Annotated in this window: 49 protein-coding genes and 2 tRNA genes (1 of these 51 cut by a window edge); 28 read left to right on the top strand and 23 right to left on the bottom strand. The window is 71.2% G+C overall.

The genetic code is table 11. The features are described 5' to 3' along the window. On the top strand, positions 1-233 hold the final stretch of the coding sequence (locus ACMA1D_RS16395) for a TetR/AcrR family transcriptional regulator (RefSeq protein WP_414724709.1). Its footprint begins 427 nt before the window's first position; only the last 233 of its 660 coding nucleotides appear in the window; the start codon falls outside the window, past its left edge; it ends in the stop codon at positions 231-233. A gap of 241 nt (positions 234-474) precedes the next feature. Further along, on the top strand, positions 475-1,527 hold the full coding sequence (locus ACMA1D_RS16390; RefSeq protein ID WP_414724744.1) for an aldo/keto reductase: 1,053 nt from the start codon (positions 475-477) through the stop codon (positions 1,525-1,527). 112 nt (positions 1,528-1,639) lie between these two features. On the opposite strand, the gene ACMA1D_RS16385 is transcribed toward ACMA1D_RS16390, so the two are convergent. After that, complete coding sequence (locus ACMA1D_RS16385) at positions 1,640-2,056, bottom strand: hypothetical protein (RefSeq protein WP_414724708.1); 417 nt, start codon at positions 2,054-2,056, stop codon at positions 1,640-1,642. Between the two features lie 237 nt (positions 2,057-2,293). Then, positions 2,294-3,352, bottom strand: coding sequence for a hypothetical protein (locus tag ACMA1D_RS16380; RefSeq protein WP_414724707.1), 1,059 nt, complete (start codon positions 3,350-3,352; stop codon positions 2,294-2,296). A gap of 840 nt (positions 3,353-4,192) precedes the next feature. Here ACMA1D_RS16380 and ACMA1D_RS16375 point away from each other — a divergent pair. Next, a tRNA-Trp gene (locus tag ACMA1D_RS16375) sits at positions 4,193-4,265 on the top strand. A 473-nt stretch (positions 4,266-4,738) separates the two neighbouring features. Here ACMA1D_RS16375 and ACMA1D_RS16370 read toward each other — a convergent pair. The 4 genes from ACMA1D_RS16370 to dnaK are packed head-to-tail and all read right to left on the bottom strand — an operon-like array spanning position 4,739 to position 9,007. Further along, positions 4,739-5,209 carry a heat shock protein transcriptional repressor HspR gene (locus tag ACMA1D_RS16370; RefSeq protein WP_414724706.1) on the bottom strand — a complete coding sequence of 157 codons (471 nt, stop codon included), beginning with the start codon at positions 5,207-5,209 and terminating at the stop codon, positions 4,739-4,741. 1 nt (position 5,210) lies between these two features. After that, positions 5,211-6,398, bottom strand: coding sequence for a molecular chaperone DnaJ (gene dnaJ / locus ACMA1D_RS16365; RefSeq protein WP_414724705.1), 1,188 nt, complete (start codon positions 6,396-6,398; stop codon positions 5,211-5,213). A gap of 48 nt (positions 6,399-6,446) precedes the next feature. Further along, the gene (gene grpE, locus ACMA1D_RS16360; protein WP_414724704.1) at positions 6,447-7,148 is read right to left on the bottom strand and encodes a nucleotide exchange factor GrpE; all 702 of its coding nucleotides are present in this window, start codon (positions 7,146-7,148) and stop codon (positions 6,447-6,449) included. Beyond that, positions 7,145-9,007 carry a molecular chaperone DnaK gene (gene dnaK / locus ACMA1D_RS16355; RefSeq protein ID WP_349993218.1) on the bottom strand — a complete coding sequence of 621 codons (1,863 nt, stop codon included), beginning with the start codon at positions 9,005-9,007 and terminating at the stop codon, positions 7,145-7,147. The genes grpE and dnaK overlap by 4 nt, the downstream gene beginning before the upstream one ends. Before the next feature lie 542 nt (positions 9,008-9,549). Here dnaK and ACMA1D_RS16350 point away from each other — a divergent pair. Continuing rightward, a complete protein-coding gene (locus ACMA1D_RS16350) occupies positions 9,550-11,826 on the top strand; it encodes a (Fe-S)-binding protein (RefSeq protein WP_414724703.1) in 2,277 nt (758 codons plus the stop codon). A 305-nt stretch (positions 11,827-12,131) separates the two neighbouring features. Here ACMA1D_RS16350 and ACMA1D_RS16345 read toward each other — a convergent pair whose 3' ends face one another. After that, the gene (locus ACMA1D_RS16345; RefSeq protein ID WP_414724702.1) at positions 12,132-13,049 is read right to left on the bottom strand and encodes a LysR family transcriptional regulator; all 918 of its coding nucleotides are present in this window, start codon (positions 13,047-13,049) and stop codon (positions 12,132-12,134) included. 509 nt (positions 13,050-13,558) lie between these two features. Between ACMA1D_RS16345 and ACMA1D_RS16340 the strand changes: the two genes are divergently transcribed. Beyond that, on the top strand, positions 13,559-14,782 hold the full coding sequence (locus ACMA1D_RS16340; protein ID WP_414724701.1) for a GNAT family N-acetyltransferase: 1,224 nt from the start codon (positions 13,559-13,561) through the stop codon (positions 14,780-14,782). 335 nt (positions 14,783-15,117) lie between these two features. After that, positions 15,118-16,290 carry a Yip1 family protein gene (locus ACMA1D_RS16335; RefSeq protein ID WP_414724743.1) on the top strand — a complete coding sequence of 391 codons (1,173 nt, stop codon included), beginning with the start codon at positions 15,118-15,120 and terminating at the stop codon, positions 16,288-16,290. Positions 16,291-16,416: 126 nt separating this feature from the next. Here ACMA1D_RS16335 and ACMA1D_RS16330 read toward each other — a convergent pair whose 3' ends face one another. Beyond that, positions 16,417-16,923 (bottom strand): phosphoribosyltransferase, encoded by a 507-nt coding sequence (locus tag ACMA1D_RS16330; protein ID WP_414724700.1) that lies wholly within the window; start codon positions 16,921-16,923, stop codon positions 16,417-16,419. A gap of 90 nt (positions 16,924-17,013) precedes the next feature. After that, positions 17,014-17,589, bottom strand: coding sequence for a dCTP deaminase (dcd, locus tag ACMA1D_RS16325; RefSeq protein WP_414724699.1), 576 nt, complete (start codon positions 17,587-17,589; stop codon positions 17,014-17,016). A gap of 497 nt (positions 17,590-18,086) precedes the next feature. Here dcd and ACMA1D_RS16320 point away from each other — a divergent pair. From ACMA1D_RS16320 to ACMA1D_RS16310, 3 genes are all read left to right on the top strand, one after another. After that, a tRNA-Gly gene (locus tag ACMA1D_RS16320) sits at positions 18,087-18,160 on the top strand. A 691-nt stretch (positions 18,161-18,851) separates the two neighbouring features. Beyond that, positions 18,852-20,267, top strand: a complete 1,416-nt coding sequence (locus tag ACMA1D_RS16315; RefSeq protein ID WP_414724698.1) for a hypothetical protein — start codon at positions 18,852-18,854, stop codon at positions 20,265-20,267. A gap of 145 nt (positions 20,268-20,412) precedes the next feature. After that, positions 20,413-21,249: an NUDIX hydrolase gene (locus ACMA1D_RS16310; protein ID WP_414724697.1), complete on the top strand. Its 837-nt coding sequence runs from the start codon at positions 20,413-20,415 to the stop codon at positions 21,247-21,249. Between the two features lie 555 nt (positions 21,250-21,804). On the opposite strand, the gene ACMA1D_RS16305 is transcribed toward ACMA1D_RS16310, so the two are convergent. Beyond that, positions 21,805-21,960: a hypothetical protein gene (locus ACMA1D_RS16305; protein ID WP_414724696.1), complete on the bottom strand. Its 156-nt coding sequence runs from the start codon at positions 21,958-21,960 to the stop codon at positions 21,805-21,807. A 345-nt stretch (positions 21,961-22,305) separates the two neighbouring features. Between ACMA1D_RS16305 and ACMA1D_RS16300 the strand changes: the two genes are divergently transcribed. Both ACMA1D_RS16300 and ACMA1D_RS16295 read left to right on the top strand, forming a co-directional pair. Further along, complete coding sequence (locus tag ACMA1D_RS16300) at positions 22,306-23,367, top strand: family 2 encapsulin nanocompartment cargo protein terpene cyclase (protein WP_414724742.1); 1,062 nt, start codon at positions 22,306-22,308, stop codon at positions 23,365-23,367. Positions 23,368-23,386: 19 nt separating this feature from the next. Further along, on the top strand, positions 23,387-24,256 hold the full coding sequence (locus tag ACMA1D_RS16295) for a geranyl diphosphate 2-C-methyltransferase (RefSeq protein ID WP_414724695.1): 870 nt from the start codon (positions 23,387-23,389) through the stop codon (positions 24,254-24,256). Positions 24,257-24,381: 125 nt separating this feature from the next. Here the strand turns inward: ACMA1D_RS16295 and ACMA1D_RS16290 are convergent, their stop codons facing one another. Both ACMA1D_RS16290 and ACMA1D_RS16285 read right to left on the bottom strand, forming a co-directional pair. After that, positions 24,382-25,854, bottom strand: coding sequence for a TerD family protein (locus ACMA1D_RS16290; RefSeq protein WP_414724694.1), 1,473 nt, complete (start codon positions 25,852-25,854; stop codon positions 24,382-24,384). 226 nt (positions 25,855-26,080) lie between these two features. Then, the gene (locus tag ACMA1D_RS16285; protein WP_414724693.1) at positions 26,081-27,031 is read right to left on the bottom strand and encodes an N-acetyltransferase; all 951 of its coding nucleotides are present in this window, start codon (positions 27,029-27,031) and stop codon (positions 26,081-26,083) included. Between the two features lie 512 nt (positions 27,032-27,543). Here ACMA1D_RS16285 and ACMA1D_RS16280 point away from each other — a divergent pair. From ACMA1D_RS16280 to ACMA1D_RS16270, 3 genes are all read left to right on the top strand, one after another. Then, the gene (locus ACMA1D_RS16280; RefSeq protein ID WP_414724692.1) at positions 27,544-29,112 is read left to right on the top strand and encodes an alpha/beta hydrolase; all 1,569 of its coding nucleotides are present in this window, start codon (positions 27,544-27,546) and stop codon (positions 29,110-29,112) included. Between the two features lie 342 nt (positions 29,113-29,454). Beyond that, positions 29,455-32,037 (top strand): AAA family ATPase, encoded by a 2,583-nt coding sequence (locus ACMA1D_RS16275; RefSeq protein WP_414724691.1) that lies wholly within the window; start codon positions 29,455-29,457, stop codon positions 32,035-32,037. Positions 32,038-32,041: 4 nt separating this feature from the next. Then, the gene (locus ACMA1D_RS16270) at positions 32,042-33,334 is read left to right on the top strand and encodes an McrC family protein (RefSeq protein WP_414724690.1); all 1,293 of its coding nucleotides are present in this window, start codon (positions 32,042-32,044) and stop codon (positions 33,332-33,334) included. A gap of 41 nt (positions 33,335-33,375) precedes the next feature. Here ACMA1D_RS16270 and ACMA1D_RS16265 read toward each other — a convergent pair whose 3' ends face one another. The 7 genes from ACMA1D_RS16265 to ACMA1D_RS16235 form a co-directional block, all read right to left on the bottom strand. Then, on the bottom strand, positions 33,376-33,942 hold the full coding sequence (locus ACMA1D_RS16265; protein WP_414724689.1) for a GNAT family N-acetyltransferase: 567 nt from the start codon (positions 33,940-33,942) through the stop codon (positions 33,376-33,378). Next, positions 33,939-34,433 (bottom strand): lasso peptide biosynthesis B2 protein, encoded by a 495-nt coding sequence (locus ACMA1D_RS16260; RefSeq protein ID WP_414724688.1) that lies wholly within the window; start codon positions 34,431-34,433, stop codon positions 33,939-33,941. The genes ACMA1D_RS16265 and ACMA1D_RS16260 overlap by 4 nt, the downstream gene beginning before the upstream one ends. A gap of 128 nt (positions 34,434-34,561) precedes the next feature. Further along, positions 34,562-36,262, bottom strand: a complete 1,701-nt coding sequence (locus ACMA1D_RS16255) for an albusnodin/ikarugamycin family macrolactam cyclase (RefSeq protein ID WP_414724687.1) — start codon at positions 36,260-36,262, stop codon at positions 34,562-34,564. 76 nt (positions 36,263-36,338) lie between these two features. After that, positions 36,339-36,473: an albusnodin family lasso peptide gene (locus ACMA1D_RS16250; RefSeq protein WP_414724686.1), complete on the bottom strand. Its 135-nt coding sequence runs from the start codon at positions 36,471-36,473 to the stop codon at positions 36,339-36,341. A gap of 360 nt (positions 36,474-36,833) precedes the next feature. Then, the gene (locus ACMA1D_RS16245; protein WP_414724685.1) at positions 36,834-37,349 is read right to left on the bottom strand and encodes a hypothetical protein; all 516 of its coding nucleotides are present in this window, start codon (positions 37,347-37,349) and stop codon (positions 36,834-36,836) included. Then, positions 37,346-37,630, bottom strand: coding sequence for a hypothetical protein (locus tag ACMA1D_RS16240; protein WP_414724684.1), 285 nt, complete (start codon positions 37,628-37,630; stop codon positions 37,346-37,348). The genes ACMA1D_RS16245 and ACMA1D_RS16240 overlap by 4 nt, the downstream gene beginning before the upstream one ends. 26 nt (positions 37,631-37,656) lie before the next feature. Continuing rightward, positions 37,657-37,860, bottom strand: a complete 204-nt coding sequence (locus ACMA1D_RS16235) for a hypothetical protein (RefSeq protein ID WP_414724683.1) — start codon at positions 37,858-37,860, stop codon at positions 37,657-37,659. A 136-nt stretch (positions 37,861-37,996) separates the two neighbouring features. Between ACMA1D_RS16235 and ACMA1D_RS16230 the strand changes: the two genes are divergently transcribed. The 4 genes from ACMA1D_RS16230 (at position 37,997) to ACMA1D_RS16215 (ending at position 39,640) form a co-directional block, all read left to right on the top strand. Further along, positions 37,997-38,947, top strand: a complete 951-nt coding sequence (locus tag ACMA1D_RS16230; protein WP_414724741.1) for a helix-turn-helix domain-containing protein — start codon at positions 37,997-37,999, stop codon at positions 38,945-38,947. Next, entirely contained in the window at positions 38,859-39,041 is a 183-nt protein-coding gene (locus ACMA1D_RS16225) for a DUF397 domain-containing protein (RefSeq protein ID WP_349990587.1), read from the top strand. Before ACMA1D_RS16230 ends, ACMA1D_RS16225 begins: the two co-directional genes overlap by 89 nt. A gap of 121 nt (positions 39,042-39,162) precedes the next feature. Next, the gene (locus tag ACMA1D_RS16220; RefSeq protein ID WP_414724682.1) at positions 39,163-39,363 is read left to right on the top strand and encodes a DUF397 domain-containing protein; all 201 of its coding nucleotides are present in this window, start codon (positions 39,163-39,165) and stop codon (positions 39,361-39,363) included. A gap of 76 nt (positions 39,364-39,439) precedes the next feature. Then, positions 39,440-39,640, top strand: a complete 201-nt coding sequence (locus ACMA1D_RS16215; protein WP_414724681.1) for a DUF397 domain-containing protein — start codon at positions 39,440-39,442, stop codon at positions 39,638-39,640. 64 nt (positions 39,641-39,704) lie between these two features. On the opposite strand, the gene ACMA1D_RS16210 is transcribed toward ACMA1D_RS16215, so the two are convergent. Together ACMA1D_RS16210 and ACMA1D_RS16205 are read right to left on the bottom strand one after the other, a co-directional pair. Next, on the bottom strand, positions 39,705-40,172 hold the full coding sequence (locus ACMA1D_RS16210; protein WP_414724680.1) for an NUDIX hydrolase: 468 nt from the start codon (positions 40,170-40,172) through the stop codon (positions 39,705-39,707). Continuing rightward, positions 40,169-40,621: a hypothetical protein gene (locus ACMA1D_RS16205; protein ID WP_414724679.1), complete on the bottom strand. Its 453-nt coding sequence runs from the start codon at positions 40,619-40,621 to the stop codon at positions 40,169-40,171. The genes ACMA1D_RS16210 and ACMA1D_RS16205 overlap by 4 nt, the downstream gene beginning before the upstream one ends. Positions 40,622-40,936: 315 nt before the next feature. On the opposite strand from ACMA1D_RS16205, the gene ACMA1D_RS16200 reads away from it, so the two are divergent. Then, positions 40,937-41,449, top strand: coding sequence for a DUF3995 domain-containing protein (locus ACMA1D_RS16200; RefSeq protein ID WP_414724678.1), 513 nt, complete (start codon positions 40,937-40,939; stop codon positions 41,447-41,449). Positions 41,450-41,640: 191 nt separating this feature from the next. On the opposite strand, the gene ACMA1D_RS16195 is transcribed toward ACMA1D_RS16200, so the two are convergent. Continuing rightward, positions 41,641-42,045 (bottom strand): pyridoxamine 5'-phosphate oxidase family protein, encoded by a 405-nt coding sequence (locus tag ACMA1D_RS16195; protein WP_414724677.1) that lies wholly within the window; start codon positions 42,043-42,045, stop codon positions 41,641-41,643. Between the two features lie 899 nt (positions 42,046-42,944). Here ACMA1D_RS16195 and clpB point away from each other — a divergent pair. The 4 genes from clpB (at position 42,945) to ACMA1D_RS16175 (ending at position 48,382) form a co-directional block, all read left to right on the top strand. After that, complete coding sequence (gene clpB, locus ACMA1D_RS16190) at positions 42,945-45,605, top strand: ATP-dependent chaperone ClpB (protein WP_414724676.1); 2,661 nt, start codon at positions 42,945-42,947, stop codon at positions 45,603-45,605. Between the two features lie 85 nt (positions 45,606-45,690). Continuing rightward, positions 45,691-46,224 (top strand): YbjN domain-containing protein, encoded by a 534-nt coding sequence (locus ACMA1D_RS16185; protein WP_349990543.1) that lies wholly within the window; start codon positions 45,691-45,693, stop codon positions 46,222-46,224. Positions 46,225-46,586: 362 nt separating this feature from the next. After that, complete coding sequence (locus ACMA1D_RS16180; RefSeq protein ID WP_414724675.1) at positions 46,587-47,045, top strand: hypothetical protein; 459 nt, start codon at positions 46,587-46,589, stop codon at positions 47,043-47,045. A 782-nt stretch (positions 47,046-47,827) separates the two neighbouring features. Further along, complete coding sequence (locus ACMA1D_RS16175; RefSeq protein WP_349993188.1) at positions 47,828-48,382, top strand: Uma2 family endonuclease; 555 nt, start codon at positions 47,828-47,830, stop codon at positions 48,380-48,382. Positions 48,383-48,526: 144 nt separating this feature from the next. Here ACMA1D_RS16175 and ACMA1D_RS16170 read toward each other — a convergent pair whose 3' ends face one another. Further along, positions 48,527-49,717, bottom strand: coding sequence for a pyridoxal phosphate-dependent aminotransferase (locus tag ACMA1D_RS16170; RefSeq protein ID WP_414724674.1), 1,191 nt, complete (start codon positions 49,715-49,717; stop codon positions 48,527-48,529). Between the two features lie 769 nt (positions 49,718-50,486). On the opposite strand from ACMA1D_RS16170, the gene ACMA1D_RS16165 reads away from it, so the two are divergent. From ACMA1D_RS16165 to ACMA1D_RS16145, 5 genes are all read left to right on the top strand, one after another. Then, entirely contained in the window at positions 50,487-50,777 is a 291-nt protein-coding gene (locus tag ACMA1D_RS16165; RefSeq protein WP_414724673.1) for a hypothetical protein, read from the top strand. 309 nt (positions 50,778-51,086) lie between these two features. Then, positions 51,087-51,605: a DUF2617 family protein gene (locus ACMA1D_RS16160; protein WP_414724672.1), complete on the top strand. Its 519-nt coding sequence runs from the start codon at positions 51,087-51,089 to the stop codon at positions 51,603-51,605. A 125-nt stretch (positions 51,606-51,730) separates the two neighbouring features. Then, entirely contained in the window at positions 51,731-53,503 is a 1,773-nt protein-coding gene (locus ACMA1D_RS16155; RefSeq protein WP_414724671.1) for a spermidine synthase, read from the top strand. 382 nt (positions 53,504-53,885) lie between these two features. Further along, positions 53,886-54,989, top strand: a complete 1,104-nt coding sequence (locus tag ACMA1D_RS16150; protein ID WP_414724670.1) for an SRPBCC domain-containing protein — start codon at positions 53,886-53,888, stop codon at positions 54,987-54,989. A 400-nt stretch (positions 54,990-55,389) separates the two neighbouring features. Beyond that, positions 55,390-56,244: an aldose 1-epimerase gene (locus tag ACMA1D_RS16145; RefSeq protein ID WP_414724669.1), complete on the top strand. Its 855-nt coding sequence runs from the start codon at positions 55,390-55,392 to the stop codon at positions 56,242-56,244. Positions 56,245-56,475: the final 231 nt, after the last annotated feature.

The raw sequence follows: 56,475 nt of genomic DNA, 5'->3' as shown, positions 1-56,475 counted from the left end.
AGGACGCCCTCGCCGGCGCGCTCGCCGAGGCCACCGGCGCGGCGGCCACGGACGTCGAGCCGCGCACCGCGGCGGCCGTACTCGGCGCGGTGCACCGCGTCCTCTTCGCCCGCATTCAGCAACTGACCCTCGCGGGCCGCACGGATGAAGAGATCGCCGCGGAGGTCAGGGCCGAGGCGGAAGCGGCGTTCACCCTCCTGGAACCGTCCCTGGCCACGTACGCCACGACGTGAGCCGGCGGAGCACGTACGCGACGGCGTGAGCCGGCGGAGCACGTACGCGACGGCGTGAGCGGGTGAGCGCGTACGCGACGGCGTCAGCCGGGGAGGGGAGAACCGGGGGGAGGGAGGCGAGCCGGAGAGGAAGACGAGCCGGAGAGGAGGGGCCCGCAGCCACCGCCCCCACCAGCAGCAGCCCCGACGTGAGGTCTTGACTTGGAGTCAACTCCAGCACCTAACGTGCCACCCCATGAGCATGCGCTACCGCCCCCTGGGGCGTACGGGGATCGAAGTCAGCACGTACTGCCTGGGCACCATGATGTTCGGTTCCGTGGGCAACAAGGACCACGACGCGTCGGTGCGGGCCATCCACACCGCGCTCGACGCGGGCATCAACTTCGTCGACACCGCGGACATGTACTCCGCGGGCGAGTCGGAGACGATCGTCGGCAAGGCGTTGCAGGGCCGGCGCGATGACGTCGTGCTCGCGACGAAGGTGTACTTCCCGATGGGCGAGGACCCCAACCGGCGCGGCAACGGCCGCCGTTGGATCACCCGGGCGGTGGAGGAGAGCCTGAAGCGGCTCGACACGGACTGGATCGACCTCTACCAGGTGCACAGGTTCGACCCGCGGACCGACATCGAGGAGACCCTGGGCGTACTGGGCGACCTGGTCGCGCAGGGCAAGATCCGCGCCTTCGGCAGCTCCACGTTCCCGGCCGAGCGGATCGCCGAATCCCACCACGTGGCGGAGCGCCGCGGACTGTCCAGGTTCCGCACCGAACAGCCGCCGTACTCGCTGCTCGGCCGCGGCGTGGAGACCGCGGTGCTGCCGACCTGCCAGCGGTACGAGATGGGCGTACTGACCTGGAGTCCGCTGGCCAGCGGCCTGCTCACCGGCAAGTACCGCGCGGGCCAGCCCATCGACCTGACCGTGGGACGCGCCGCGCTCAGCCCGCACCGCTTCGACCAGTCGATACCGGAGAACGTCGCCAAGCTGGATACGGTCGAGCAGTTCGCCCTACTAGCCGAAGAGTTGGGCTGCACCCTCCCGGAACTGGCCATAGCCTTCCCGCTGGCCCACCCCGCAGTCACCTCGGTCATCATCGGCCCCCGCACCCAGGAACAGGTGGAGAGCCTCCTGAAGGGCGCCACCCTCACCCTGGACGACGCGACCCTGGACCGCATCGACGAAATAGTCCCCCCAGGCGTCGACCGCTACCAGGTGGACGGCGTCTGGCGCCCCGACTCCCTCACCAACCCTGCGACGCGCCGCCGCGCGGTGGGGGACAGGGCGGCGGGCGAGTAGCACACGAATTGCCCGCGAGCACGGCCCGGGCCTGGGGCGGCCTGGGCCGTTGCGTTCGTAGGGTGGTTCGGGGTTACGGGGGCGGCCCCGGGTTACGCGGTCGGCCCGGCCCCTACCTGTCGAGTCCGCCCCCGCCTGGGCTCTCGTGCTCGGTGGGGGCGGAGGTGGGGGTGGAGGTGGGAGTGGAGGTGGGAGTGGGCTTGGGCGGAAGGGTCAGGTCCGGCCCATGGAGCAGTGAGTCCCGAGACTTGGGTGTGGAGTGTTGTTTCTCTTCGGGGGGCGGATCACTGGTGTCATTGGTCATTTTGAGCGAGTAGATGCCAAGGAGCACCATGGCTATCAACGCGATCCATAACCCGATCCGCTGACGGGCGAGTTCACGGTCGGACGGCATCAGAGCGTCGGCAGCCGCCGTGGGGTCGCGGTACTTGTTCATTTCCTCTCGGGCCAGGTTTTCCGGCCCCACGCTGATCAAGATGCCGAAGAACACGGCCAGGGCAAAGAACGCGATGGGGTAGAAGAAGATCACAGTCGTCCCTGCTTCCCAATGCCAGCGGGTGCGTTCCGGTCTACGGCCCCGAAGCTAAGTGCCGCCCACCGTGCGGGGTCCCGGGGCGGGCCCGGGCCGGTGCCCCGGAGATATCTGGGGAGGACCGGGGGGCTGGAGAAAACGGGCGGAGCTCATTGGTTGCTCGATACCGTGACCCCAGTGGTGTTTCGGGGAGGCCCCGACCAGCTCGGACTCTGGTTGCTTCGGGCGCGTGTATCAGGGCGACGGGGTGTTCGGATCGGGCTCAGCGGCAGGTTCGGACGGGGCGGCGTCGGCCGGGCTGGCGGACTGCCCTCTGCGGGCCCGCTCCAGGTCAGCCTGACTGTGCTTGAGCTGGGCCACGGCCCTGATGATCGAGGCGATGCTGAACCCGATAGCCGATGCCAAAGCGCCGACGGAGGTGAGGAGCTGGGCTGTCTCGGACGGGTTGAAGGAAGCACTCGCCACCTCGTCGAAGGCGGGCACCCCCAGGACGACCGTCAGCAGGTAGCAGACACTCGCGGCAGCCGCTAGGTGGCTCGCTCGGTGTTGCGCCGTGGCTGTGTCTCGGGTGATCCACAGCCACGCCCACACGACGCATACGATGATCAGGCACGTTGCGCTGCGCAGTGCCGAGGCGTCCGCGGCCACCTCAGGTAGGGGGCCCCACGTACCTTTCCAGAAGGCGCCCGCGAGGAAACCGCCCAGCAGGCCCACGCTGGCGATAGGGCCCCAGTCATGCACCCTGCCCCACGCGAACCCGGATGCCGTCCCGCGATCTTTGAGGACCTTGCGTCGAATGGAGCCGCCAGCGATATAACCGTTCACCACCACTGTGTTGCCGTCGCCGGCCAGTAGGAAGAGCAGGGTGAAATGGCCTCGGCGCTTGAGGGGAAATGTGGGCAGGGTGAACTTACTGCTCCACACCGTGAAAGCTCGGTTGCGCGTCCATGGCGTGCATAGGCCAGCCCCGACGTGCACGGCCTGTACCGCAACGATCAGGCGATCGGGGAATTCGACGGAGAGCGGCTCCTGGAGGTCGTGCCGCGTGATGTTTTTGTTGCCATCGTTCTTGATGCGCAGGCGTACCAGGGACGTGCCCTGGACGTGACCCTGGCCACCACCCAGTTCCCAATCCGCGACGGCGTCAGTCGCCTGAAGGCCCACGCAGATCGGGGTGTCTACTTGCACGTGGTAGGTGATGCGTTTGCGGCTGAGGACGAAATGACTTGCTAATAAGGCCACGTGGAGGAGTAGAAACAGGCCACCGACGATGTAGAAGTCGCTTCGGCTCATCACCATATGCCCCCACGCAGACCACCAACTTGCCGTGAACCGGTCGTGCATCTCGACAACCGGCACGGTATACGCCCACGGCGTACGCCACAGCATCCTCGGCTGAATCGGGAGCCGGCAGGGTCGGGCGAGTTGCGTTCGACGGCAGGAAGGTCGTCGCCCCTTCGGCTTGGAGCAAGTTGAAGACCAAGTAGCTTGTTCCAACGGCCGCTTGTCCCTGGGTGCCCGGTCTCATCCTTCAGGCTGTTCATTCGATCAGCACCTCGCCGTCCGCGGTCAGCAAGGCGATCGGAGGGAAGCTGCCCAGGGGACGGCACTCATCTGCTGGGAAGCTGACTTGGCGGCCACATCAGCCTGGCTAGCCGTCCACATGTATGGGCGCCATAGTCCGCTCCTCAATGGGGAGCGAGTCATCCGCGCCGGGGATCATGGACAGCGCGAAGAAGCCGCCGGCCGCCGCGATGGCCAACGCCAGTCACATTCCCATGAGCCTGCCCGGGGCTCGGAACACACCCCGCATCACCTCGAAGCCGTCGCCGCGGTCCCTCCGGGCCGGATCAACCGTCCCGTACGGCTCTGCGCCCCCCGAGCACGCGCCCCGCGCACCCGGCACCCCCGTGCTCCACCGCCCCACTCGGCCGCAGCCCGGCCCCTGCCACGCCCGCCTCATCAGGGATACCGCCAGACGGGCGATGCGCATACCTCGCCTTCTCGCCTATCTCCCCATATTCTCCACTGCCTTGAAAACCCTGGGACGTCCCGTACCCGGCCCCGCAGCCCGTGCCCCGCAACAATCCGTTGGTTAGCCGCCGATGAGCCGTGGCAAGCTACAGCTACCGAAGGGGCGTAGCTCAATTGGCAGAGCACCGGTCTCCAAAACCGAAGGCTGTAGGTTCGATTCCTGCCGCCCCTGCTAGATCGACCGAGGTCAGCGCGGCCATCGCATCGCGCGCCGGCCCGACAGGTGTTCCAGACCTGCCGGCCCCCGCGGACCCGCGTCCGCCGTACGACTCCTGAGCGTTCGGGACCTTCTCCCAGTGGGCCTCCGCCCCAGCACACGCCACCCCCATGGGGGCCAATATGCCCCGGCCGAGCGGCGTCAGAGCGCACGGCGTCAGTGCGTATGACGTCAGGGCGTACGCGACGCTGTGGCGCGGGGCCCGCGCATCGGCGCGGCTGGCCAGCCCGTCGCGTTCAGGCCGCCGCGCAGCACCATCGCACCCGCCCCGCAACGCCCGACAACGCAGTAGGTCCGCCACCCCCGAAGGGCGACGGACCTACCGTTCGCTATGTCTCAATGGCTCGACACCGACTGACCCCGGCGACCCGCACCCGCGACGAACACGCGCCTCCCGCGCGTCCCGTCGTCGGCCGGCCGTCCGCCCGTCAGTCCTGACCCGGCCTGCGCGGGCGCCACACGACCAGGGCGCTGGTCTGCTGGACCTGGTCGTAGGGGACCAGGTCGCGGCGGTACGAGGCGTGGACGGCGGCCTCGCGCTGCTGCATGGCCGCCGCGGCGCCCTCCACGGCCTGTTGGAGTTCGGCGACCCGCTGCTGGAGCGCGGCCACCTGGTTCTCCAGTTCGATGATGCGCTTGATGCCGGCGAGGTTGATGCCCTCGTCCTGGCTGAGCGCCTGGACCTGGCGGAGCAGGCTGATGTCGCGGGCCGAATAGCGGCGCCCGCGGCCCGCCGTGCGGTCCGGTGAGACCAGGCCGAGGCGGTCGTACTGGCGCAGGGTCTGCGGGTGCAGACCGGAGAGTTGGGCGGCGACCGAGATGACGTACACCGGTGAGTCGTCGGTCAGCTCGTACGGATTGCGGCTGTTGCCGCCGGGGCGTGCGCCTCGGCCGTCCATCTCATTCTCCCTTCGCGGCCTGGAACAGCTCGGCCCGCGGGTCTTCACCCGCCGTGGCGTCGCGGTAGTTCTCCAGCGCGTCGCGCGCCTTGTCGTTCAGCTCGGTCGGCACCGTCACCTCTATGGTGACCAGCAGATCGCCCCGCGTGCCGTCCTTACGGGTGGCACCCTTGCCACGGGCCCGCATCGTACGCCCGCTGGGGGTGCCGGCGGGCAGCTTCAGGGTGACCGGTGGGCCGCCCAACGTGGGGACCTTGACCTCGCCGCCGAGGGCCGCCTCGTCGAAGGTGACCGGGACCGTGACGGTCAGGTTGTCGCCCTTGCGGCCGAAGACCGGGTGGGCGTCCACGTGCACCACGACGTACAGATCGCCGGCCGGACCACCGGTCTCACCCGGGGCACCCTTGCCACGCAACCGGATGCGCTGGCCGTCGCTGACCCCGGCCGGGATGCGGACCTGCATGGTGCGCGAGGAACGGGCCCGGCCGCTGCCCTTGCACTCCTCGCACGGGTCCTGGGCGATCAGGCCCCGGCCCCGGCACTCCACGCACGGGTCGGTGAGCGAGAACCCACCGCCGCCGCCCCGGCTGACCTGCCCGGTGCCCACGCAGGTCGGGCAGACCCGCGGGGTGCCGTTCTTGTCACCGGTGCCCTGGCACGCCTTGCACGGCGCCTGGCTGGACATCCGCAGCGGCACCGTCGCGCCGTCCACCGCCTCGGTGAAGCTGAGCGTCACCTCGGACTCGATGTCCTGACCGCGCCGCGGCTGCGCCCGCGTCCCCGCACCGCTGCGGTTGAACAGGCCGCCGAACACGTCCCCGAGCCCGCCGCCGAATCCGCCGGCTCCGGGCTGGCCGCCCTGCGGACCGCCGCCCCCGAAGAGGTCGCCGAGGTCGAAGTTGAAGCTCCCGGTGCCCCCGGGGCCGCCGGGACCGGGGCGGAAGCCACCGTTCCCGAACAGCGCCCGGGCCTCGTCGTACTCCTTGCGGCGCTTGGGGTCGGCGAGGACGTCGTTGGCCTCGGAGATCTCCTTGAAGCGCTCCTCGGCCTTGGCGTCACCGGTGTTGGCGTCCGGGTGGAACTCGCGGGCGAGCTTCCGGTACGCCTTCTTGATCTCGGCCTCGGTGGCGTCCTTGGGGACGCCGAGGACCTTGTAGTAGTCCTTCTCGACGAAGTCCTTGGTGCTCATCCTCGACGTCCCTCCTCTCCGTACGTCACGTCAGCTCCGTACGTCACGTCAGCCCTCGTCCGGGCCACCGTTCTCCTCGTCAGACGCGTCTTCACCCGTCTCTGCCTGAGCGCCACCGGACGTGGCGCCCGGCTGCGGCTCGGCGACGGCCACCCGCGCGGGGCGGATGGTCCGTTCGCCGATGCGATACCCCGGCTGGAGGATCGACACGCACGTGGTTTCGGTGACGTCCGGCGCGTAACTGTGCATCAGCGCCTCGTGCACCAGCGGGTCGAAGGGCTCGCCCTCCTTGCCGAACTGCTGGAGGCCCATCTTGGCGACCACCGTCTCCAGCGACTCGGCCACCGACTTGAAGCCGCCGACCAGTTCGCCGTGGTCCCGGGCGCGACCGATGTCGTCGAGCACCGGAAGCAGCTCGGAGAGCAGGTTCGCCGCGGCGATCTCCTTGACCGCGACCCGGTCCCGCTCCACCCGACGGCGGTAGTTCTGGTACTCCGCCTGGAGGCGCTGGAGGTCAGCGGTGCGCTCGTTGAGGGCCGTACGGACCTGGTCGAGCTGAGCCGTCAGCGCCACGTCGTGCTGTGCTTTCTCGTCGAGGCCGGCATCTGGTGCGTCCCCGGCCGAGGCCGCCGGGCCCGCCGCGTCGGCGGACCCGGCCCCCTTCGCCGCGTCGGACTTCGACGCGGCGTCGGAGGTGGCGTCGGAAGGGACGTCGGGCTGCTCGTCGAAGCCCGGAGTCTCTTCCGTCACGCGGCACCGCCCTGGCGGTTGTCCTTCTCGTCGTCGACGATCTCGGCGTCCACGACGTCGTCGTCCTTGGCCTGACCGGCACCGGCGGCACCGGCGGCGTCGGCACCCGGGGCGCCGGCAGCGGCCTGACCGTCGGCGTACAGCGCCTGGCCGAGCTTCTGGCTGACCGTCGCGACCTTCTCGGTGGCCTCGCGGATCGCGGCGTTGTCCTCGCCCTTGAGCTTCTCCTTCAGCTCAGTGACGGCGGCCTCCACCTCGCCCTTGACGTCGCCCGGGACCTTCTCCTCGTTGTCCTTGAGGAACTTCTCGGTCTGGTAGACGAGCTGCTCGGCCTGGTTGCGGGTCTCCGCGGCCTCGCGGCGCTTGTGGTCCTCGTCCGCGTACTGCTCGGCCTCGCGCATCATGCGCTCGATGTCGTCCTTCGGCAGCGCGGAGCCGCCGGTGACGGTCATCCGCTGCTCCTTGCCGGTGCCCAGGTCCTTGGCGGACACGTGCATGATGCCGTTGGCGTCGATGTCGAAGGTGACCTCGATCTGCGGCACGTTGCGCGGCGCCGGCGGCAGGCCGGTCAGCTCGAACATGCCGAGCTTCTTGTTGTACGCGGCGATCTCGCGCTCGCCCTGGTAGACCTGGATCTGCACGGACGGCTGGTTGTCCTCGGCCGTCGTGAAGATCTCCGAGCGCTTGGTCGGGATCGTGGTGTTGCGCTCGATCAGCTTGGTCATGATGCCGCCCTTGGTCTCGATGCCAAGCGACAGCGGGGTGACGTCGAGCAGCAGGACGTCCTTGACCTCACCCTTGAGCACACCGGCCTGGAGCGCGGCACCGATGGCCACGACCTCGTCCGGGTTGACGCCCTTGTTGGCGTCCTGGCCGCCGGTGAGCTCCTTGACGAGCTCGGCGACGGCGGGCATCCGGGTGGAGCCACCGACGAGCACCACGTGGTCGATCTCGGACAGCGCGATGCCGGCGTCCTTGATGACGTTGTGGAACGGGGTCTTGCAGCGCTCCAGCAGGTCCGAGGTGAGCTGCTGGAACTGGGCCCGGGTGAGCTTCTCGTCCAGGTGCAGCGGGCCCTCGGCGGAGGCCGTGATGTAGGGCAGGTTGATCGTGGTCTCGGTGGACGAGGACAGCTCGATCTTCGCCTTCTCCGCGGCCTCGCGGAGACGCTGGAGCGCCATCTTGTCCTTGGACAGGTCCACGCCGTGCCCGTTGTTGAACTGCTTGACCAGGTAGTCGACGACGCGCTGGTCCCAGTCGTCACCACCGAGGTGGTTGTCACCGTTGGTGGCCTTCACCTCGACCACGCCGTCGCCGATCTCCAGCAGCGAGACGTCGAAGGTGCCGCCGCCGAGGTCGAAGACGAGGATCGTCTGGTCGTCCTTGTCCAGGCCGTACGCGAGGGCCGCGGCGGTCGGCTCGTTGACGATGCGGAGCACGTTCAGGCCCGCGATCTCGCCGGCCTCCTTCGTCGCCTGCCGCTCGGAGTCGTTGAAGTAGGCGGGGACGGTGATGACCGCGTCCGTGACCTTCTCGCCCAGGTACGCCTCGGCGTCCCGCTTCAGCTTCTGCAGGATGAAGGCGCTGATCTGCTGCGGGTTGAAGTCCTTGCCGTCCAGGTTGATCTTCCAGTCGGTGCCCATGTGGCGCTTGACCGACCGGATGGTCCTGTCGACGTTGGTGACGGCCTGGCGCTTGGCGACCTCGCCGACCAGCACCTCACCGTTCTTCGCGAAGGCGACGACGGACGGCGTGGTCCTGGCGCCCTCGGCGTTGGTGATGACGGTGGGCTCACCGCCTTCGAGAACACTGACGACGGAGTTCGTCGTACCCAGGTCGATGCCGACCGCACGAGCCATGTCTAATCCTCCAGCCAACTTGAGTGGAACTGACTCAAGAGTGCACGACGGATTCCGACCTGTCAACAGACCTGAGTCGAGGCCGCTCAACTTTTATGTAGCCCTTATCTACAGATGGCTTGATCTTGCTCTCCCCTGGGCCTCGTGGGCCTCGCGGGTCCCATGGGCCCCGGCCTCCGTCCGGCATGGCCCGACCGAGTTCGCCGCCCGCTCCTCCATGAGACATCCGCCGCCACGTCGTCGCACCCGCACCGTCGCCGACGCCCGGCCCGGGAGCTACGCCGGCGCCCGTGCCCGCACCTCAGGCCAACATCGGACGCCGGGGCGGATGTCGTAACGGGCGCGGGAGCGGGCACCCGCAGCGGGCGCCGAAGCAACCGTCAGTCGCCCGAACAGGCAACAGAAAAGCCGCTCAGGTGAGCCTGAGCGACGCATATCACCGGCTGGTCGAGTACACCGCCCTGCCGATCCTCGGTAATCTCGGCAAAGACCAGATAAGTTACTGCTTAGTAAGTCCGCTCTCGTAGGTTCGAGGAGCCGCCATGCAACTCGCCGCGATCATCGTGTCGCTGGTCCTCATCGCGGTCGGCGTCGCGCTGTTCGGCCGTGCCCTGCTCCAGATCTTCCACTACGTACGGCTCGGTCAGCCCGTACCGGCGGGGACCAGGACCGACGAACCCGTGCAACGCACGATCACCGTGGCCAAGGAGTTCCTCGGCCACACCCGCATGAACCGCTGGGGCGTCGTCGGCGTCGCGCACTGGTTCGTGGCGGTGGGCTTCTTCTCGCTGCTGCTGACCATCGTCAACGCCATCGGCCAGCTCTTCCAGGCCGACTGGCTGATCCCGGTCATCGGCGACTGGCTGCCGTACGAGGTCTTCACCGAGTTCCTCGGGTTGATGACGACGGTCGGCATCCTGACCCTCATCGCCGTCCGGCAGCTCAGCAAGCCGGGCAAGGCCGGCCGCAAGTCCCGCTTCGCCGGGTCGAACTTCGGCCAGGCGTACTTCGTCGAGGCCGTCATCCTTATCGTCGGCCTCTCCATCATGACGCTGCGCGGCCTGGAGGGCGCCCAGCACCACGTCGCCTCGTACGAGGCCGGGTTCTTCGCCTCGTACCCGCTGGTCGTCGCCTTCCGCGACCTCGACGTCAGCACCTTGCAGAACGTGACCTACCTGGTCGCGATGATCAAGATCTCCACCTCCTTCATCTGGATGATCACGGTCGCGCTCAAGACCGACATGGGCGTGGCCTGGCACCGCTTCCTGGCCTTCCCCAACATCTGGTTCAAGCGCGAGGCGGACGGCTCCAGCGCGCTGGGCGCGCTGCCGCCGATGGTCTCGGCCGGCAAGCCGATCGACTTCGAGGACCCGGGCGAGGACGACCAGTTCGGCGTCTCGCAGGTCGAGCACTTCTCCTGGAAGGGCCTGCTCGACTTCTCCACCTGCACCGAGTGCGGCCGGTGCCAGTCGCAGTGCCCGGCCTGGAACACCGGCAAGCCGCTCTCCCCGAAGCTGCTGATCATGGGCCTGCGCGACCATGCGCACGCCAAGGCGCCGTATCTGCTCGCGGGCGGCGGCAAGGACGCCGAGGGTGCCGAGAAGGGCACCGAAGAGCAGCTCGCGCAGGTGCCCGCCGGCGCGCTGGCCGAGGCCGAGCGCCCGCTGATCGGCACCCTGGCCGAGAACGGCGTCATCGACCCCGACGTGCTGTGGTCCTGCACCACCTGCGGCGCCTGCGTCGAACAGTGCCCGGTGGACATCGAACACATCGACCACATCGTGGACATGCGCCGCTACCAGGTCATGATCGAGTCCAGCTTCCCCAGTGAGGCCGGCACGATGCTGAAGAACCTGGAGAAGAAGGGCAACCCCTGGGGCCTGGCCAAGAAGCAGCGCCTCGCGTGGACCAAGGAGGTCGACTTCGAGGTCCCGGTGGTCGGCAAGGACGTCGAGGACCTGACCGAGGTCGAGTACCTGTACTGGGTGGGCTGCGCCGGCGCCCTGGAGGACCGGGCCAAGAAGACCACCAAGGCGTTCGCCGAACTGCTGCACATCGCGGGCGTGAAGTTCGCGATCATGGGCGGCGACGAGGCGTGCACCGGCGACTCGGCCCGCCGCCTCGGCAACGAGTTCCTGTTCCAGCAGCTCGGCCAGCAGAACGTCGAGATGCTGAACATGGCCTTCGGCGAGGACAGCGACGACGAGGCCACGAAGAAGCCCAAGGCCAGCAAGAAGATCGTGGCCACCTGCCCGCACTGCTTCAACACCATCGCCAACGAGTACCCGCAGCTCGGCGGCGAGTTCGAGGTCATCCACCACACCCAGTTGCTCCAGCACCTCATCGACGAGGGCAAGCTGGTGCCGGTGACCCCGGTGGAGGGCCTGATCACCTACCACGACCCGTGCTACCTGGGCCGGCACAACAAGGTCTACACGCCGCCGCGCGAGATCATCGCCAAGGTGCCGGGGCTGCGGAACGAGGAGATGCACCGGCACAAGGAGCGCGGCTTCTGCTGCGGTGCCGGCGGCGCCCGGATGTGGATGGAAGAGCGGATCGGCAAGCGCGTCAACGACGAGCGGGTGGACGAGGCGCTGTCCCTGAACCCCGACATCGTCTCCACCGCCTGCCCGTTCTGCCTGGTCATGCTCTCCGACTCGGTCAACGGCAAGAAGAACGACGGCAAGGCGAAGGAGTCGCTCCAGGTCGTGGACGTGGCGCAGCTCCTGCTCGACTCGGTCAAGACGCCGGCCGAGCCCGATGGCCCGGACGAGGCGGGCGAGGAGGCTGCGGCCCCCGAGCCGCAGCCCGTGAAGTAACCCCGCGCGGGCCGCGTACGCGGTACTGACCCGCGAGACGGCACGCCGGTGGGCGCGCCCCCGTACGACAGGGGCCGCGCCCACCGGCGTTTGCCCGCTCGGGGAACGAGCTGCGCGCGGCGGGCACCCCCCCTGCCGGATGGGCTGCGCCCGCCGCTGGGCGTACGGGCCGCCGCCATCGACAGGTCGTACGGGCCGCGCCCACCGATACGTCGTACGAGCCGTGCCCGCCGGCAGGTCGTACGGGCCGCGCCCACCGGCCACTCCCGCCCCGCCGTATGGGCCGGCCCGTGCCCGCGCCCCGATCAGCCGGCGACCGTCCGCGCCGCCCCGCGCAGGGCGGCGACGCCGGGCCGGTCGCGGTCCTGCGTGCGCCAGGCGAGCGCCGCCGAGCACGGGGGCAGCCCCGCCACCTCCGCGTACGCGACGCCCGCGCGTGGGTAGAGCCTGCGGGCCGGCTCCGGTGGGAACTGGATGCCCTCGCCCATCGCGATGACCAACAGCGCGGATTCGAAGTCCGCGGCCTGGTGCGCCGAGTAGCGCACGGGCGCGCCGCCAGGCCGCGGGTCCGCGCTCCAGAAGTCGCGCCAGGGCTTCGGCGCCCGGGGCGACCACCCGATGTGCGCACGGTCCGCCAACTGCCCGAAGGTCAGCGGCCCGCTGCCGGCCAGCGGGTCGGCCGCCGGCAGGCAGACCACCCGCCCCATGGTGGCCAGCTCCAGGCTCTGCACGCCGGGCGGTACGGGCCGCAGGACGAACGCCGCGTCCACCGCCCCCGACAGCAGCAGTTCGGCCCAATCGCCGAACCCCATCCGCCGCACCTCCACTTCGAGCCCGGGGTGCGCCAGGCGCAGCGCGTCCAGGACGGCGCGCATCGGCTGCACCGCGGCCAGCGCCTCGAACGAGCCGACCACCAGCCGCCCGGCCAGCCCGTGCGTCGGCCCGGCGACGGTCTCGCGCAGCCGGTCGGCGGCCCGTACGACGGCCCGCATCTGGGGGAGCAGCGACCGGCCGGCCGCCGTGAGCCCGATCGTCCGCGTGGAGCGGTCGACCAGCGTGAGCCCCATGCGGCGCTCCAGCGAGCGGATCTGCTGGGAGAAGGCGGGTTGGGTCAGATAGGCCCGCCGGGCCGCGCGGCCGAAGTGGAGTTCCCGCGCCAGCAGCAGGAACAGCCGCAGTTGCTGGGGGCTCGGATCGCCCGAGCCGCTTCCCTCCCGCACCACGCGCCCCCCGACGGTAGCGATATACGAACGTGCATCGATGCGCGCCCAACACCTATCAAGATTCACTTCCGCGGCCGTACGGCGACACGGCACAGTTGTTCGTGCCGCGGGAAAGCGGCGGGAAAGCGACGAGAACGCGGCGCGGGCCGGCGGGGAACCGGTGGTGCTTCGGCCCTGGGCCGACCCTCACCGGCCCCGGCCCGGCAGCCCAACTCCCGACCCGGCAGCGGGAGGTACCTCCGTACGCCGAACCGGGCCGGTGCCGGCCCGTCCCGCTCCGCCCGCCGCTGGTCCGCCCCGCACACCGCCGGCGCCCCGTTCCTGCCGAACGGGGCGCCGGGCCGGGGCGGCGGCCCGCCTCGTCGGGGGGTGGGCCGCCCAGTGCGCCGGCTCCCGCAGTCGCTGGTCCGCTGCGGGAGCCGCGCCCGCGGGACCGGAAACGGCGGGCTTCCCATAGCCGGGCAAAAAACGGATGCCCGTGCGACTTTTCGGAACTACGGTCCGGAAATATGGAACAACATTCCCCCCTGCGGTTCGGCGAGGTGCCGGAGACCCGGCTGGACGAGGCGCTCGACCTGAACTACCTCGTCTTCCACGAAAGCCCCAAGGACGACAAGCGGAAGAAGCACCTCGACGTCCTCCGCGAGTGCACCCGCATCGGCGCGTACGACGGAGACCGGCTGGTCGGCCTGCTCGGCACGCTCGACTTCACGCTCTCCCTGCCCGGCGGCGAGCTGCCCTCCCCGGGGCTGACCTTCGTCTCCGTCGCGCCCACCCACCGGCGCCGGGGCGTGCTCACCGGGCTGATCGCCGAGCTGTACCGCGGGTTCGGCGCGGCGGGCACGCCGCTGGCCTGCCTCTGGGCGTCCGAGGACCCGATCTACGGCCGGTTCGGCTTCGGCACCGGCACCACCGGGCTGCACCTGACCATCGACTCCTCCCGGCCGCTCGCGCTGCGCATCGCGCCGGACGAGCGCCCGCTGCGGCTGGTCGACAAGGCCGAGGCGCCCGCGCTGCTCGGCCCGTACTACGAGCGCACCCGCGCCGAACGGGGCGGCCGGACCGCCCGGACGCAGGCGTGGTGGCAGTCGGAGTGGCTGGTCGAGGAGGACCAGGAGGACGACGAGCTGAGCCCGCCGCGGATCGTGGCGCTGGGTGAGCCGCTCGCCGGGTACGCGCTGTACCGCACCAAGGGCGGCGACGACGGGCCCGGCTCCGTGCACCTCTTCGAACTGGAGGCGGACACGCCGGCGGTGGCCGCGGCGCTCTGGCGCTACCTGGCCTCGATCGACCTCTCGAACCGGGTGGTCGCCTGGGGCCGGCCGGTTGACGAACCGTTGCTGCACTTCTGCGCCGACCGCGACCAGGTGCGCGTCACCGGTCAGCAGCCGGGCCTGCGGGTACGTCTGGTGGACGTGGCGGCGGCGCTGCGCGCCAGGTCCTGGGCCGCCGACGTCGATCTCGTACTCGACGTGCGGGACGCCCAGATCCCGGCGAACGCGGGCCGGTTCCGGCTCGCCGTCGCCGACGGCACGGCCACGTACGAGCCGACCGAAGCCCCGGCCGACCTCGCGCTCGACGTGCGCGAGCTGGCCAGCGCCTACCTGGGCGAGACCGCGATAGGCGCGCTGGTGCGGGCCGGTGTCGTCACCGAGCACACGGCGCGTGCGGCGGCGGCCCTCGACGCCGCGCTCCGCACGGAGTTGCTGCCGCACACGATGGACGAGTTCTAGCGGCTCGGCCACCGGGGGGGGGGGGGGGGGGGGGGGGGGGGGGGGCGAGCCCGGGCCCGCCCCACCCCCACCTCGCGGCCTTCCCCACCCAGCCACCTCGCTGGCACCGACTCCCAGCCACCGCGAGCCGCGCGGCCAGCCAAGTCGCCGAACGGGTCGTAAACTCCCGCTCGGGCGCCGCAGGGTGCACCAAAAGCCAAGGTCAACGGGGGGTTAGCCCCCCGGGGTTCCCCTAAGGGATGTCACAGCTCGGCCGCAATGGCCGGCGGATTCCCCCCTGCCCCGTCACCGACGTCGCCGAGACCAGGTACGTTCGAATCGTGGCTGGATTCAGGATCGGACGCGGACGCGACTCCCGCGCGGGGCAGCAGGGACAACAGGGGCAGCAGGGGCCGTACCCCGGGCCCCCCGGCCCCGCGGGGCCTTCGGGGCACGGCGGGCACCCCGGGCATCCCGGGCGCCCCGGTCCCCAGCAGGCGCCCCCGCCGTACGGGCAACAGGGCGGCCCGCCGCCGTACGGACAGGGCGGACCCGCGCCGTACGGCCAGCCGCCCGGCGGCCCCGCGCCCTACGGCGCCCCGCCCCAGGGCCCCGGCCCCGGCGGTCACCGCCCAGGTCAGGGCCCTGCCCCGTACACCCCGAGCGCGGGCCGGGTGAACTGGCCGCACCCGGCGCAGGGGCGCCCGGACGAGCCGGAGTACTTCGGCGACGGCGGCCACGACCCGTACTACGGCCCCGGCGGCCAGCAGCACGGCGGCCACCCGGGCCAGCATTACCCGGGCCCCGGCGGCGGCCAGCCCGGGTACGACCCGAACGACAACCCGGGGCACACCCAGCAGTTCAGCCTGGACGACCCGGCGTACGGGCCGCAGGGCGGCTACGGCGACGACGGGTACGGGGACGACGGCTACGGCGACGGCCAGGCGGGCACCTACCGGGCCGGGCAGCAGCCCGCCCCGCCCCCCGGGCCGCGGCTGCACTGGAAGGACCTGCTGCGCGGCATCGTGCTGCGGCCGGGCCCGACGTTCTGGCAGATGCGCGACCACCCGATGTGGCCCACGGCACTGACCGTGACCTTCATCTACGGGCTGCTCGCGGTCTTCGGCCTCGATCAGGCCCGCGAGGAGGTGCTCAACGCCTCGCTGTCGAACAGCATCCCGTGGATGTTCAGCACCGCGGTCGCCGTGGTGCTCAGCGGTCTCATCCTCGGCGCGGTCACCCACACCCTGGCCCGCCAACTCGGCGGCGACGGCGCCTGGGCGCCGACCATCGGCCTGTCGATGCTGATCACCTCCATCACGGACGCGCCCCGGCTGCTGTTCGCGATGTTCCTCGGCGGCGACAGCGTCCTGGTGCAGTTCCTCGGCTGGGCCACCTGGATCGCGGCCGGCGCGCTCTTCACCTCGATGGTGAGCAAGTCGCACGACCTGCCCTGGCCCAAGGCCCTGGCCGCCAGCGCCATCCAGCTCATCGCCCTGCTGTCGATCATCAAGCTGGGCACGCTGTAACCCCCCGGCCGCCCCGCGGCCCCGGCCATGCACAAGGGCCCAGAACCTTCGAGGTTCTGGGCCCTTCGTGCGGGGTGGCGCGGGCGCGGCGGGTGGGTGCGGGGGCGGCGCCGGCGCGCGGCGCGGTCAGGCGTCGAGTACCTGCCCGTCGCGGCGGACCACGGGCGGCTCCACGGACCACGGGAAGTTGATCCACTCATCGGTGCGCTTCCACACGTACTCGCACTTCACCAGCGACTGCGTCTTCTCGTAGATCACCGCGCTGCGCACCTCGGCGACCGTACCGACACAGAAGTCGTGGACGAGTTTCAGCGTCTTTCCGGTATCGGCGACGTCATCGGCGATGAGCACCTTCTTATCGGAAAAATCAATGGCATTGGGAACGGGTGCGAGCATGACCGGCATGGCCAATGTGGTGCCGATTCCGGTGTAGAACTCGACGTTCACCAGGTGGATGTTCTTGCAGTCCAGCGCATAGGCGAGACCGCCCGCGACGAAGACGCCACCACGGGCAATGGAGAGGATTATGTCCGGCTCGTAGCCGTCATCGGCGACCGTCTGCGCCAACTCCCGAATCGCCCGTCCGAACGTCTCGTACGTCAGATTCTCGCGCACCGCATTCTCCGCACTCATCTCTCTTGCCTCGCCGTCTCTCGTCGCGTTCCCGGCCCGCTGGCGCGGGGGCCCCGGCGCGGGGCCCGCCCGTGCGCCCAGGAGGCTGGTTCAGACCTGCGTCCGGTGGAAATTCATGAAGGACCGCGACGGGGTCGGCCCGCGCTGACCCTGGTAGCGCGACCCGTAGCGGGCAGAACCATACGGGTGCTCGGCCGGCGAGGTCAGCCGGAACATGCAGAGCTGGCCGATCTTCATTCCCGGCCACAGCTTGATCGGTAGAGTCGCCACGTTCGACAATTCCAGCGTGACGTGTCCCGAGAATCCGGGGTCGATAAAGCCGGCCGTCGAATGCGTGAGCAGTCCGAGCCGGCCGAGGCTCGACTTGCCTTCGAGGCGCGAGGCGATGTCGTCCGGCAGGCTCACCACCTCGTACGTGGAAGCCAGCACGAACTCCCCGGGGTGCAGGATGAACGCCTCGTCACCCTCCGGCACCACTTCGCGCGTCAGGTCGTGCTGCTCGACGGCCGGGTCGATGTGCGGATAGCGGTGGTTCTCGAACACCCGGAAATACCGATCCAGGCGCACGTCGATGCTTGACGGCTGCACCATCTGGTCGTCGTAGGGGTCGATCCGCACCCGGCCGGATTCGATCTCGGCCCGAATGTCCTTGTCAGAGAGAAGCACGCCACGAGGATACGCGGCCGGATAACGGCCAAGGGCCCGACCCAACCGGGCCGGGCCCCACGCAAGGTGTAGCTACCGCTTCTCCAGCACCACAGGAACCGCATGCCGAAGCCGGGCGCACCGCGGACAGCGCAACAAGCGTCCGGGCCCAAGGCGGTCGGCGGTCAGGTTCTGCATCGGGAACGAAGCGGTGCTGAACACGTGCCCTTCGGCACAACGGACGACGGTGCGCTCCATCGATCCCCTTCCCCAGCTACGTGAACGACAAAAGCCACATTAGGGGATGAACCAAACGGTCTTGCACGCGGCACTCCGACCACCCACCGTACGCCCCAACTCCCGCCCCCCCACATCCGCATCCCTCACCCCGCCCGCCGCCCTCACGCCCAAACCCCCGCCAGCCACCCCAAACAGCACGAAGACCCCACGGCCTCTGCGCCGGGGGTCCGCCATGGGGTAGAGTGAGCCGCGACGCGGGGCCTCACGGGTCGCGCTTCGCGGGTGTAGTTTAATGGTAGAACATAAGCTTCCCAAGCTTAGAGCGCGAGTTCGATTCTCGTCACCCGCTCCACTAGCTAGGCAATAGCACGCAGATAAGGCCCGGATCCAAAGGATCTGGGCCTTACGCATAGCCTTACGTATATGGGGCCTCACGCGCATAGGGGCTGGCTTTTCGCACCGCGTGACTCGCGCCCTCTCGCCGTCGGTTCCGTCGGCTTTTCCGCCGCCTTTCCGCCGTCCCCGCTGTCCTTTCCGCTGCCCCGCTGTCCTTGGGGAGTCCTCCGCTGCTCTTCCGGTCTTTCCGTCGCCTGCTCGCGGTCGGCGGGAATGGGCCCCGGGAGAAGCATGGGATGGGCCCACTCGCCTCACCTCCCTCGTCGCCCCACCCTCGCTGCGCCCCGACGCCCGCACCACGCGCCCCACGGCACGACCGCCAGCACAGCCACCGGGCGACAACACCGCCCACCGCAGACGTGGTCAACTTCCCGAATCTCGCACGCTTCTTCGAGCGGAGCGCTACCGTATGCGCGGGCGCGCGCACCGCGTGCCGTCGACAGCCGTCCGAGCCGTGTACGGCGGTGCGTCCGCCGCGGGACCCTACCTCCGTGGGCACCGCCCGGTGCGGTACCAGTCGGCCGGGTGCCGCATCGACGCCCCAAGTTGCCCTGCCCCACCCACCAGCGCACGCGAACCCCCCACAGCCGAGCCCACGCCGCTCGTCGGGGCCGGGCGGGCCGGTGGCCCCAGCACGCACCCGCGCAATGGTCGCGGACGGCCGCTCGCTGAGCGAGGTCGACGACGTACGCGGCAAGGAGGTGCGGGCCGAGTACTTCCGCAGCCTCATCAACACGCGCCAGGTCGTCGCCAACCGCGCCTACTTCTACAACAATTCCGCGGTCAGCCGGGACTTCCTGTATGACGACGCCGCCCGCCGAGCGCACCAGCGGCTGCTCGCCGACGGGTCCCTGGTGCCCTTCCTACTCGCGGAGCGTGAACCCACTGACCGGCCGACGGCCGTCGACGTCGACGAGGTGGCCTTCGCCGCCTGGCAGGAGACCGTGACGTCGCTGCCGGCCACGGAGCGCATGACCTGTCTGCGGCTGTCCTGGAACGACGAACAGAACCGGGTGGACGCGCGCAACGCGCTCTTCCAGCCCTTCGCCGCCCGGGTACAGGCGCTGACCGCCAAGGACCTGCCGCTGCTCGCACGCCAGGTCGGCGTGGCGGCCGATCGACTCCAAGCCTTCGCGCGGCGTATTGGCCAAGTCGTGGACTTCAGTAACGAACTGAGCGTCGCCGGGCGGCCGGTCACCCGCAACGTGCTCTACGAACAGTTCGTCTCGCTGCCCCAGCACCCCGTCTCCGAGGGCAGGTACGACGGGACCAAGCCGTTCGCCAGCGAGGTCAAACAGCTCCTGGACCTGATCTACAACGTCAACCTCGCCGATGCGCTCGGCATGTACCCGCTGACGCCCGGCGGCAGCTTGCAGCGGGTGGCGCTCCAGGAATGGCGCGACCTGCGGGGAGCGGGCGAATCTGCCTCGGGCAGCAGCCGGACCATTGACGACCCGGACGCCCTCGCCGACCTGCTGCGTTACCTGCAACGGCAGGCGTTCAGCACGGTGCAGGCTGGCCTCACCCCGATGGCGCTCGATGCGCTCGAACTCGCCGACGTCGCATCGCTGCGCGAGACCGGCGCGTGGAACGCGTACGTCACCGCCTTCGAATCCCTCGTTGCCGACCCGGCCACCTTCCACGACCGGGTGGGGCTGGTCTTCGACCGCTACGTCACGCTCAACCAGAAGATCGTCGAACTGGCGGCACACCGGCGCGGCGGCCAGGCCACGCAGTGGTTCCCCATCGTCGAACTCGTCATCAACGTGGGCGGTTCCGCCTTCACCGCCGTCACCGGTGACGAGATCTGGTCGTTGACGGGCGCGCTCGGCTCCACCGCGCTCGACACGTACGGCGGTTCGGTGCAGCTCGTGCTCCGCAACCGCATCGCCGGCCGCCGCGAGCAGAAGTTCGCGCGCGAGATCGCCTCCGTACGGCTGGAGACCCTGGCCGAGTGGCAGCGGTTCCAGCACCTGGTGGAGCGGCTCCCCGGCTACCGCGAAGTCGCCCGGAACCCGGATGCCAACGGCTCCACCACCACGCGGGACGACCTGGAGTACTGAGGCCGGCCGCGGGCCGACAGCCGCTCGGTCGAGCCCGGCCACCCCGGCCGGGCGCCGGCAGGGTGGCCGGGCTCCGCAAGCGCCGGACGCCGGGGGCCGGTACGACGGACACTGGTTGCGCAACTGCCCCGGCACGAAAGGCGCCATGGACCGCTACGACCGGTTGCGCACCGAACGCCCCGACCTGTTTGTCAACAGCCCCGACGGCATCGACGTCCTGCTGGATCCGGCGGCCGTCGACGCCGCCCGCCGCAGCGCCGGTCCTGACGAGCCGATCGGCGTCGTCTACGAGGACGCATACGTGACCGTCGTCCGGGACGTGGTGCGCTTCCCCGACGGCGCGCACGGGCTCTACCTACGGGTCCTCCCCCGCGCAACGGGCCCGGGCGTCGTCGTCCTGCCGCTCACGCCCGCCGGGCGGGTGGTCCTGGTCGAGCACTACCGGCACGCCACGCGCGGGTGGCACTGGGAGGTCCCCCGCGGCATGGGTGAGCCCGGCGCGTCGGGTGCCGACAGCGCCGCGCGTGAACTGCACGAGGAGATCGGGGCCCGCCCTGCCGACCTGGTACCGCTCGGCGCACTCCACCCCGACACCGGGCTGCTGAGCAGCCGCGTGGAACTCTTCGCCGCCAGGCTGCTGCCGCTGACCGGGGAGGGCGCCGGGGCCACATCGGGAGACGGTGGCGCGGGGAGTGCTGCCCGTGGGTCGGGGGGTGCCGGCGCGGCGGCGGGACCGGTCGACGGTGCAGCCGGCTGCGGGGCCGGAGGCGTGGTGGAGCCGGACTGCGTCGGTACGTGGGACGTCACCGAGGGCATTCGCCGTACGGCGACGGTCTCGGGGCCCGAGCTCGAAGCGATGATCTCCAGTGGCGCCATCACGGACGCCTTCACGATTGCTGCGTACGCGCGGGCGCGGCTGGCGGGGGTGCTCGGCCCTGCCGGTGGCGTGGCCAGTGACCCGAACCCGGCGACCGGCTCCTAGCGCTTTTGCCGACAGGGCCCCTGGCCCCCCGCATTCCCACGGCCCGTTGCCCGTGCCCCGCGGAGCACCCCCATCCGCGGTGGGCCCGGGGCCACCCGCCCACGCCACGCCCATTCACCCCCACCGCGGGTGTCGGGCGACGGCAGCAGATGCCGGGGGCGGGCGGCGGGGGCGTCTCGCGGATCTGAGTCCGACCTCGCCCGTTCCGGCCGGGTTGGCCGAGTCCTGTCGCCCTCTGGGGAGGTGATGCGGACGCATTCGAGGCAGGCGCCGCCAAGTTCGTTCAGAAGGGGCTCAATCCCGGTCAGGTCATCGTGTGTGCAGACCGAAAGGCTGATCATGTTCATCTGATCGCACACGGAAATTGAAGCTCATCAGACCGGGTTGCCGAACGAAGCGGAGCCCGGGACCGACGTTCTCGTCAGCCCACTCAGTCCATTCACCTCAGCCTGTTCAGCTCAGCCCGTTCAGTTCGGCTGGTCCGCCCGGGTCGCTCGGCTCGACCGGTCCGTCAGCGCCGCCAGCTCCTCGGTTCGCTCGGGTTGATCGGCTCAACTAGCTTGCCAGCGCGGCAAGTTCATCCGATTCAGGCAGCTCGGCCAGTTCAAGCGGCTCAGCCAACTCAACTAGTTCAAGCAGCTCAAGCAGCTCAAGCAGTTCGGTCAGTTCGGCGTGTGAAGGAGGGCCGAAGCGGTGTCGACGTTGCCGCACATGTTCGTCAACCCTGCCGTTGGTGAGGCCGCGGGGGCGGGGGGCGTTGCCCCGGCCGGGCCCGTCGGCCCCTGCCTCGCACCGCTCCCACCCGACCTCAGGGGGCTGCTCGCCGCGCGGGCGCCGGCCGGGGGCCCCGGGGGCGGTTCCGCGTCCGCGGCTGCGCCGGAGGCACCCGCACCGGCCGCTACGCAGGCACCCGCACCGGCCGCTACGCAGGCACCCGCGACGGCCGCTGGCGCAGCGGTCGCGGACCTGCCCACCCCTTCCGCACCGGCGATCCCCGTGCCGGCCGGGTGGCTCGCCGGGGGGCCCAGTGGGCTCGGGACCTCCGCGGCCCGGGTGCTGCTCGGGGCCGCCGCTGCGGGCGGTGGCGAGGGGGCGCAGGAGGCGGCCGGGGCGGATGGTGGAGCCCGTTCCGCCGGGCCGCCGCAGCCCGGGGACCCGGTTCCGGGGCTGTACTGCCCGCCCGCGGCCCCCGCCGACCCGCAGAAGATCGCCGAGGTCGATCGGCGGCTCGACGCCTGGGCCAGGGAGCTCGACCTCTTCCCGCCCGAGTGGGCCGGTGACTTCGCCGGGTTCCAGGTCGGCAAGGCGGTCGTGCTGCAACACCCGGGCGCCGCCGACCTGGAGCGGCTGGTCGTCGCGGGCAAGCTGCTCGTCGCGGAGAACGTCGTCGACGACTGCTACTGCGAGGACTACGGCGGTTCTGTCTCCGGGCGCGGCAGCCGGCTCATCCTCGCCCAGTCGGCGCTCGACCCGCTGCACACCGCCGACGGCTACCAACAGCAGTGGCAGCACGGGCTCGGCGCGGACGCCCCGCTGCGCTCGTACGACGGGGCGATGCGCGCCTTCCGGGAGATCGCCACGCCCAGCCAGGTCAGCAGGTTCGTGCACGACATGGCGCGGCTGCACCTGGGGTACGTGGCGGAGGGCGCGTGGGCGGAGACCCGGACCACGCCGCCGGTCTGGCAGTACCTGGTGATGCGGCAGTTCAACAACTTCCGGCCGTGTCTGTCCCTGGTGGACTCGGTGGACGGGTACGAGCTGCCCGAGGCGCTCTACGCCCGCCCCGAGGTGCAGCGGGTGACCGCGCTGGCCTGCAACGCCACCACGATCGTCAACGACCTGTACTCCTTCACGAAGGAGATGGCCCGCGACGCGTACCACCTCAACCTGCCGGTGGTGATCGCCGCCGAGGACGGCCGTGGCCTCAAGGCCGCGTACCTGAAGGCCGTCGAGATCCACAACGAGATCATGCACGCCTTCGAGGACGAGTCGGCCGTGCTGGCCGCGACCAACCCGGTGCTCGCCCGCTACACCACCGGGCTCGCCGCCTGGGTCGCCGGCAACCACCGCTGGCACCACACCAACACCTACCGCTACTCCCTGCCCCACTACTGGTGAGAAGAAGGAAGAACAGCGCATGACCACCACAGCGGACCGCGCCAGCGCGATCGTCCCCGCGGCCACCAGCCCGTACCAGAGGTCCGTGGCCGAGTACTGGAACCACGAGGAGAACCCCGTCAACCTGCGGCTCGGCGAGGTCGACGGCTTCTACCACCACCACTACGGCATCGGCGACGTCGACTGGGCGGCGCTTGAGGGGCCCGAGGCGAGCCGGGACGAGCGGGTGACCGCCGAGCTGCACCGGTTGGAGTCGGCCCAGGCGGATCTGCTCGCCGACCACCTCGGTGCGATCGGCCCCGATGACCGGCTGCTGGACTCCGGCTGTGGTCGTGGCGGCGGCAGCCTGGTCGCCAACCGCCGCTTCGGCTGCCAGGTCGACGGGATCTCCATCTCCGAGACCCAGGTGGCCTTCGCGAACGCGCAGGCCAGCAAGCGTGGCGTGGACGACAAGGTGCGCTACCACGTCAAGAACATGCTCGACTCGGGCTTCGCGACCGGCTCGTTCCGCGGCATCTGGAACAACGAGTCGACCATGTACGTGGACCTGTCGCTGTTGTTCGCCGAGTACCGCAGGATGTTGGCGCGCGGCGGCCGGTACGTCACCATCACCGGCTGCTACAACGACACCTACGGGCTGCCCTCGCGCGAGGTCTCCACGATCAACGCGCACTACATCTGCGACATCCACCCGCGCTCCGCGTACTTCCGGGAGATGGCGAAGAACCGGCTGGTGCCGATCAGCGTGGTGGACCTGACCGCGGCGACCATCCCGTACTGGGAGCTGCGGGCGACGTCCCCGCTGGCCACGGGCATCGAGGAGGCGTTCTTGAACGCGTACAAGAACGGCAGCTTCCAGTACCTGCTGATCGCGGCCGACCGGGTCTGACCGGCGGTTGGCCGGTCCGGGGCGTGACGCCGGGGACCAACCCGGCGCCACGCCCCGGACCCATGTGGTGGTGGCGGGCGCGGGGCGCGTACGAGGGGGGCGCGGACGGGTGGCGCCGGGGTGGGTCAGTGGCGCTTGAACTCCACCGGGCCGCCGTTCATCTCGATCGTGCCGTCCAGGTGCAGCAACGGCCGGCGCTCGGTGGAGCGGGCGCTGTACGCCTCGACGTGCTGGATCGCCGCGCCGTCGGGCGAGGTGAAGTCGATGAGGGCGATGGCCACCCAGTAGCGGGTCTCGGCGTCCTCGTACAGCGGGACGGTGACTGTGGAGCCGCGCCCGTCCGAGATGACGACCTTGGCGCCGAAGCTGCGGAAGGAACCGACGCCGTTGCTGAGCGCGGAGTACGCGCAGAGCAGCACGTAACCCTGGGCGTCCGGGCGGACGATGCGGATGGACTCGCGGCCGGGGGCGCGCGCGTCGCCGTCCAGGCAGATGTGCGGGGTGCTGGTCAGTGAGCCAAGCCGCTTGTAGTAGACGACGTGCTGCGGCTTCCGCTTCGACCGGCCCCGGCCCTTGCCCTTGCCCTTGGTCTCGGCTTTGGTCGCTCCCGTGGCCTCGTCGGCCGGGCTCGGCGGCAACAGGGGTTCGCCCGCGGCCGTGTGGCCGGACTTGACCAGCGTGCCCGGCGCCTTGGGACCACCGCTCAGGGCTTCGGTCGCCGGTATGAACAGGGCGTAGAAGTCCAGGTCAGCGCCGCGTTGACGGCGACTTTCGCTGCCGCCGTCCCACTCCAGCGCGGCCTCGACGACCAACTCCCGGTCGTGCTTGTCCAGGTCGATCGCGGCCTGACCACCCTTCTCCAGGCTGAGCGCACCGAGCGGCGGCTTGCGGAGGTTGGCGCGGGGGGCGGCTGCCGCGGGGGTGGTGGGGAGCGCGAAGGCGATGGGTGGCTCGGGCGTGTGGGGTGCCGCGGGGGCGGCGGACGCGTTGGTTACGGTGGGTGGCTGGGGCGCCCCGGCCGGTTGGGTTGCTCCGGCCGGTTGGGTTGCTGCGGCCGGTTGGGTCGCTTCGATCGGCTCGGGCTCGGCCACGTCGATGCCGAAGTCGGTGGCGAGGCCGGCCAGGCCCGCGGCGTAACCCTGGCCGATGGCGCGCAGCTTCCACTGGGTGCCGCGGCGGTAGAACTCCACGAGGAGTACGGCGCGTTCACCGTCCGCGAGGTCGGGCTGACGGAACAGCACGGGCTCGGCGGCGCCCTGCCCGACGCGCACCGTCACCTCCTTGACCTCGCGGAAGGTGCGGCTGGCGTCGTCCGGGTCGCAGCTCCCGACCAGCACCACCCGGTCCACGTCGGCGGTCAGCGCCGCCGGCTCCACCTCGATGCGCTCGGGCCCTTCGGCGTCGGCCGGCCGGTGCTGCACGGCACCGGACTCGGCGGCCGGCTGGTTGTAGAAGACCATGTCGTCGTCGGACCTGACCTTGCCGTCAGCGCCGACCAATAGCGCACTGAGGTCGACCACGTCCCCCACGGCCCGCAGCTCGACGACCAACCGCCCCGCCTCAACCGCCGTGTTCCCACCCTTGTCGAGCTCCGGCATGCTCCCCCGCCTCCACAGTTTCTCCGCAATTGACGTGCGGTCAGCCTGCCATATGGGGTGACTTACTGGCACTCCTGTCACTGGGGCATCTCATGTCACTTTCGTATCAGGAGCACTTGGTGCACTGCTCGGCCGAGCGGCTGGGGGCGGCGGGGCGGCGTCCGCGCCATCCCGCACGGGGCCCGCCCCCGGCCGCCGCCCCGCGCCGCCCCCGCCGTCCCGGACGTCACCGTCCGCTACGCGACCAACCCCGGGCCGTACGCGTCAATTCGCCGAATCCGTGCCGGCACAGCAGGGCCGTCGGGTCGTCTGCGGAGCCCGACACACCCGCCGAGACGCCCACCGCCGTACCGTCCGCGTACGCGAGGAGGCGGTCCACTCCGCAGCGGCGCAGCCAGTCGGCGGCCTCGGACAGCAGGGCGGGCAGGGTGTCGGGGCGGGCTTCGGCGGCGAGATGGAGATCGGCGACGTCGGCCAGGGCGGCGCCGCGGGGGCGGCGTTCCGCGCGGTCCAGGCCGGTGTCCACCTCCAGGTGCCCGACGCTGCGCCCGGCGAGCCTGGCCTCGAAGCGGATGCCCAGGTCACCGACGGTGCGGTGGATGCGTACGGCGCCTGCCGGCGCGGTGAGGTCGGTGAGGTCGGCCAGGTCCGCGATGAGCAGGAGCTCGGTGGTGCCGTCGTGTTGGAAGCCGGCGTCCCGGTACCGGGCCCGGATGTGCGGCCAGGGCTCGGGGACGCCGCACACGCCGGGCACCGGCAGGTTGCCGTCGGCGTGCCAGGTGGGGCTGTGCCAGCGGGACAGGTGGTGCAGGCAAGCCGACATCAGGTGGTCGGCGGCGGACGCACCGTCACCAGGCAGGTGCAGGAACCAGTCGATGGCGCCGGTGTCACGGTACGAGCGGTCGACGTCGGCGCCGCCGCGGTACCTCAGCAGATGGGCGGCGGCCACGACGCGGGCCCGGTCGACTGCGACCAGGGTGTGCCGCTCGGCGACCCAGGGATCGGTGACGTATTCGTCGGGGCGCTGTTCCAGGCTGCCGAGCACGGTGTTCACGGAGGCGGAGACGCCGGGCAGCACCGCTGCCGCATGGCGGTTGACGAGGTCGGTGAGCTGGTCGCGGTCGGCCCGGCGAAAGGGGCGGACCTGCGTCGAGTGCTCCGGGGCGCGTACGGGCACGGGTGGGCCTCCTGGTCAGAACGTCAGGGGAACAGGCCGCCACGCGATGCGGTACGCCGGCATCGTACCGTCCGCCCCCCACCCACCCCCACGCCTGCGCCCCGCGCCCACCCATCCCAGGCACCCCCGCCGACCAACCCTCGCGTACGCTTCCCCGGGTGGCGCCAGCCACCTCGCCCCGGGGCGTGCCCGCCCACCCCGTTCGCGTGGCGGACCCGCCTCGCGCGCACGGAAGGCGTGTGCGCCTCGCCCGTGTCAAGGGTGTGTCCGTCCGGGCGGCACCCCGTACCGGGTGGCGAGCCGGCGGGGGCGCACCCGGCGGAAGTGGTTCAAGTGACGCACATCCGACACCCCGTCATGTACATCGCAGGAACGATCTTTCGCGGCGGGGCTCAACCCTCGGGCGGAGTCGTTGTTGCGCCCGGAGCCGGATTCCCGGACGCGGGAGTACGCGTCAGGGTTGGTCCGCATTGGTCCGCCTTATCTCCTGACTGATCTGAAAGGACTCCTCCGTGCGCAGTAGACACCTGGCATCGCTCGTTGCGGTGAGTGCCGTCGCCGCCCTGGTTCCGGCGCTGGCGCCGGCCACGGCCACCGCGGCGCAACGGCCGTTGGCGCAGTACGAGCAGCAGAAGCCGCAGTGGAAGCGGTGCGCCGCCGACTGGCCCGCGAAGATCCAGTGCGCCGACATCACCGTGCCGCTCGACTACGCCAAGCCGAACGGCAAGAAGATCAAGGTGGCGATATCCCGGGTCAAGGCGACCTCGGCCAAGGAGCGGCGCGGCGTGCTGCTGCTCAACCCGGGCGGGCCCGGTGGCGAGGGCCTTGACCTGCCGGTCTACCTGGGTGCGCAGCTCCCGAAGACGGTGCAGAAGCAGTACGACCTGATCGGGTTCGACCCGCGCGGGGTCGGCCGCAGCTCCCCGGTGACCTGCGGTTTGACCTTCGACGAGGAGAACATGGAGCGGCAGTACAAGCCGGCCACCTTCGCCAAGGACGTCGCCTGGGCCCGTACGGTCGCGCGCAAGTGCAAGACCAAGCAGGGTGACAAGCTGCGCCACATATCCACCCGCAACACCGCGCGCGACCTGGACGTGATCCGGGCCGTGCTGGGGCAGAAGAAGATCTCCTACCTCGGCTACTCGTACGGCACCTACCTCGGCGCCGTCTACATGCAGATGTTCCCCTCCCGGGCCGACCGGTTCGTGCTCGACAGCGCGGTGGACCCGCAGCGGGTGTGGCGCGGCATGATCCAGGTCTGGGCGGAGGGCACCGAGCCGGCGTTCGTGCGCTGGAGCGAGTGGACCGCCAAGCGGAACAAGGAGTTCAAGCTCGGCGACACGCCGCAGAAGGTCCGTACGACGTTCTGGAACCTGGTCAAGCAGGCCAACAAGAAGCCCATCGACCTCGACGGCGAGCGCATCACCGGCGATGACATCCGCAGCTACCGCGCGCTGTACTTCAACGTGCGCGCGGGCGCGGAGGCCATCGCGGAGCTGAAGCAGGCGGCTGCCGGCCGCAAGGCGAAGCTGGCCCGGGTGCCGCGGTCCGTCACGCGGCCGACGCAGCCGCGGTTCGGCGGCGTGCCCGGCGACAACGGCTCGGCGAGCTTCTGGTCGGTGCTCTGCTCCGACGCGCGCAACTGGCCGCGCGACCCGGAGCAGTACCGCCGCGACTCCGTCCGCGACAAGGCCCGCTACCCGTTGTACGGCGACTTCGCGTCGAACATCATGCCGTGCGCGTTCTGGGACCAGGGCAGCGAGCCCACCACCAAGGTCAACAACAAGGTCGGCGCGCTCATCGTGCAGAACGAGTGGGACCCGCAGACGCCGCTGGTCAGCGCCAAGGGCGCGCACCGCGCGCTGAAGGGCTCCCGCATGCTCACCGTGCTCGACGGTGAGGGCCACGGCGTCTACGCCGCCGGCTCCTGCGCCGACAAGACCACCACGGCCTACCTGACCACCGGCAAGCTCCCGGCCAAGGACCTGACCTGCCGCACGCCGGTGGGCAAGCCCCGTACGGCCCTCCAACTCCCGGTCCCCGCACCGGCGGGCACGCCGGATCTGCCTCAGGTGGGCTGATCTGCTCGGGTCTGCTCGGATCTGCTTCAGGTGGGCTGACCCACCTGGCTGTGCCTCGGGCTGGTTGACCTGCCCGGGCCTGCCCCGGGTGGGCTGACCCGCCTGGCCGTGCCCCACCTCGGGGGCCAGCCGACGACGCCGTTCGCGGTGGTTGTTGGCTGGCCCCCTTTTGGTGTGGGTGGGGCGGGGGCCGAGCGTCGGCCCGGCGGCAGTCGGTTCCGTACGCCGTTCCCAACCCCTCGATCCCAACCCCGACCCCGGCCCCGGCCCCTGGCCACCCTGACCCCGGTCCGCACCCCTCCCAACGCTCACCCCCACCCCCACCTACGCAACAATGCCCACATGGCTGAGGGCGCGCAGGCAGAGGACTTTCGACGGGGGTTGGCGGAGCGCATTGCGCGGTTTGACCGGGGGGCGGCTCGGGAGGGGGCGCGGCGGGCGGAGCGGGAGCGGGCGCGGGTTGCTGAGGAGTTTCCGGTCGGTGACTGGCTGCGGCTGCCGTTGGAGCGGTACGCGCTCGGTCCTGACAACTACGGCAAGCAGCAGACGTTCTGCCGGCTCCTGGAGTACGGGACCGACGCCATCGGCAGCATCCGGGGCGGTAGTGCGGCCAAGCACATCATTTACCAGCACCGTACGGGCGAGTGGCGGGTGGTGCCGGCGGCGCTGCGCGCGATGGACGTGCACGACGCGTGGGAGCGGCTGCGCAAGGACTTCGCGGCCGGTTTCGCGGCGGCCGGGGGCGGCGCGTACGCGCTGATCGACGAGATGGAGTTGCTGTCGTACGGGCAGGCGCTGACCACCAAGGCGCTGGCGACCTACTTCCCCGAGGCGTTCCTGCCGGTCTTCTCCGCCGCGCACGTCCGCCACTTCACGACACTGCTCGGCGGGCACAGCCAGCACCTGCCGCGGGTGCGGACCTGGCGGGCCAACCGGGAACTGCTCGAACTGGTGCGCCGCACGCCGGAGTTCGACGGCTGGCTGCCGAACGAGGTGACGGCGTTCCTCTACGCCTTCCACAACCCGCGCCCCAGAGACCGGTCGATCTGGAAGATCGCACCGGGCGCCCAGGCCAGCCTGTGGGCCGACTGTCTGGCTCGCGGGGTGATCCGGGTCGGCTGGGACGAGGTGGGCAGCCTGGTCCAGTACGAGAGCGACCAGGAGCTCAAGGAAGCGCTCGACCTCTACTGGCCGCAGAGCCGCGGCGGCAACCTCAGGCTGGCCAGGCAGTTGCTGGCCTTCCGCGACCTGGAGCCCGGCGATCGGATCGTCGCCAACAAGGGCAAGTCGGAGGTGCTGGCCGTGGGGCGGGTCACCGGCGGCTACACGTACGACATGCGGCCCGCGACGCACCGGCACAGCGTCTATGTGGAGTGGAACACCTCGTACGCCCAGACCTTCGACGAGCCGCGGCACGCCTGGCAGCAGACGTTGGCGAAGGTGCCGTGGTCGGTGTGGCGGGAGATTCGGGCGGGGCGGGCCGAGCGGCGCTCTTCGGCTGCGGATGAGCTGCTCAGGGTGGTGCAGGAGGGGGCGGGCGCCTTGGGGCTGGCCGGTGCGTCGGAGCCCGCCGCCGCAAGCGCGGATACTTCGGAGCCACCGACGGCGGATGCGGGGCCGGGCGCGGGCTTGGGCGGCGGCCCCGTACCGCACCAGCAGCCTGCGGCACCGCAGCAGCCCACCTCGCAGCAGCCGACCGGGCAACCCGCACAGCATTCCGTGCACCCACCCACGCAGCAACCCGGCCCGGCGGGTCACCTCACCCAGCCACTCCAACCCACCACCGCCGGCGACCTCGCCGACCCGGCCGACCCCGGGTACCCCCTCGACGAGGACCTGCCCGACGCCGTACGGCACGTCCGTGACCTGCTGGAACACAAGGGGCAGGTGGTGGTGCAGGGGCCGCCGGGCACGGGGAAGACGCGGCTTGCGCTGAGCGTCGCGCTTGCGCTCGCGGGGCAGGGGACGCTGATCGATGCGGCACCGCAGGAGCGGGCCGCGGCGCTGGCCGAGCTGGCCGCGGTGCCCGCCGAGGCCGAGGCGGCCCGGCTGACGATGGTCACCTTCCATCCCTCCTACGGGTACGAGGACTTCATCGAGGGGTTCAAGCCGGATCCGGCGGCGGACGGGGCGGGGTTGAACCTCCAGTTGAAGGACGGGCTGTTCCGGCGGGTGTGCGAGGCGGCTGCCGCCGCGCCCGGCGAGACGTTCCTCGTCATCGTGGACGAGATCAACCGCGGCGACCTGCCGCGCATCCTCGGCGAGTTGATCACCCTGCTGGAGCTCGACAAGCGCGGCGCGGTCTCGATCACGCTGCCGACCAGCGGCCGGCAGCAGACCGTGCCGCCCAACGTCCGCATCATCGGCACCATGAACTCGGCCGACCGCAGCGTGGGCCACATCGACGCGGCCATCCGTCGCCGGTTCGCGTTCTACGACCTGCCGCCCGATCTTGACGTATTGGACGGAGAGGTGGAGGGGCTGAGCCTCGCCGACTTCCTCCAGGGGCTCAACGACCGGCTCGACCTCGTCTTCGGCCCCGACCACCTGCTCGGGCAGGCGTACCTGCTCGCCGGCGACCAGCCGATCGGCACCGCGGAACAGCTCTCGCACGCCTTCCACCACGAGATCGTGCCGTTGGTCGCCGAGTACTGCCTCGGCCAGCCCGAACTGCTGCGCCGGGTGCTCGGCCCGCTGGTGGACGACCGTACGGGACGGGTCGTACAGACCAATCCGCAGGACCTGCCGGGCGTGCTGGCCGGCGCGTTCGCCCCCACCGGACGGGACTTCGCACCCACCGGCGAGGACTTCCCACCCGACGGAGGGGACTTCGTGGCCGTGGGGGAGGGCTTCCCGGCAGCCGCCGGACCGGCCGGCGACCCGCGCACCCTCGGCGCGGCGGCCGACCACCGCGAAGGCGAGTGACCCGGTGCCGCCCGCTGCCCCGCCGCCCGCGGCGACCCCGCAGGTGGTCCTCACCGGCTTCGACGAGGCGAAGCCCGTACCGCGCACGCTGCTGTACGGGGCCGATCTTGCCAAGTTGCGGGCGCTGAAGGTGGTGGACATCCGCGAGCGCGGCGCCGACTACCTGCTGAAGGCGCGCGACAAGAGCGGGGTGTTGCAACTGGAGCGGCTGCGGCTGGTGTTGCGGCCCAAGTTCACGGTGGCCGGCGACCGGCTGATCGACTGGCTCTGTTACGCGCGCCGCCAGCCACCGCCCGACTCGACGCTGCGCAACTGGCTGATCGGGCACGAGGGTTACGCGGAGCTGGTGCCGGCCGCGTTGTTGCACGAGTGCCGGCAGTTGCTGGCGCGCGGGCTGCGCAGGGCGTACGTGCGGCGCAGCCGCGTGGACACGGCGCTGCGCGGCAGGCTGGATGTGACGGCGCAGGCCACCCGCTGTTTCGGCGCGGTCGACCGGCTGCACCTGGAGACCTTCGAGTACGAGGACGGCGGCTGGGAGAACCTGGTGTGCGGGGCGGCGCTGACGGTGGCCGCGCAGCAGGTGCCCGACGCGCGCACGCGGGCGCTGCTGCGCGAAACGGCCACCCACTTCCCCCGCCCGCCGCGCCCGGCGGACGCGCTGCCGCTGCTGGCGCGGGCCCAGTACACCCGGCTCAACCAGCACTATCGGGCGGCGCACGGCTGGGCCCGGATGGTGCTGGCCGGCGGCGGGGTGCGGGACCTGCTCGACCCGTACGGCTTCGCCGCCCGCAGTCTGCTCCTCGATCTGAGCACGCTGTGGGAACACGTCGTACGGCGGATGGCCGCCGATGCGGCGGCCGGGTGCGGGGGCCGGCTGGCGGGGCAGGCGGAGGGTCGCATCGTGACCGCCGGCGGGCTGACGGACAAGGACCCGCCCTTCAACCCCGATGTGCTGCTGGCCTTCCCCGAGCCGGACGGCGCGCCGCAGACCACCCGGTTCCTCGTGGTGGACGCGAAGTACAAGCGGTACGGGGACAAGAACGTGACCTCGCCCGACCGGCACCAACTCCTCACCTACATAGCGGGCTACACGGACGCCGCGGCCCCCCTGGCCCTGGTCGTCCACCCTTCGGAGACCGGCCCCACCCGCCGCGTCCTCCGCGTCACCGGCCCCCGCGGCCTCCTCGGCCTCATCGAGGTCCTGGGCCTGGACACGTCGGCATCGCCGGAGCTCGCGGCGGAGCCTCTGCGGGAGTCGATTGAGGGGTTTGCGGGGCGGGTGGGGGTGGGGGTGTGAGGGGGGGCACGTCTGTGAATGAGGGCGCGGCGGATGCCGCGTCATCTGCCGAGGGCGGTGGCCACGGCTGAGGGGCCGGGGAAGTCTTCGGGGACGGCGTCCATCAGCAACTCGTCAACGGGTTCGCCCAGCCAGAACCCCGAGCGGCGGAGCCGGCCGGCGGAGCGGAACCCCGCTTTCTCGTACGCCTTGATGCCTGCCGTGTTGGGCTCCAGCACCTTCAGCCACACCGTCCGCAGATGGGCGAGGTGGAACGCCCAGTCCAGGGTGAGACCGGCGGCTTCTGTGGCGTAACCCTTCCCGCGTGCGGCGGGGGCGATGACCATGATGAACTCGGCTGTGCGCACATAGGTGTTGACTTCCAGAATCGTCATGCCCACGGGTGCGCTGTCGTCCAGCCGGACCACCTCGAACTGTTGGAAGCGGTCGTTCCCGCGCTGGCGCTCGTACCCGCTGGCGCGCACCTCCCACGCCTGCGCCCACTGGTTCCCGTACCCCAGGATGGTTGCGGGGTCGTTCTCCCACTTGTGGTATTCGGGCAGCATGTCCGCGCGGGGCATCGCGAGGGCGAGCGTTTCGCCGCTCAACAGGATGTGGGGTTCACTCACGGTCGTGCCTTCCTGGTGGCGCGGGCCGTACCGGGCCCGTCCGGTGTGTAGGTGGGGGTGTACAGGGCGGTGTCCGTCGGTTCTTCGACCGGAGCACTGTCCGGACCGGCTATCCATGCGTGCAGCCGTACGGGGTCGAGGGCTACGCCGTGCCGCCACTCGGCTCGGCGTCCAACGACCCGCAGCACGAGTGCGGCAGCCGTCGAGTCCTCCAGGCACGCCCAGCGCATCGGCAAGAACTGGGCGGCCCAGCGGACAGCGCGAACAGCGTAGCGAGCCTGGAGGTCTGTGGCCGGGGGCAAATCGCGCCCTGAGCACGCTAGGTGGACGAGTCGCTGGAATCGGTTGCGCCGACGCCCGACGGCCCACACGGTGGCGGTGGCCAGGACTGCCGGGACGGCGACGGCCCGCCACCACAGCGGGGTGCGGCCGGGCTCGGACGGAACTGCGGCCTGCTCGACGGTCCCCCACGTCAGCTGGGTCTCCGGCATGTCAACTACCGTGACACCCAGATCATTTACTGCGGCGCAAGCGGGGCGCAACTCGATCAGGCCGGTGTCGTAGTCGAGCACGACGGATGCATGAGAAGCACGGGCAACCACGGTGCTGGCTCGGCTCATCAAGCGCTCGCCGGGCTCGGTGCGGTCTGCGTCCACTCGACCCCAGGTGTGTGTTCGATCGCCTCTAGCCATGCCTCGGCAGCAAGAACGGATAGCAGCGGAGGCCAGATCGTCTCCGCCCCCAGAGCAGCCGCATGCACCGTAGCGCGCAACGGCACCGGATCAACGATTCCAAGGGCCGCTAGTCGTCCGTCCGCAAGACCGAGCACGCGCCGCAGGTTCCGACGGATGCCCAGGTGAAAGTCACCGACCATGAGCCCCTTAGCGGCCCGTGCTCGGTGTGCGTCGGGCAACAGGTCAGCGAACGTGTCGGCAAGCATCGGCTTATATTGGCAAGCCGAGTAACGCTGTTCGATGGGTGCCGAAACCACCGCGTCCAGTACTGCTCCGTCGAAGTACGGATTGTGCAGTGCGAGCCCGCACGCGTCGGCTAGCTGGATCTCTGCGTACGCCGACCGCGCCACCACGCGCAGCTCGGCCACCAGAGCCTTAGCAGCATCGGAACCCGTTGGGGCACTCATCTCAGGGACGGACGCGGTGAGCCATTTCGGGTGCCCGAAGTCAGGGCGGCCGATGCGCAGCGCGTTGCCCCGGAGTGCGGCAGCGATCAGCGGACGGGGGCTCTGTCGGCGTAGCCGGGCCCAGTGCATCGCGTCCCCGAGCATGCGGGCCCAGTGGCCACGGCGAGCGAGATTCGCCAGGTGAGCAGGCGCGGGCGAGAACAGGTTGTCTCCGCCGTCGCCGGTGAGATGGCTGCGCGAGCCTGCGGTCACCATCGTGCCGAGTTGATCCGAGAACATCGACCACACTGCCGTCGACGGAGCCGGCTCGTCCGTCACGGGCAACGGGACGTCGGCCACCGTGAACGGAAGGTGCTGCGTGGAGAGGGGAAAAGGCTCGTGAGTCAGGCCCGGAGCGGAGAGGGCTTGTGCATACTGCATGTCCCCGCCGCTGGTGATGCCCGCCGGATGCAAGGTCACACCCGTGATCGGCCCGTACTGCGTGGCGAGCAGCGTCACGGTGGTGGAGTCCATGCCCGCGAGATCCGCTGTTGCTGGTACCCCCTCGACCCGTACCCGAATGCCCTCGCTGAGCGCCCGCCGCAGAGCCGTCGACGCTTCGTGCGAGGAGCGCCGTGCCGGCGACCACCACGGAACTGCTGAAGGTCCCGTCTCGGCACCGAGCGTCAGCATGTGTCCCGGGGGGACGGGTGTCACGCCCGTCCATGCGCTGCGGCCCGGAGCGGGGCTGTGTTTGTCGCGTAGGTATGCAGCAAGCCACGCGAGATCCACACGCCCGCCGACTAGGGCAGAAAGCGCGAATGAGCTGGACCCCCAGACCGAACCGCTTGGAGTGTTGACCAGGTAGAGGGGAGAGGCTGCCGCCGCGTCGGCAAGGACTTCCAGGTGGCCACGGCCGGTCAGGCGAACGACCGTGTGCGAGCCCGACCACGTCCGCGCGACTGCCGCGACGTCGGAGGCCGTCAGGGCACAGCCCACGTCGTCGTCCGTCGCGGAGCATGGACCGAGCACGGCGATCCGCGCTCCATCGCGCTCCAGGGTTCGGACGTGTTGGGAGTGCCAGTTCCCACAGACCCAAAGCGCAGGCTCGCGCCAGAGCAACTGTGCTCCCACGGGTGTCCCGGCGAACTGGGCGCCTGGCGCACATCCGCCGTACCACCGTGGCTTGTGCTCTCCCATGTCGCCACCTCTCTAGCCGCCGCACATCGGGGGGCGGCCCCCGTTGGCTGTCCGCGGGGGCCGCTGTGTTGGCGGCTTAGCTGTACGGAGTCTGCTTCGACTCGACCGACGATGACGTGCTACCCCGAGTCAACTCGGCGGCGTTGCCCAGGTCGATGACCGTGGGGGCGTCCGTTCCCTCGGCCGTGTCCGGGGCGGTCTCCTGGTCCATGTGCGTTCCTCCTCTCCACATCCGAAGGTGTCTTAGCGCCCCTGCCGAGCAGGAAGACACAACCCGTGGGGCAGGGGAAGTCATGTCAGGGTCTTTGACCCTGGGGGAAGCGGAGGCGTGTCCTAGGGGCACGTGGTGCCGCAACGAAGGTGCGGCCCTGCCGGGGAATCTCCCACTCCTGAGGTCACTCGGCGAGCTACTTTCCCCTCATGTTCGCGAGGGAACGAGACAGGGAAGCGGCAGCTGCTCCGCTCCGGTGGCGCAAGGCCACAGTGGTTCGTGTGTGTCTGAACTGCACGTACATGTAAGGGAGTTATGCGCGACGACGGGTGGGGCGAGCCCACCGCCCACCGCCCCCCGCTACCCCTCGCGGCGGCGCTTGGTGGGTTGGGGCATGCCTTCGACGAGGAGGGCTGGTTCGACGGCGAGGAGGCGGGTGCGCAGGGCGTGGACGAGGGCGACGCGTTCGAGGTTTTCCACCGCTGACCATTCGACGTCGACTTCGTCGCGGGGGAGGCTCGCGAAGGCGTCTTCGGGGGCGCTGCCGCCGTCCAGGATGAAGGCGAGTTCTTCGTCCTGTTCGCCCTCGATGGCGGGTTGCTGATCGACGGCGAGGAGCGCGGGTTCCTTGGGGAGCGTGATGCCGAGCGCGTCGGCGACCCGGTGGGCGGCGTCGGGGATCGACTCCCCGGGCCGCACGATGACCCCGGGCGGGCAGGCCCAGCCGTCGCGGACGACCTGGAGTACGCGCGGCCACATGCCAAGGGGTGCGAAGTACTTGGGGTTCTCCACCGGGCAGCGGACCAGGAGGAAGACCCAGATTTCGCGGTGGGGGTTGGGTGAGTGGGGGGCGTTGAGGGGGTGTACGAGCTTCATGCGGCTTCGCTTCCGTGGGTGAGGGCTTGCAGTCCGGCGCAGGATTGGGGCACCCGGTCATCGAGGGTGATGAGCCCGTACGCGGCCCGGCCGTCGGTCCAGCACCAGCCTTCGACGGTCTCGTACTCGACGCGGTGCCGGTTGGGGCACAGGACGTTGCTGCGCAGGGCTTCGGGGTCGAACATCGACTCCTGGTACGCGTGGTGGAACTCGATGTCCGTGACGGGTGACCAGGTGCCGTCCTCGCCGAAGCTGAGGAAGAAGCGGAGGGGGGTGCCCATGACGAGTACGCGGTGGGTGCCGTCCATCAAGCGCCGCCGGCGGGTTGGGCGTTGGGCTGGTTGCGGTGCTTCGGGCAACGGCACGGAGGCCAGGCGCCGGTGACCGCCTCGCGGAAGGCGTCGTGCCAAGTGTCGGGGTCGACCGTGATGCAGACGACGGACGGGGCGTCGTCGGGCGGCCCGGTTTCGCCGGGGCGGCGTCGGTAGACCTTGAGTGTCATCGTGCGCATGGAATTTCCCTCCACCGCGCCACAACGCGGCTCTCGTGGGGTTACTCTCCGTACTCTGGCAATCGTTGCCCGTGAGGGACCTGCCGCACCAGGACAAATCCCGTGACTGAGGTAACTTCGTCACTTGCGGAGAGTGATGACCGTGAAGCGTAAGCCGAAGACTGGACACACGACATCGGCCCAAATGTTCGGTGAACTCCTGCGTCAACTGCGTGAGAGAGCCGGCATGACCCAGGACCAACTGGCCGCGATCCTTCCGGTGGACCGCTCGCTGGTCGCCCACATGGAAGCGGGCAAGCGCCGCCCCGAAGCGCACCACATCGAGATCTTCGACAAGGTGCTCAACGCCGGCGGATTGCTGGTGAAGATGTGGGAGAAGGTCAACTGGTTCGCGCCGCATCCGGCGCATCCGGACTGGTTCAAGCAGCGGGCTGAGCTGGATGCGCGTGCGGTCTCGCTGTGTGTGTGGCAGACGCAGACGGTGCCTGGCCTGTTGCAGACCGCGGACTACGCGCGGGCGCTGCTGGCGCGGGAAGAGTCGGATGCCGACCGTGTGGAGGCGGGCGTTCTGGCCAGATTGAGTCGCCAGGAACGCTTCCTGGAGCCGGACGGGCCGGCGCTGCGCGTGGTGATGGACGCGTGCGCGCTGCATGCGGTCGTCGGCGATTCGCGCGTGATGCGGAGGCAGTGCGCCCATCTCCTGCGCGTGCCGCGTACGGCCAATGTGGTGATCCAATTGTTGTCTGGACACCAGTCACGATCGGTGCGCCCCACCACCTCGTTGTCCCTCATCACGCTGCCGAAGGGGCGCGAAGTGCTCTACTCCGAGTCGGTGGACAGAGGGCACTTCATCGATGATCCGGCAGAGGTCCGCTCGGCCAGCCGGGTCTACGATGAACTGAGAGCGGAAGCGCTCACGGCTAGCGCATCTGCCGCACTGATCAGCGAGGCGATGGAAGGATTTGCCCAGGATGAGTACCCCCGAACTCAGCGCGGCGATATGGCGCAAGAGCAGCTACAGCGGCAGCAACGGCGGCGACTGCATCGAGGTAGCCCCCGGATTCCCCAGCGTCGTCCCCGTTCGTGACAGTAAGAATCCGCACGGCCCGGCCCTTGCTTTCGGGACCGCCGCGTGGTCGGCGTTCGTCGCGGGCGTGAAGGCCGGCGACTTCGACGCCTGATGCCCGCGTACGCCAGAGCCCCCCGGCCAGACACCCCACGGCCGGGGGGCTTTGGCGTACTGGCTCAACTGGCGTGTGCTGTTGCAGAGTTGAGTGACGCCAACCGGAAGGGTCGTGCCCCATGGTCGATGAATGGATCAAGTCCAGCTACAGCGGCGACAACGGCGGCGACTGCGTGGAGTGGGCTCCGGCACGGGTGGCCGTGACGGGCGTCGTTCCTGTCCGTGACAGTAAGGACCCGCGGGGCCCTGCCCTTGCTTTCGGTGCTGCCGCGTGGTCGGCGTTCGTGGCGGGTGTGAAGGCGGGCGACTTCGGCGTCTGACGTCGGCGTCGTACTGGCTCAACTGGTGGGTGGAAGAGCAGGGTTGAGAACACCCGATTCGGAAGGGTTGCGCCTCATGGTCGAGCAGTGGATCAAGTCGAGTTACAGCGCAGGCAACGGCGGCGAGTGTGTGGAGTGGGCTCCGGTGCGGGTGGCCGTGACGGGCGTTGTCCCTGTCCGTGACAGTAAGGACCCGCACGGTCCTGCCTTTGCTTTCGGTGCTGCCGCGTGGTCGGCGTTCGTGGCGGGTGTGAAGGCGGGCGACTTCGGCGCCTGATGCCCGCGTACGCCGGAGCGCCGGCCACGCATCCGGCCGGGCGCCCGACGGCCGGGGTGGTTGGTCAGGCTGTTCGGCTGCTGTTCCAGGTGGTGAGCACGGCCTGGACGGCGCTGGAGACCTGGCGCTGCTGGTCGCCATCGGCCCACAGGTGGTCGTCGTGCTCGGTCAGCTTCACGGTCGCGCCGGTCTCGGTGACGTCGGCGGTGAAGTTGAACTGGCGGGTGGCTCGCCCGCTCCCCGATCGGTAGTCGAAGTGCCCGAGGTACTCGCCGACGGTGCCGACGACCAGCCCGGTCTCCTCGGCGACCTCGCGCCGCAGGGCTTCGATCAGGGTCTCGCCGTCGTCGACACCGCCGGATGGCAACTCCCACAGGCCCCCGAGGTAGTCATCGGCCGGTCGGTGCAGGAGCAGGACCTTGCCGTCCGCATCGGTGATGACGGCGCCGACGACGGTCTTGGCGATGCCGTCGCGTTCGGCGGCTCGGGTGAGGCCGTCCAACAGCATGGTGGTGACGGGTGACGGAGTCACAGCAGCAGGTCCTTCGCGTGTGTGGCGACTTTGGCGATGGCCGCGGTGTAGGCGTCAGCGAGGCGGGCATCGGCTTCGCGGTGCCACACCGGCAGCTTGAGAAGGGTGGCGTGCACGGCCTCGGCAACGGGGAACCGTCGGACGGCGGGGCTCTGGTGACCAGCGTAGCCAGGCAACAGCGCCCCGGGGTGCTGGAACAGTGGGTGGGTGCCCAGCGGGCAGGTGGATCCTGGCCGGTCGACCTCGGTGGCGCCCTCGGCGTGGAGGGCGTCCAGGAACCGCCGGAGCGGTAGCCCGCCGAGCTCGGCCGGCTCGTAGCGCAGGGGCAGGGCGTACCAGGATGGCCTGGCTGAGGTGGGCTCGGCGGCGCCGTTCTGCTGCGCGACCACGGCGGCGGCTTCAGCCCGGCCACCGTCCAACTCCACCGCATCTCCGCCGACGCCTGACACCCCGCGTACGCCAGGGCCCTCGTCGCCTGTTACCGCGTCACCCGTCACCAAAGGCGTGCCTGTCACCAAAGGTCGCGGGCTTCGTCGCGCCGCTCGACTACTACTGTGACCAGCGGGTTCGCCGGGTTGGGCGGTCGCGTTGCGGTTCGGTTCGGCGCAGGTGAGGGGTGGGGGAACCGTCGGGTTGGTAACTAAAGTTGATCCTCGCGGCTGGCCGAACTCCCTCTCCAGGTTGAGTCCGTCATCCCTCGGGAGGGACCGAGTCCGACCTGCTGGCTGACTCGCAGGGGGTGCCCCGCGGGCCAGGGTTGACCCATGCCCACCACGAGCCTCGCAAGCACCGATTCCCGTCCGGCCGGCGTTCCCGGTTCGGCCCTCCGGATCTCCGCCTACGCCGCCGCCACCTGGTCCGTCGTCTTCGGCGTCGTACACGTCTACTGGCTGTTCGGCGGGCGGGTCGGGCTGCCGGACGGGCTCTCCGTCACCAGCAACGTGCCGCTGCTGGTGATCGACATCCTCGCCATCCCGGCCTGCGCCGTCGCCGCCGCGCTCGCCCTGGCGATCGTCCAACCCTGGGGTACCCGGCTGTCGGCCAAGCTCGTCGGCCTCGCCCTCTGGGGCACCACCGCGATCCTGCTCGTGCACCCGACGCCGTCCGTCCCGGACTGGGTGGGTCTTGCCACCGGCTCGCGCGAGAAGGGTGACTTCGATGCCATGGGCACCTTCGCTACCTTCCTCTACGAGCCGTTCTTCCTGGTCGGCGGCGTGCTCTTCGGGCTGGCCACGCTCGGTCGGCGAGCGATGTTGCGCCAGCAGCGGGGGCGGTGAGTTGCGGCGGGTGCGCCGCATTCCGGATCCGTACGACAGGCCCTCGACCGAACCCCCGTCGGTCGGGGGTCTCGTACGCCCGGCCGTCAGCCGTCAGGCACCAGCCGTCAGCCGTCAGCCGTCAGCCGTCAGCCGCTAGCCGTCAGCCGTCAGGCACCAGCCGTGAGCCGTCAGCCCTCAGCCGGCGCCCGTTAGGCCCGCCCCATCGCGCGGGTCACGGTGATCTCTATGGCCACCCGGCCCGGGTTGTGGCGGGGGGTGCGGCCGTACCGTTCCGTGTAGCGGCGTTCGGCTTCGGCGATGGCCTCCGGGTCCGTGGTGACTCGCGCCCGGCCCTCCAGGGTGGCCCACCTGGCGCCGTCGAACTGGCAGACCGCCACCCGCGCCCCGTCCGGGCCGGCGGCCAACACGTTGCCCGCCTTGGTGCTCGACCCGCTACAGATCACCCGGGCGACCTTGGCCACCGGGTCGTACGTCACCCCCGCCGGCGTGACGTGGGGCGTGCCGTTGCGGCGCGGCGTGGTCAGCGTGCAGACGTGGCGTTCGCGCCAGAACGCGAGGTAGGCGGGGTCGGGGTGATCGAGGTCGATGGCCATGGTGGGAAGCGTAATCGGGGGTGGTGGGGCCGGTGGGTCGGCGGCGGGTGTCGATGCGGTAGCTGATGGCCAGTGCGAAGGTGCCGAGGGTGAGCAGGCAGAGTACGGAGCCGGGTAGCCACACCGAGCGGTGCAGGGGGCTGCTTGAGGTGTAGGCCCAGTCCTTGCCGGCGAAGACCTTGTCGCCGACGACCACCGGTGGGTCGCTGACCCTGCCGTGGCCGGTGCGGCCGTCAGCGAACACCCACTCGCTGCCGCAGTGCGCCGCTGGCCGCCGGACGACGTCCGCCGCGCAGCGCTCTATCGTGCGGACGGTCGCCGTCTCGCCGGTGGCGAGGCGGAGTGCGCTCCTGCCGACCCACACCGTGATCGCGCCGATCAGGGCGAGGAGCAGTGCGAACGCCGCCAGCACCCGGTGGGGCGGGCCCCACGGGTGACGGGCGGCGCTGGGTCTTGGATGGTCACTCATCGGCCTGGCCCGCCCCCGTGGTCCTCGCGTCTCACTCCGTTGGACGATTGTCGTAGGCATACCCAAGCGGCCGTTCGGCGAATGCGCCAGCCGCGCGCCATCCGGCCGCCGGCGCCCGCCGGCGCGTACCGGGGTGTGTTCCGCGCCGCCGCCCCGCTTTCCCCGGAGTTCGGCGCGGGCCACGGTGGTGACCTCGTCTCCGGCGCGTACCGAATCCACCGCCCGAGCCCGCCGAGCCCACCGAACCCGTCCGAGTCCAGCCCTCAGTGGGAAGCGCCCGCCCACCCGCGTCGGCCCCCCTCACCAAACCCAAGTCGAGGGCGACAAAATAAGTTGAGCGGGATAGACTCAACTTACTGTACGGTTGCTAAAGCAAGATGATGACGCAGGATGGTGGAACCGTGGTCGAGGAGCGAGGAGGAGCGCGACCGTGGATGCCGAGCTGACCAACAAGAGCCAGGAGGCGCTGAGCGCCGCCAATGAGCGTGCCGTGGCGGGCGGGCACGCCGATCTGACCCCCGCCCATCTGCTGCTCGCCCTGCTCGGCGGGCAGGACAACGAGAACCTGATGGACCTGTTGGCCAGCGTCGAAGCCGACGCGGCCACGTTGCGTTCCGGGGCCGAGCGACAGCTCGCCGCGCTGCCGAGCGTGCAGGGTTCGACCGTCGCGCCGCCCCAGCCGAGCCGCGACCTGCTCGCCGTGATCGCCGACGCCACGCGCCGCGCCAAGGAGCTCGGCGACGCGTACATTTCCACCGAGCACCTGCTCATCGGCATCGCCGCCAAGGGCGGGCCGAGCGGGGAGCTCCTCAACCAGCAGGGGGCGAGCGCCAAGCGGCTGCTCGACGCCTTCGAGACCAGCAGGGGCGGAACGCGGGTGACCAGCCGGGACCCGGAGGGCACGTACAAGGCGCTGGAGAAGTTCGGTACGGACCTCACGGCCGCCGCGCGCGACGGCAAGCTCGACCCGGTCATCGGCCGGGACCAGGAGATCCGGCGCGTGGTGCAGGTGCTCTCGCGGCGCACGAAGAACAACCCGGTGCTCATCGGTGAGCCGGGCGTCGGCAAGACCGCCGTCGTGGAGGGGCTCGCGCAGCGCATCATCAAGGGCGACGTGCCCGAGTCGCTCAAGGACAAGCAGCTCGTCTCGCTCGACCTCGGCGCGATGGTCGCGGGCGCCAAGTACCGCGGCGAGTTCGAAGAGCGGCTGAAGACCGTGCTCGCCGAGATCAAGTCGAGCGAGGGCCGCATCATCACCTTCATCGACGAACTGCACACCGTCGTCGGCGCGGGCGCCGGCGGCGACTCCGCGATGGACGCCGGCAACATGCTCAAGCCGATGCTGGCCCGCGGCGAGCTGCGGATGGTCGGCGCGACCACGCTGGACGAGTACCGGGAGCGGATCGAGAAGGACCCGGCGCTGGAGCGCAGGTTCCAGCAGGTGTTGGTCGCCGAGCCGTCCGTGGAGGACTCGATCGCGATCCTGCGCGGCCTCAAGGGCCGGTACGAGGCGCACCACAAGGTGCAGATCGCCGATGCCGCGCTGGTCGCCGCGGCCACCCTCTCCGACCGGTACATCACCTCGCGCTTCCTGCCCGACAAGGCCATCGACCTGGTGGACGAGGCGGCGTCGCGGCTGCGCATGGAGATCGACTCCTCGCCCGTGGAGATCGACGAGTTGCAGCGCGCCGTGGACCGGCTGCGGATGGAGGAGCTGGCGCTGGGCAACGAGTCGGACGAGGCCAGCAAGCAGCGCCTGGAGAAGCTGCGCCGCGACCTCGCCGACAAGGAGGAGGAGCTGCGCGGCCTCGGCGCCCGCTGGGAGAAGGAGAAGCAGGGCCTCAACCGGGTCGGCGAGCTCAAGGAGCGCCTGGACGAACTGCACGGCCAGGCCGAGCGCGCCCAGCGCGACGGCGACTTCGACGCCGCGTCCAAGCTGCTGTACGGCGAGATCCCGGCCGTGGAGCGGGAGTTGGCCGCCGCAGCGGAGGCGGAGGAAGAGGCCAAGAAGGGCGACCGGGACAAGATGGTCAAGGAGGAGGTCGGCCCGGACGACATCGCCGACGTCGTCGCCTCCTGGACCGGCATCCCGGCCGGCCGCCTCCTGGAGGGCGAGACGCAGAAGCTGCTGCGCATGGAGGACGAGCTGGGTCGCCGGCTGATCGGCCAGCAGGAAGCGGTACGGGCCGTCTCCGACGCCGTGCGCCGCACCCGCGCGGGCATCGCCGACCCCGACCGGCCCACCGGCTCCTTCCTCTTCCTCGGCCCGACCGGCGTCGGCAAGACCGAGCTGGCCAAGGCGCTCGCCGACTTCCTCTTCGACGACGAGCGGGCCATGGTCCGCATCGACATGAGCGAGTACGGCGAGAAGCACTCGGTGGCCCGCCTGGTCGGCGCCCCGCCCGGCTACGTCGGGTACGAGGAGGGCGGCCAGCTCACCGAGGCGGTGCGCCGGCGCCCGTACACGGTGGTGCTGCTCGACGAGGTGGAGAAGGCGCACCACGAGGTCTTCGACGTACTGCTCCAGGTGCTGGACGACGGGCGGCTGACCGACGGGCAGGGCCGCACCGTCGACTTCCGCAACACCATCCTCATCCTCACCTCCAACCTCGGTTCGACGTTCCTGGTCGACCCGCTGCTGAAGGAGGACCAGAAGCGGGAGAAGGTGCTGGAGACGGTGCGGGCCTCGTTCCGGCCCGAGTTCCTGAACCGGCTGGACGACCTCGTCGTCTTCCACGCCCTGGGCACCGGGCAGCTCCGCCGCATCGCCGAGCTCCAGATCGACCACCTCCAGCGCCGGCTGGCCGACCGCAGGCTGACCCTGGACGTCTCCGACGCGGCCCTGGAGTGGCTGGCCAGGCTCGGCCACGAGCCGACGATCGACGCACCGGACGCGGGCACCGGACCCGACCTGTCGTACGGGGCGAGGCCGCTGCGCCGGCTGGTGCAGACGGCCATCGGCGACCAGCTCGCCCGGGCCATCCTCGGCGGCCAGGTGCGCGACGGCGACACGGTGCGGGTCGACCACGAGCTGGGGGCCGAGGGGCTGACGGTCGCGGCGGCGGGTGCGGGCGCGCCCGCCGCGGGGTGAGCCGGAATCGGCTGCGGGGGCGGGGTTGCGGTGACGGGGCGGTGATGAGGGAGGATGGCGGAATCCGTACGAAGGGAAAACCACGGTGAGCATCGACCCGTCCTCGATTCCGAATTTCGGGGGCCAGCCCGAACCGCAGGACGCTGGGCCGAGCGGCCCCGTCCTCCCCGACCAGGACCTGGTCAAGCAGCTCCTGGACCAGATGGAGCTGAAGTACGTGGTGGACGACGAGGGTGACCTCGCCGCGCCGTGGGAAGAGTTCCGCACGTACTTCATGTTCCGCGGGGAGGACGAGCAGCAGGTCTTCTCGGTGCGTACGTTCTACGACCGGCCGCACGCGCTGGAGACCAAGCCGCAGCTCCTTGAGCTGACGGACGACTGGAACCGCCGCACCCTGTGGCCGAAGGTCTACAGCCACACGAACGACGACGGCAGCGTCCGGCTGATCGGCGAGGCACAGATGCTGATCGGCACCGGCGTCAGCCTGGAGCACTTCGTGTCCTCCACGGTGAGCTGGGTGCGGGCCTCGATCGAGTTCGACAAGTGGCTCGCCGAGCAGCTCGGCCTTGAGGTCGCCACCGAAGGCGGCCCGGACGAGGACGCTCCCGCGGCGGAGTAACCCGGAGCACAGCTAGCTAAAGCTGGGCACAGCCAGGCAAAGCTAGGCACGACGACAGGGGCCCGACGAGCGCGGGCCGCCCTCCGGGGCGGCGGCGCTCCAGGGCCCCTGTCGCGTTGGCCGCTGCCGCGCGGGGTGTGGGGGTGGGGGCTTGGCGGGCTCAGATCTTGGCGGTGCCGGGCCACGGAGGCGCTGCGGTTCCCGGAACGAGCGCCTTTCCGGGGCGGCCGGGCGCCCGGCCCCCCCCCCCCCCCCCCCCCCCGCCCCCCGAGCCCGCCGCGTGCTCGTCATGGCGACCGCACCCCGCACCTGGCACCCTGTGCGCACCGCGGCGCAGGCCGCACCGGATCGGGGGTAGCCGTATGCGTTGGCGATACGTCGTGGTCACGGCCCTGGTGGCGACCGGTCTCACCGGGTGCGCCGGTGACCCCACCCGGCCCGCCGGCGGATCGGACGATCCGGCCGATGGCGTACGCGGGGCCCGGCACGCCGTCGAGTCGTACGTGGCGGCGCTGAACGCGCGCGACGCCGACCGGCTGATCGAGGTCGGCGGCGTCCCCGACGACAGGCGGGCGCGCCGCGAAGCGGGCCGCATCCTGGCCGCGACGGGCGGCCGTGAGCTGTCCGTGGTGGACGTACGGATCAGCTTCGACATGGGCCCGGACGTGGCCTCGGCCAAGCTCACGGCCGAGGACGGGGCGGGCGCGCCGCTGCACGAGACCTTCACGGTGCTGCGCACGGGAGACGGCTGGCACGTGATCGCCTTCGCCGACCGCCCGGCGCCCCCGGGCAAGCAACCGGCCTCGACCACCAAACCCTGACCCACCCGCCGCGCACCCACCCACCCACACCCACACCCACCCAAGGGTCGGGCCCCCGGGAATGCAGGCGGGGGCCCGACCCTCCCCACCTTGCGGCACCCACCCGCCACCCGCGACCGGGACGCGGCGAATGGGGCGGCGGCGCCCGTACGCCGGGGGATCGGGCGGAGGTGCGGGCAGGCCAGGGCCCCACCGCCCCCCGAAGCGACAAGAACACCGTGTCCCCTGCGCACCCTGCGGCAGCAGCCACCCCCTGTGGCGGCTGTGACGCCTACGGCCCGACCGCGCGCAAACGTACGCCCATCAGAGCGCCCGGCGTACGCCCCCGTCTAACCCACTACGGACGACTGCGCCACCGCCCTACGCGCTACGCCAGCGGTACGTCTAGTTCCTCTCGCCACTGGCGTATGCCGATGACTCGGGCGGGTGGGGTGTGCGGGGCGGGCGGGCCGTCGGGAGTGGCGCGGGGCGTGCCTCGGGGCGCTGGTGGGGGGGCGTACCTGTGAGGGTGACGGGTGGGCCGGGGGAGCGACATGCCGTACGGGTGCCGATCCACCCACCGACCCACCCCAGTCGCCGAACGGGGCCTGACCCTTCAGAGCCGTGGCCGCACGAAGCCCCCACTCCGGCCGGCGACCGACCAACCTTGCCGCCCCACCCCTCACCCCACCAACCTCTTGAGCCGGGACACCGCCTCCTCCCATACCGGGCGAACGAGGGCGAGGGCTCGGTGGGGGGAAGGGGCCCGCCGTATCCTGGCTGCACACGGGAAGGAGCCGTTCATGAGCGCCGAGGCGATGGTGCACACCGAGTTCCCCGCGGGTTACACGGTCCTCTTCGGGGCCGATGGAAAGGTGATCATGACCCCGCAGAGCGAAGAGCACTCCAGCACCATCCGATCGATGCAGATCGATTCCGCTCTCGCTCTCGGCCGTCATGCGAAGGTCACGTCCGACGTCTACATTGACTTCCCCGCCGACGAGAACTCCGCCCCTGACCTGGCGATCCTCCGCGAGGACGCCCGCCGGGACGGCAAGCGCTACAGCTTCGCCGACGTCCTGCTCATCTCCGAGGTGGTCTCGACCTCCTCGGCGCGCAAGGACTACGACGACTGCACCGCGAAGTACGGCCGTTACGGCATCCCGATCTACCTGGTGGTGGACCCCTACGCGCAGGAAGTGGTCCTTCACACCCAACCGACCGGCGACGGATACATCGCCGCACACACCCACAAGTACGGCACCGGCAAGCTCCCCATCTCCTTGGCGGACGGCCGGACCTTCACCCTCGACCTCGACGAGCTCCCGCGCCCTGAGCTCGATGGGGGCGTTCGCTGACCGGATGTGCCGGCGCGGCCTGGGGCAGGGCCGGGGGCCGTGGCGCTGAGGGGCGGCGGAACCACCCGCGGCCGTAGCCGTCGGGAGGCCGGGGCCGGGGCGCGAGCACTGCGCCGTACGGGGTGGCGCACGGCGCAGGTGCGGTCAGGGCGCGAGGCGGCCGAGTCGGCTCACGGCCTCGGCGAGGACGTCCTTCTGCTTGCAGAACGCGAAGCGTACGAACGGTGCGCCCTGGTCGCGGTGGTCGTAGAAGACCGCGTTGGGGATGGCGACGACGCCGCAGCGTTCGGGGAGGCTGCGGCAGAAGGCGAAGCCGTCGCCGTCCGCGCCGGCCTCGGGGCCGAGGGGGCGGATGTCGGTGGTGATGAAGTACGTGCCGGCGGGGCGGTAGACGCCGAAGCCGGCCGCGGTCAGGCCGTCCGCGAGGAGGTCCCGCTTGGCGGCCAGGTCGTCGCGGAGCGCGGTGAAGTACGCGTCGGGCAGGGCGAGCGCCTCCGCGACCGCGTACTGGAACGGGCCCGAGGCCACGAACGTCAGGTACTGCTTGGCCGAGCGGACCGCCGCGAGGAGTTCGGGCGCCGCGGTGACCCAGCCGACCTTCCAGCCGGTGAACGAGAACGTCTTGCCGGCCGAGCTGATGCTCACCGTCCGCTCCCGCATACCGGGGAACGACGCCAGCGGCAGGTGCTCGCCGTTGAAGACCAGGTGTTCGTACACCTCGTCCGTGACGACGTACAGGTCGCGCTCGCAGGCGAGTTGGGCGACCGCGGCCAACTCCTCGCGGGTCAGCACCGTTCCGGTGGGGTTGTGCGGGGTGTTGAGCAGGATGAGGCGGGTGTCGTCGGTGACCGCGTCCCGCAGTTCGTCCAGGTCGAGGCGGTAGCGACCGGCCTCGGCGTCCGGGCGCAGGGTGACCGGGACCCGGGTGCCGCCGGCCATCGCGATGCCGGCCGCGTACGAGTCGTAGTACGGCTCAAGCGCGATGACCTCGTCGCCCGGCTCCAGCAGCGCGAGCAGCGACGCGGCCAGCGCCTCGGTGGCGCCCGCGGTGATCAGGACCTCGGTGTCGGGGTCGTACTCCAGGCCGTACCTGCGCTGTTGGTGCGCGCTGACGGCGGCGCGCAGTTCGGGCACGCCGGGGCCCGGGGGGTACTGGTTGCCCCGGCCGTCGCGCAGCGCGCGCACGGCCGCCTCCCTGACCTCGTCGGGGCCATCGGTGTCGGGGAAGCCCTGCCCGAGGTTGATGGCGCCGGTGCGCGCGGCGAGGGCGGACATCTCGGCGAAGATCGTCGTACCGAATTCGGCGAGACGGCGGTTGAGCGGCGGTCGCTTCATACGGCACATCCTGCGCCGAACCTCTGGATTTGCTCAACTCTGCTTTGGCCGGGAAAGGCCCCGGGCATCAGCACAGACACGAGGAGACTTCCGTCCGGCTGCATCCCAGCGGCGGACGTTCGTGCGTACGGCAGTGCTTTGCGGGGGTGTTCCGCGGGCCGCGATACACGGGGGTGTTCCGCGGTCGCGTTACGCGGACTCCGTATCGCGGACTTCGTAACAGTGCACGGCGCACGCGCCATCGGGCGGATTTTCCTGACGACCTCTCCAGCAATAAGTACACAGGTATCGATAAAGAGCGAAAGACCGGAATCTACGGTGCAACGGGGGCAACGGGGACAGCGGGGGCTGAGAGCAACGGGGGCTGAGGACAACGGGGGACAACGGGGGGACGGGGGCGGTGGGGAGCGGAGTGACGGGGGCCGCGGGGGTGTCGGCCCGTCGCACGCTGGACCCCACGGCGGCCCACGCCGCACTACCGGCGTGGGCCGCCTCATCGGCCGGCCCCGGTGCTCGGCGCCGGCGGCGTCCGGGCTCCCGGCAGCCCGGCGTTCCAGCGGCTCAGCAGCTCAGCGACACTGCGACGCGGCAGCTCGGGGGCTCGGCAGCTCGGCGGCGCCACGGCCCGGCCGCTCGGCGGCTCGGCGTCCCCGGGGGGCTCCGCGGCTCGACCGCTCGACCGCTCGACAACGGGGACGGCGCCCTGACGGGGCCGTTCTCGCATCGGTGGCCACGCCGGCCACACGGGGGACGAAAGGACAGTGAGGACATGGGCGTTGTGGTGTGTTTGGTCATCATCCTGGTGGTGAGCGTCGTCGTGGGCGCGGCCCGCAGGCCGGGCGGTGGTCCGGCGGGCCGGGCCAAGTGGCTCGGCGGCGACTCGACGGAGGAGCAGGCGCGCCGGCGCGACGGCGGTTGGGGGTCGGGCGGCACCGGCGGCAACGGCGGGAGCGGCGCCTCCTGCGGCGGGGCCGGCTACTCGTGCAGTTCCTCCGGGTCGTCCTGCGGCGGCGGATCCTCGTGCGGCGGTGGGGGCGGCGGTGGCTGTGGCGGTGGCTGAAGCCCGGTAATGGGGCGGGGTCGTACGTTTTGCATATGCGCCCGGCGGGCTACGGCAGGCCGGGCGCTCAAGCGTTGAACAATTGATCTGAGGGGCGCTCGGGGGGATGGAAACCTAGCGAAGATGGGTAAAAAGGCTGTGCCGCCCCGCATTTCATGATTCCGTGTCTCTCGGACCCTATGGACCCCACGGACCCCACGTGGTCAGCAGCCGGCGCATAGTGACCCCATGGTCCTCCTGTGGAATGGGGTCGCCCTTTGAGGGGTAAGGGCCGGCCCACCTTCCATTGCGTGCTTGCGGAGCCGACCCATGCTCACGACCCTCAAGACTGCCTATACCGATACCCGCGCCGCCGACCTCGCCTGGTGCCTAGGGCGCGAGCCGCAGCCCGCGCTCGCCGTGCTCGACCTGAGACTTGGCGAAGCCGCCCTCCAGTTACGACTGCTCGGCGCCTCGCACCAGGTCCTCCTCAACGGGCGCGACGGGAACTGTTCGGAGACGGTGGCATGTATGCCCGGTAGCAGCACTCCCCTCCCGCTGGGTGTCTCCAAGCTCGTCGACGGCCGGGAGTACGAGTTCGCGGCGCGCATCGAGACCCTTTCCCGCGGTTCCTTCGCCGGCCGGGCGCAGGAGTTGCTCGCGCTGGTCGCCGACCACCCGCACGGCCTCGCGGGCACCTTCCCCGGCAGCCCGCACGCGTTCACCGCCATGCTGGCCCAGCGGCGCGACGGGCAGGTGGGCTGGCGCACCTGGCACGCCTACCCGCAGGAGGGGTGCCTGGTCACCACGCGGACGCGACTCGGCGCGCGGGTGGTGGCGGCGCTGTAGCCGCGCGCGGGCGTCCATGGTTGCCCGGATGAGGCGCGGTTGAACCTCAACTCGCCCGGGAATGCCATGCATTCCCCCCGTGTGAGTGACCAATGGCGAGACAGGGGTAACGTAACGTTCACCCCATGATCGACCCGCCGGTACCTCTCGTGTCCGTCGCCGAGGAACCGCCGACGGAGCCGGCGGGGGCGCCGCGGGCACCGGTCTCGATCGGTCGCTTCGCCATCCTCGCCACCGTCTTCATCTGCGCGGCCTGCGGCCTGGTGTACGAGCTCGAACTGGTCGCCCTCGCCTCGTACTTGATCGGCGACTCGGTGACACAGGCGTCCATCGTGCTGTCCCTGATGGTGTTCGCGATGGGCACCGGGTCGCTGCTGGCCAAGCGGCTGCGGCGGCGCGCGGCGCTGGCCTTCGGGGTCGTCGAGTCGCTGCTCGCGCTGGTCGGGGGCGCCTCCGCGATGGCGCTCTACGCGTGCTTCGCCTGGGGTGCCAGCACCCGACTCGCCCTGGTGGGCTTCTCGTTGGCGATCGGCGTGCTCATCGGGGCCGAGGTGCCGCTGCTGATGGTGCTGATCCAGCGGGTGCGCCGGCAGGACGCGGGGGGCGCGGTGGCCGACCTGTTCGCCGCCGACTACGTGGGCGCGCTCGTCGGCGGCCTGGCCTTCCCCTTCCTGCTGCTGCCGCGGCTCGGCCAGCTCATGGGGGCGCTGCTCACCGGGGTGGTCAACGCGCTGGTCGGCGGGGCGCTGGTGTTGTGGCTGTTCCGGCAGGACCTGACCGTGCGCGGGCGCTGCGTCCTGATCACCGCGAACGGGCTCGTCCTGCTGATGCTGGCCAGCGGCGCGGCGCTGACCAGCACGTTCGAACGGGCGGCGCGGCGGGCGGTGTTCGGGCCCGATGTGCGGGTGGCGCTCCACACCGACGTGCAGGAGGTCGTCATCACCGGCGGGGTGCCGGCCGGGCCGAGCCCGGGGCCGGCGCTGGACCCGGGGTCGGCGCTGGGCCCGCACCTCGCGCCGGGGGGTGCCGCCGGCGCGAGTGGCCCGACCGGCGCGCCGGGGAGCCGTCCGGAACAGGGCCGGGCGCCGCTCGCGCTCTACCTCAACGGCAAGCTGCGGGTCAGCGAGCAGGACGAGTTCCGCTACCACGAGGCCCTGGTCCATCCGGCGATGACCGGCCCGCACGGCCGGGTGCTGATCCTCGGCGGTGGCGACGGCCTGGCGCTGCGCGAGGTGCTGCGCTACCCCGGGGTGCGGGCCGTCACCGTGGTCGAACTCGACGGCGACATGGTCGAGTTGGCCCGTACGGACCCCGGTCTCAGCCTGCTCAACCGCAACGCGTACAGCGATCCCCGGGTGCGGGTGGTGACCGACGACGCCTTCAGTTGGCTGCGCGGGCACGCCCGGCCGAGCGGGCCGAGCGTCGCGGGCCGGCCCGGCGGCGGCTATGACGTGGTCCTCAGCGACCTGCCCGACCCGGGCCTCACGGCGAGCACCAAGCTGTACTCGCAGGAGTTCTACGGCCTGGTGCAGCGGGTGCTGCGGCCCGGTGCGCGGCTGGCCGTGCACGCGGGCACGGTGGCCGTCCGCCCCCGGGAGTACTGGACGGTGGAGGCGACCGTACGGTCGGTGGGGCTGCGCACCGCGCCGTACCGGATGCCGGGGCGGCTCGGGCGGTGCGGTGCCGGGCCCGACCGAGTGCGGTCCGGCGCCGCACCGGACGGCGACTGGGGCTTCGTCCTCGCCACCCGCGACCGCCCTGACCTGCGGCTACCGCCGCACCGCCCGGCCCTGCGCGCGCTCACCCCTGAGGTGCTGCGCGCCGCGGCCCGGGCGGCGGAGCGCGCCCGCCGCCCGGACGCACCGGTCTCCACGCTGACGCATCCGCGGTACGGGTGAGGGGTGGGAGCGGCCTGGGTAGGGCTGGCCTGGGTGGGGTTGGTCGGGGTAGGTGGGGAGGGCGGTTGAGCGGTAGTGGGGTGGTGGTTGGGTGGTTCGTCCGGTGGGGTGGGGTGGGTGTTGGGTTGGTCGGGTGGGTGTGGGTGGGGTGAGTGGGTCGGTGGCGGGTGGGTGTGTCGGTGGGGGCGTGCGGGCGGCGTACGGGTGCGGGGTGGCGGGGTGGTGGTGCGGGGCAGGTTTTGTTGGAGCCATGTCACGTACGGTGGTGGCTGGCGGGGCGGCGTGACGGTGTGTCGCCGGCGGGGCGGGACCGGGCCGCGGCGCGCGGCGAATGTGTGCCGGGCGATGTCTGATCTCGTACGAGATGAGTACGCTCGGGGCCATGGAGCATGAGGTGTTCGTTCCGGTTCCCGCAGCCGCCGTACGGCGCGCGCTCACCGAGCCCGCGCGCATCGCCCGTTGCCTCCCCGGGTTCCAGCGCGCCGACGAGGCCGCGGCGGGTGAGGTCGCCGGGCGGCTCCGGCTGCGCATCGGCGGCTCCTCCATCACCTACCGCGGCGCGCTGCGCATCGTCGAGCGCGACGGCAGCGTCGAGTACGCGGGCGAGGGCACCGAGGCGCGCGGCGGCGCGGGGGTGAGGGTGACGCTGGTCGTCACGGTGCAGACGGCCGACGGCGGTACGACGCTGCACTGCGTCGGCGCGCTGGCGGCTGGAGCGGGCGCCGGTCGGCTCGCGGAGTTCGACGCGGAGACGGTGGTCGCGGCTGCCCGCAGGCTGCTCGACCGGTTCGGCGAGGAGTTGGCCACGGAGTGGGCGGCCGGAGAGCGGGCGGCCGGGGGCGGGGCTGCCTCGGGTGGGACTTCCTCGGCCGGGGCTCCCTCGGCCGGGGCCGATGTGGGTGGGACTGACCTGAGCGGGAGTGACCCGGGCGGGGCTGATCCGGATGCGGCCGATTCGGCCCCCGGGGCGGGGGCGGATGCCGAGGTCGCGCCGGAAGCCGGGGCGGAGGCGGCTCCCGGGGCGGAGGCGGAACCCGAGCCAGCCCCGGACCCGGACCCGGGCTCCAAGCCAGACCCAAGCTCCAAGCCAGACCCAAGCTCCAAGCCAGACCCAAGCTCCAAGCCAGCCCCAAGCTCCAAGCCGGACCCGGACCCGGGCTCCACGCCGGACCCGGACCCCGACCCCGAGCGGGCCTCCCTGTTCGAGACCGAGGTGCCGCCGTCCTCGCTGGAACGGCTCGACTTCCCCGTACCCGATGACGACGCGGCGGACGAGCCGCCGGCCGAGGCGGCGCACGCTCGGCGGACGATGATCGGCCGCAGTGCGGAGGAGGTGGACCACGCGCCGCCGCGCGGCAGGTACGCACCGGTTCCCGCGCCCGAGACGGCCTCCACCGTGGCCACCCTGCGCTGGGCCGCGCCCGCCGCCGCTGCGGTGCTCGCCTCGGCGGTCGTCGTGGGACGGGTGCTTCGGCGGCGCAAGTAAGCCCCGCCCCGGCAGGGCGTGCCGGGTGTCGGCCCGGGCGCGCCGGGCCCGGTGGCCGCGCCGCGCGTACCCGGCGCGCCACCCGCGTGCGCCCGCGGGCCGGGGTCGGGCGGCGGCGGACGGCTTCCCGCGACGCGGCACCCCAGGACCGCGCCGGGGCGCCCGTACGCCGAGGGCCCGTACGGCCATATGGGCAAGGGCGGGTGTGTGCCGGGGCGTAGGAGGGGCGGGGGTACGGGCGGCGCGCGGCCGTGGGGCGTGCGGGTCGCGCGTACGGGCGGGTGGAAGCACGGTGGTGGTGGCGGGGCGCGGCCGGGTGTGAGGGCTGGGTGTGGGGTTGCCGCGAGGCCCGCGGCGTCCGGCCGGGCGGTGCGCCGGATGCGCCGTTAAGGTCGGCGGTGTGAGCACCCAACAGACCACGGACGGCGCCCCGGGGGCGCACGCGGTACGGCTGGTGGCGCCGGGCTGCGCCGAGTTGACGATCCATCCGGACGCCGGTTGCCGGATCAGTTCGCTGATCATCAACGATATGGAGGTGCTGCGCCCGGGCGACGGGTACGGCGTCTTCCCGATGGTGCCCTGGTGCGGACGGATCGAGCTGGGCCAGTTCCGCAGCTTCGTCGCCGGGCCCGCGGCCGGTGGCGGCGCGGTGCGGCACCAGATGCCGATCAGCGCCGCCCCGCACGCCATCCACGGCACCGTGCGCGACCAGCCGTGGCGTACCGCCGCCGTCGACGAACAGTCCGCCACCTTCTACTGCGACCTCGCCGACCCCTGGCCCTACCCCGGCCGGGTCACCCAGTCCTTCGAGCTGTCCGACGACGCGCTGAAGCTGACGATGGGCGTGGAGACGCGCGGCGACTCCTTCCCGGCGCAGGCCGGCTGGCACCCGTGGTTCCTGCGGCAGTTGGGGCCGACGGGGGCGCCGGTGCAGATCGCGTTCGACCCGCAGTGGCAGGAGGAGCGGGGCGCCGACCACCTGCCGACCGGGCGGCGGATCGACCCGCTGCCCGGCCCGTGGGACGACTGCTTCGGGATGCCGGACGGCGTGGACGTCACGCTGACCTGGCCCACCCAGTTGCAGTTGCGGATCACCAGTGGCGCGGAGTGGGTCGTGGTCTACGACGAGCCCGCGGACGCGGTGTGCGTGGAGCCGCAGTCGGGCCCGCCGAACGGCCTCAACACGGTGCCGCGCCTAGTGACGCCCATCGATCCGCTGGAGGTCTCGACGACCTGGAGTTGGACGCGGATGTAGTGGACGCGGACGCGGATGTGGCGGACGCGGCGGTGGGGCGCCCGGGGGGCGCGGGGCGGTCGGGCTGCCGGGCCGCTGCTGGCCGGGCCAGCTGGCCGCCGATGGGCTGACCCGCCGGCCGCTCACCCCGTCCGCCCGGAAGCCCACCCGCGCGCCCACCCGCACGCCCGCCCCGGTCCGGGGGCCGCTGGCCCGGACGCGGGGCGGGCGGGGTGCCCGCCGGTGCGGGCA

The sequence above is a fragment of the Streptomyces sp. 796.1 genome, assembly GCF_047525675.1.
GTDB lineage: Bacteria > Actinomycetota > Actinomycetes > Streptomycetales > Streptomycetaceae > Streptomyces.
The sequence above is the reverse complement of the archived record's forward strand: the minus strand, read 5'-3'. Positions and strand labels throughout refer to the sequence as shown.

What these genes read in the sequence shown, in the direction of transcription:
- ACMA1D_RS16290 (WP_414724694.1), bottom strand. Translation starts at nt 25,854, where the DNA reads ATGCCGGAGCTCGACAAGGGTGGGAACACGGCGGTTGAGGCGGGGCGG.
- ACMA1D_RS16170 (WP_414724674.1), bottom strand. Translation starts at nt 49,717, where the DNA reads ATGAAGCGACCGCCGCTCAACCGCCGTCTCGCCGAATTCGGTACGACG.
- ACMA1D_RS16195 (WP_414724677.1), bottom strand. Translation starts at nt 42,045, where the DNA reads ATGGCCATCGACCTCGATCACCCCGACCCCGCCTACCTCGCGTTCTGG.
- ACMA1D_RS16390 (WP_414724744.1), top strand. Translation starts at nt 475, where the DNA reads ATGCGCTACCGCCCCCTGGGGCGTACGGGGATCGAAGTCAGCACGTAC.
- ACMA1D_RS16150 (WP_414724670.1), top strand. Translation starts at nt 53,886, where the DNA reads ATGGAGCATGAGGTGTTCGTTCCGGTTCCCGCAGCCGCCGTACGGCGC.
- ACMA1D_RS16230 (WP_414724741.1), top strand. Translation starts at nt 37,997, where the DNA reads ATGACCGTGAAGCGTAAGCCGAAGACTGGACACACGACATCGGCCCAA.
- ACMA1D_RS16315 (WP_414724698.1), top strand. Translation starts at nt 18,852, where the DNA reads ATGGTCGCGGACGGCCGCTCGCTGAGCGAGGTCGACGACGTACGCGGC.
- ACMA1D_RS16220 (WP_414724682.1), top strand. Translation starts at nt 39,163, where the DNA reads ATGGTCGATGAATGGATCAAGTCCAGCTACAGCGGCGACAACGGCGGC.
- ACMA1D_RS16215 (WP_414724681.1), top strand. Translation starts at nt 39,440, where the DNA reads ATGGTCGAGCAGTGGATCAAGTCGAGTTACAGCGCAGGCAACGGCGGC.
- ACMA1D_RS16255 (WP_414724687.1), bottom strand. Translation starts at nt 36,262, where the DNA reads ATGGGAGAGCACAAGCCACGGTGGTACGGCGGATGTGCGCCAGGCGCC.
- ACMA1D_RS16200 (WP_414724678.1), top strand. Translation starts at nt 40,937, where the DNA reads ATGCCCACCACGAGCCTCGCAAGCACCGATTCCCGTCCGGCCGGCGTT.
- ACMA1D_RS16175 (WP_349993188.1), top strand. Translation starts at nt 47,828, where the DNA reads ATGAGCGCCGAGGCGATGGTGCACACCGAGTTCCCCGCGGGTTACACG.
- ACMA1D_RS16370 (WP_414724706.1), bottom strand. Translation starts at nt 5,209, where the DNA reads ATGGACGGCCGAGGCGCACGCCCCGGCGGCAACAGCCGCAATCCGTAC.
- ACMA1D_RS16340 (WP_414724701.1), top strand. Translation starts at nt 13,559, where the DNA reads ATGGAACAACATTCCCCCCTGCGGTTCGGCGAGGTGCCGGAGACCCGG.
- ACMA1D_RS16160 (WP_414724672.1), top strand. Translation starts at nt 51,087, where the DNA reads ATGCTCACGACCCTCAAGACTGCCTATACCGATACCCGCGCCGCCGAC.
- ACMA1D_RS16240 (WP_414724684.1), bottom strand. Translation starts at nt 37,630, where the DNA reads ATGGGCACCCCCCTCCGCTTCTTCCTCAGCTTCGGCGAGGACGGCACC.
- ACMA1D_RS16350 (WP_414724703.1), top strand. Translation starts at nt 9,550, where the DNA reads ATGCAACTCGCCGCGATCATCGTGTCGCTGGTCCTCATCGCGGTCGGC.
- dnaJ (WP_414724705.1), bottom strand. Translation starts at nt 6,398, where the DNA reads ATGAGCACCAAGGACTTCGTCGAGAAGGACTACTACAAGGTCCTCGGC.
- ACMA1D_RS16310 (WP_414724697.1), top strand. Translation starts at nt 20,413, where the DNA reads ATGGACCGCTACGACCGGTTGCGCACCGAACGCCCCGACCTGTTTGTC.
- ACMA1D_RS16155 (WP_414724671.1), top strand. Translation starts at nt 51,731, where the DNA reads ATGATCGACCCGCCGGTACCTCTCGTGTCCGTCGCCGAGGAACCGCCG.
- ACMA1D_RS16250 (WP_414724686.1), bottom strand. Translation starts at nt 36,473, where the DNA reads ATGGACCAGGAGACCGCCCCGGACACGGCCGAGGGAACGGACGCCCCC.
- ACMA1D_RS16330 (WP_414724700.1), bottom strand. Translation starts at nt 16,923, where the DNA reads ATGAGTGCGGAGAATGCGGTGCGCGAGAATCTGACGTACGAGACGTTC.
- dnaK (WP_349993218.1), bottom strand. Translation starts at nt 9,007, where the DNA reads ATGGCTCGTGCGGTCGGCATCGACCTGGGTACGACGAACTCCGTCGTC.
- ACMA1D_RS16260 (WP_414724688.1), bottom strand. Translation starts at nt 34,433, where the DNA reads ATGCCGGAGACCCAGCTGACGTGGGGGACCGTCGAGCAGGCCGCAGTT.
- ACMA1D_RS16165 (WP_414724673.1), top strand. Translation starts at nt 50,487, where the DNA reads ATGGGCGTTGTGGTGTGTTTGGTCATCATCCTGGTGGTGAGCGTCGTC.
- ACMA1D_RS16380 (WP_414724707.1), bottom strand. Translation starts at nt 3,352, where the DNA reads ATGAGCCGAAGCGACTTCTACATCGTCGGTGGCCTGTTTCTACTCCTC.
- ACMA1D_RS16275 (WP_414724691.1), top strand. Translation starts at nt 29,455, where the DNA reads ATGGCTGAGGGCGCGCAGGCAGAGGACTTTCGACGGGGGTTGGCGGAG.
- ACMA1D_RS16295 (WP_414724695.1), top strand. Translation starts at nt 23,387, where the DNA reads ATGACCACCACAGCGGACCGCGCCAGCGCGATCGTCCCCGCGGCCACC.
- ACMA1D_RS16245 (WP_414724685.1), bottom strand. Translation starts at nt 37,349, where the DNA reads ATGAAGCTCGTACACCCCCTCAACGCCCCCCACTCACCCAACCCCCAC.
- ACMA1D_RS16235 (WP_414724683.1), bottom strand. Translation starts at nt 37,860, where the DNA reads ATGCGCACGATGACACTCAAGGTCTACCGACGCCGCCCCGGCGAAACC.
- ACMA1D_RS16180 (WP_414724675.1), top strand. Translation starts at nt 46,587, where the DNA reads ATGCGTTGGCGATACGTCGTGGTCACGGCCCTGGTGGCGACCGGTCTC.